Below are 55,282 nucleotides of genomic sequence, written 5' to 3'. Positions count from 1 at the left end.
AACGAACCTTTGAGCGCCTCCGTTACTCTTTAGGAGGCGACCGCCCCAGTCAAACTGCCCACCTGACAGTGTCCCCCGACCAGATTCATGGCCGCAGGTTAGAATTCCAATATTCCAAGAGTGGTATCCCAAGGTTGGCTCCACAAATGCTGGCGCACTTGCTTCCAAGCCTCCCACCTATCCTGTACATGAAATATCGAAATCCAATATCAAGCTACAGTGAAGCTCCATGGGGTCTTTCCGTCTAGTTGCGGGAAACCGGCATCTTCACCGGTACTACAATTTCGCCGGGCTGGCTGTTGAGACAGTGCCCAAATCGTTACGCCATTCGTGCGGGTCAGAACTTACCTGACAAGGAATTTCGCTACCTTAGGACCGTTATAGTTACGGCCGCCGTTTACTGGGGCTTAAATTCAATGCTTCGATTGCTCTAACATCTCCTCTTAACCTTCCAGCACCGGGCAGGCGTCACCCCCTATACGTCATCTTTCGATTTAGCAGAGAGCTGTGTTTTTGCTAAACAGTCGCTTGGGCCTTTTCACTGCGGCCTCTTCTCAGAGGCGCCCCTTATTCCGAAGTTACGGGGCCAATTTGCCGAGTTCCTTAACAACCATTCTCCCGTTGGCCTTAGAATACTCATCCCATCTACCTGTGTCGGTTTGCGGTACGGGCACCTGGACAATACACTGAGCTTTTCTCGCCTCTCACGCCGTCTGCTTCCCTACTATATTTCGGTCCCTTACGCCCGGGGCAACCATCGCCCGGGTCAGACTTAATGAAAGTGTCCCTCAGCTTAACATCTTCGGTGGTTACGGAATATCAACCGTATGTGCATCGACTACGCCGTTAGGCCTCGCCTTAGCTCCCGACTAACCTTGGGCGGACGAACCTTCCCCAAGAAACCTTAGATTTTCGGCCATTATGATTCTCACATAATTCTCGCTACTTATTCCGGCATTCTCACTCGTATGAAGTCCACGTGTCCTTCCGATCACGCTTCACCCCGCATACGACGCTCCCCTACCCAATGTTTCAAACATTGCCCGAGCTCGGTTGAATACTTAGCCCCGTTAAATTTTCTGCGCAAAATCACTCGACCAGTGAGCTATTACGCACTCTTTGAATGAGTGGCTGCTTCTAAGCCAACATCCTGGTTGTCTTAGCAATTTCACATCATTTTCCACTTAGTATTCATTTGGGACCTTAGCTGCGGATCTGGGCTGTTTCCCTTTTGACCATGCGACTTATCTCACATGGTCTGACTGCCATGAACCAATTATCCGGCATTCGAAGTTTGATAGGGTTCAGTAACCTCGCGGCCCCTAGCCCATTCAGTGCTCTACCTCCGGTAATCTATCATAACGCTAGCCCTAAAGCTATTTGGGGAGAACCAGCTATATCCGAGTTCGATTGGAATTTCTCCGCTATCCACAAGTCATCCCCGGCCTTTTCAACGGACGTGGGTGCGGCCCTCCATTGCGTCTTACCGCAACTTCAGCCTGCTCATGGATAGGTCACCCGGTTTCGGGTCTAATACATGTAACTAATTCGCCCTGTTCAGACTCGCTCTCGCTGCGGCTCCGTGACTCCAGTCACTTAACCTTGCTACATACATTAACTCGCCGGACCGTTCTACAAAAAGTACCCGATCACACATGAACGTGCTCTCGGTGCTTGTAGGCACAAGGTTTCAGGTTCTCTTTCACTCCCCTCCCGGGGTCCTTTTCACCTTTCCCTCACGGTACTGCTTCGCTATCGGTCACCAGGTAGTATTTAGGCTTGGATGATGGTCCACCCGTCTTCCACAGGGTTCCTCGTGTCCTGTGGTACTCTGGATACTGCTAGCGTGCTTCCGATGTCGCTTACGGGGCTGTCACCCTGTTTCGCCGCTCTTCCCAAAGCGTTCAGCTATCTTTCACACTACATATTGCAGTCCGAACCCCTGAGATATTGCTACCTCAGGTTTGGCCTCTTCCGCGTTCGCTCGCCACTACTAGCGGAATCTCTGTTGATGTCTCTTCCTCGCCCTACTTAGATGTTTCAGTTCAGGCGGTTCCCCACTCATACCTATTTGATTCAGTATGAGCTGCATGAGCTTCTCTCATGCGGGTTTCCCCATTCGGAAATCTTGGGATCAATGCTTATTTGCAGCTCCCCCAAGCTTATCGCAGCTTGTCACGTCCTTCATCGGCTCCTGGTGCCAAGGCATTCCCCTTGCGCCCTTTACAGCTTGACCAGCTGTAAGACCTGATCCGGTCAGATCAGGAATTATTTTAGTAACTTAAGATTGTGAGTAATCTCGGTTATCTTTTGTTATAGCTAATTTGTAGTAGTACTTTCGTACTTTCGCCACAATTGGATCGTTAAAACCTTTTATTTCAGTTTGCTTTTCGCAATTTCCTAGAATAACAATTTTAATTTCCTATTGTTGCTTTGTCGTTTTCTCGCTGTTCAGTTTTCAAGGTGCAGATTTTTAACATCCTTTGGGATGTTAGTGGTGGGCTTAAATGGACTCGAACCATCGACCTCACGCTTATCAGGCGTGCGCTCTAACCACCTGAGCTATAAGCCCATATGAAAGGAAATCAATATCAGCAAAAGAATTGTTCTTCTTTTGCTTACCTTTCTTCTTCTATAAAAAGAAAAGTAAGTGGTGGAGATGAGGAGAATCGAACTCCTGACCCCCTGCTTGCAAGGCAGGTGCTCTCCCAGCTGAGCTACACCCCCATATGAAATTGATTTCCTTTTGTAAGGGCATTATGCCCTCTAAATTAAACAACGTTCGTTTGAATGACTCATTCCTGAATTGACCTAGGAATTTACAAAGCTCTGTTTCAAGCTTCATGGTCTCCTTAGAAAGGAGGTGATCCAGCCGCACCTTCCGATACGGCTACCTTGTTACGACTTCACCCTAATTACCAGTCCTGCCTTCGGCCGCGTCCTCCTTGCGGTTAGACTACGGACTTCGGGCATTACCGGCTCTCATGGTGTGACGGGCGGTGTGTACAAGGCCCGGGAACGTATTCACCGCGGCATGCTGATCCGCGATTACTAGCAATTCCGACTTCATGCAGGCGGGTTGCAGCCTGCAATCTGAACTGGGACAGCTTTAGGGATTTGCTCTGCCTCACAGCTTTGCTTCCCTCTGTATGTCTGCCATTGTAGTACGTGTGTAGCCCTGGTCATAAGGGGCATGATGATTTGACGTCGTCCCCACCTTCCTCCGTTTTGTCAACGGCAGTCTCGCTAGAGTGATCAACTAAATGTATCAACTAACAATAAGGGTTGCGCTCGTTGCGGGACTTAACCCAACATCTCACGACACGAGCTGACGACAACCATGCACCACCTGTCACCGCTGTCCCCGAAGGGAAAGGCATATCTCTATGCCGGTCACCGGGATGTCAAGACCAGGTAAGGTTCTTCGCGTTGCTTCGAATTAAACCACATACTCCACTGCTTGTGCGGGCCCCCGTCAATTCCTTTGAGTTTCAACCTTGCGGTCGTACTCCCCAGGTGGGATACTTATTGTGTTAACTGCGGCACGGAAGGGGTCAATACCTCCCACACCTAGTATCCATCGTTTACGGCGTGGACTACCAGGGTATCTAATCCTGTTTGCTCCCCACGCTTTCGCTCCTCAGCGTCAGTTAATGTCCAGCAGGCCGCCTTCGCCACTGGTGTTCCTCCTAATATCTACGCATTTCACCGCTACACTAGGAATTCCGCCTGCCTCTCCATCACTCAAGACCAGCAGTTTTGAAAGCAGTTCCGGGGTTAAGCCCCGACATTTCACTTCCAACTTACCAGCCCGCCTACTCGCCCTTTACACCCAGTAAATCCGGATAACGCTCGCTCCCTACGTATTACCGCGGCTGCTGGCACGTAGTTAGCCGGAGCTTATTCATCAGGTACCGTCACTTTCTTCGTCCCTGATAAAAGATCTTTACAATCCGAAGACCTTCTTCGATCACGCGGCGTTGCTGCGTCAGGGTTTCCCCCATTGCGCAATATTCCCCACTGCTGCCTCCCGTAGGAGTCTGGGCCGTGTCTCAGTCCCAATGTGGCCGTTCAACCTCTCAGTCCGGCTACTGATCGTCGACTTGGTGGGCCGTTACCTCACCAACTATCTAATCAGACGCGAGCTCATCTTTCAGCGGATTGCTCCTTTGGTATCTCGCAGATGCCTGCAAAATACGTTATGCGGTATTAGCGACCGTTTCCAGTCGTTATCCCCCTCTGAAAGGCAGATTGCTCACGCGTTACTCACCCGTCCGCCACTAAGCACAAAAACCGAAGTCTCAGTGCTCCGTTCGACTTGCATGTGTTAGGCACGCCGCCAGCGTTCATCCTGAGCCAGGATCAAACTCTCTAAAAATTGTATTATCACGAGCAAAGCCCGTTATAATCAAATTTCAGCTTTAAGCTGGCTTGCTGTTGTTTTTTATACCGAAGTTACAGCTTCCGGTGGTCTTCTGAGTATAAACTTCAAAAGAATTTCAGGTTTGTAATTCGTTCAAACTTGCGTTGTTTAATTTACAAGGTACAATGCTTTTCGCTGTTCGCCTTTCAGCGTAGCAGCTTAATTATTATATCATCTCGCCAGAGGTTTGTCAAGAACTTTTTTCATTTCTTTTTTCAAACTTGATTCGATTGTTTCGCCGATCTCTCAGCGGCAACTCATTTAGTTTAACACATTCAAACCACTTTGTCAAGCACTTTTTTTGCCTCCCGGCCAGTAATCTCAACAAATTCTTCGGTTTTTCGTGTCGCTCATGTTGAGTGCTTATATAGGATATCATGTCGGACGACATATGTCAACCTTTTTTTCTTGTTTTCTTCAATTATTTTGACCACCGCCGCTCTATGTGCTATAATGGGGTGCAAACACACCGGCGATTATAAAGGAGGTTCTTCTATGCCAATCATCATAGAAAACAGCTTGCCCGCCTGTGCCGTATTGGAAAGCGAAAATATCTTCGTCATGACGCACCACCGGGCAACCACACAGCATATCCGTCCGCTTCGGATTGCCATGCTCAATCTCATGCCCACAAAGATTGTCACTGAGACGCAGATTCTCCGCTGCCTGTCCAATACCCCGATCCAGATTGAATTTGACCTGATCCAGACAGCAACACATAAATCGACAAACACCCCTGAGGATCATCTGCTGAAATTCTATCAGACCTTTGATGACATTCGCGACCAGTATTATGACGGATTCATCATCACCGGTGCGCCGGTTGAGAAGATGGAATTTGAAGAAGTTGATTACTGGCCGGAACTGGTCGAAATTATGGAATGGACCAAGACGCATGTCCATTCGACACTCCATATCTGCTGGGGGGCACAAGCCGGCCTGTACTACCATTATGGTATTCAGAAGCATCTGTTGGACAAAAAGCTGTCCGGCGTCTACAAGCATCACATCATGCGCCATCATGAAAGTCTGCTGCGCGGCTTCGACGATGTATTCAAGGCGCCGCATTCGCGTTACACCACGATTTATTCCGAAGACATCATCCGTCACCCCGATTTGACCATGCTGGCGGAGTCGTATGAAGCCGGCCCATACATTATAACAGCAAAGAACGGCAGACAGCTGTTTGTCACCGGCCACAGCGAATACGACAAAGACACACTTGCGCGCGAATATTTCCGTGATGTCCAGCGCGGGCTCAATCCGAGCGTTCCGGAAAATTATTTCGAGCACGACGACCCGCACAGCGAACCGCTGCTGTCGTGGCGCTCGCATTCGACTCTGCTGTTTACCAACTGGCTGAACTATTATGTCTACCAGTCCACACCGTTTGAACTGACTGATCTCGGATAACTGACCGACCGCCGGAGGAAGTGCATTCCTCCGGCGCTTTTTATTGATTTGATTTAAATGTAAAATCCGCCATTTACGCCAAGTACCTGTCCGGTGACAAACTTCGACTGCTCGGACGCCAGCCAATAGATGACATCTGCAACCTCCTCCGGCGTACCATTGCGCCCGAGCGGAGTTTCTTCTGCCAGCTCCTGCATCACATCTTCCCCGTGCATACGGTTCATATCGGTGTCTATGACACCCGGCGCAACACAGTTGACGCGGATACCGGACAGCCCCAGCTCTTTGGCGAGCGCTTTGGTCATGCCGATAACCGCCGCCTTGGACGCGGAATAGTGCACCTCACATGAGCCGCCGGTCTGCCCCCAGATCGAGGACACCGTGACGATACTGCCCGCCTGCCGGTCGAGCAGCTGCGGCAGAACCTCACGGATGACGCGATACATGCCCTTGACATTCACATCGAACATCGTATCCCAGTCATCCTCCGTAATATCAGCAAACAGCTTTTGCTGTGCCATACCGGCATTGCAGACAACCGCATCCGGCGTGCCGAATTCCGCCTGTGCCAGCAATACCAGCCGATGCACCGCGGCGCTGTCTGTGACATCCGCCTGCACACACCGGCATTGTGTGCCCAACTGCCGGATTTCCTCCTCCAGCGACTGTGCCGCGTGCTGCGCGCGTGCATAGCACGCCGTGACATTCCAGCCCTCTTTTGCAAACTTGAGCGCACAGGCACGCCCAATGCCGCGCGCCGCGCCCGTAATCAAAACAGATTTGCTCATCTTTCCTCTTCACCTCAAAAAAGGGACGGAATTGTCTTCCGTCCCTTTTGTCTGTTCTGTTGGATGACCGCAATCAGATAGAAACGGTCTGGGATACCTCGTACAGCTCCTGATTCAGATCCTTGCTCATTGCCAGGCCTTCCTCGATGTCGTAGTCGGTAATCTGGTTGTTGCGTGCGCAGACAACACGGTTGGAAGCGCCTTCCATCAGGATCTTAACGGCATGATAGCCCATACGGGTCGCCATAACACGGTCACGAACCGTCGGGGAGCCACCGCGCTGGATATGTCCGAGGATGGTTACGCGCGCATCGATACCGGTTGCGGTATGAATGCGGTCTGCAACATCCTGTGCATTGCCGACGCCCTCTGCGACAATGATGATGTGGTGCTTTCTGCCGCGGATACGGTTGGCACGCATCTTCTCAACAATGGACTTTTCAAAGTCAATCTCGCGCTCCGGCAGCAGGATTGCAGTTGCGCCGCAGGCAACGCCGACATCCAGCGCCAGATGACCGGCACGGCGTCCCATAACCTCTACGACAGAGCAGCGTTCGTGCGACTGCATGGTATCGCGCAGCTTGTCGATTGCCTGAATCGCCGTGTTGCAGGCGGAATCGAAGCCGATGGTGTAATCCGAGCAGACGATGTCGTTGTCGATGGTGCCCGGAACGCCGATGGCCGGAACGCCCTTGCGGGAAAGTGCCTGTGCGCCGCGGAAGCTGCCGTCGCCGCCACAGACAACCAGGCCGTCCAGACCCATATAATGTGCGTTGTTGGCAGCCTGAGTCAGGCCGTCATCGGTAAGCATCTCAAGGCAGCGCGCGGTATACAGCATGGTGCCGCCCTTTGCGATGATGCCGTCAACGCTTCGTGCGCCCAGCTCGATGATATCGCCGTTAATCAGGCCGCTGTAGCCGCGGCGGATGCCGAGGCAGGAAATGCCATACGCTGATGCGGTGCGGACAACGGCGCGGACAACCGCGTTCATTCCGGGTGCGTCGCCGCCGCTGGTCAGGATGCCAATACGTTTAATCTGCTTTTCCATTTCGGTCCCTCCAAATCATGTCTTTCGCCGCCTGCCCTCTGGCACAGCCGGGATCGGAAGCCATTGAACTTTTCATTTTATTTTCCAGTTGTTTACGTTTTTTTTGCACTTATTTTTCAAATCAGGGTAAAATGGTAGATTCTGCCCATTTCTATTTCATTATAACATTTTCTTCCCCAAGAATAAACCTTAATTTGTGAATCAACTTCAAATTATTATAGACCCACATGGAACGCGGTGCAAGCATCTGCTTCCGGTTCGCCGAGCAGAACAGCACAACCGGCAGATCGCCGCGATACTCTGCGAGCAGGCGGCGCACCTCCTCCAGCCGCGGATCGTCCATATCGGTCATGCGCAGATACAGCTTGTGCCGGCAAGTCATGCCCGGCACGGCCGCCTGTGCCGCCGGGCGCGGTGCATCTCTGCGATCATCCTGCCTGCGCCGTCCTCCCTGTGCAGACTGCCGCACGGAATCAAGATACTGCTCTTCCAGTGGATAAATCGCAGACGGCAGGATCTTGGGCGCTTCATCCTCTCGCGCATCGATGCGCCCCGCAATCCAGACGGCACGGTCTTCCTGCAACCAGTCGCCCGCCTGCTGCAAGACGGAGGAAAAGACCACCAGCTCCGCCGACCCGGTCAGGTCTTCCACTGTGACATACGCCATCATGGTGTTGTTTTTGGTGGTCTTGCGTTTGATTGCAGTGATAACACCCGCCAGAATAACGGTCATGCCGTCGTGGTATACCGGCGGCACGGTTTTATCTTCACCGGACAGATCCTGTTCAATGTGCCGGATGGTGGCGCAATCCGCCTGTGCGACCAGCTCGCGGTAATCGTCCATCGGGTGGCCGGACAGATACAGTCCGGTTGTCTCCTTCTCCATCGAGAGCAGCTCACGCATGGACAGCTCTGGAATATTGGGCAGCGCAATGCGCTCGCGCTTCTGCTCCTCCGTGCCCATGCCGAACAAATCCATCTGTCCCTCAACATTGCGGCGGCGCGCATTCGTGACCGCCGTGAGCACACTGTCATAGACGCGCAGCAGCTGGCTGCGCTTATAGCCCATCGAATCAAATGCGCCCGACTGGATCAGGCCCTCGAGCGCGCGGCGGTTGAGGTCGTTGGTATACATACGCTCACAGAAATCCTCGAACGATTCAAAGGCGCCGTTCGCGGAGCGCTCCTGCTCGAGTGCCTTCAGGAAGGTGCGCCCGACATTGCGCACCGCCGCCAGACCGAACCGGATATTGCCGTCCGCGACCGTGAACCCCTCGCACGACTGATTGATATCCGGCGGCAGAACAGTCAGACCCATGCCGCGGCATGCGCCGATGTATTCCGAGACCTTTGCGGACGAATCGAGTACACTGGTCAGCAGCGCCGCCATATATTCCTGCGGATAATGGCACTTCATATAAGCGGTCTGATAGGACACGACCGCATAGCACACAGCGTGCGCTTTGTTGAATGCATAATTTGCAAAATCCATGATTTCATCAAAAATGGATTCCGCCGTTTTTTCATCGACGCCGCGTTTGATCGCGCCGTCGATGCCAAGCTCCTCATTGCCGTAAATGAAGTTTGTGCGTTCCTTTGCCAGCTCCTTCATCTTCTTTTTGGACATCGCACGGCGCACCATGTCCGCCTTGCCGAGCGAATATCCCGCCAGCACGCGGAATACTTCCATGACCTGTTCCTGATAGACCATACAGCCATAGGTGACAGACAGAATATCCTTCAGCAGCGGGTGCTTGTATTTGACCTGTGAAGGGTCGTGCTTGCACGCAATATAGCGCGGAATCGACTGCATCGGGCCCGGGCGGTACAGCGCGACGACGGCCGTGATGTCTTCAATCGAATGCGGCTTGAGGCCGGTGACGACATTGGTAATGCCCGCACTTTCGAGCTGGAACACGCCGGACGTTTTACCCTGTGCGAGCATGGCATACGTGGCGTCGTCGTTCAGCGAAATGTCGTTCAGATGAAATTCCGGGTGTGCGCGCTGCACCATCTTCTCCGCGTCAGAGAGCACTGTCAGGTTGCGCAGGCCGAGGAAGTCCATTTTGAGCAGGCCGAGCTCCTCCAGCGTCGTCATGATATACTGCGTGACCATGTTGCCGTCATTTGCTGCGAGCGGAACATAATGATCGACCGGCTCGTTGGTGATGACGACGCCCGCCGCGTGTGTGGACGCATGGCGCGGCATGCCCTCCAGGCTGCGCGCCGTGTCAATCAGACGGTGTACGGTCTCATCGTTCTCATACATCTGCCGCAGCTGGTCGGAAGCGGCGAGCGCCTTGTCCAGCGTGATGTGCAGTTCGTTCGGCACGAGCTTGGCGACAACATCGACATCGCCATAGGGGATGTTCAGCGCACGCCCGACATCGCGGATGGCGTTGCGCGCCGCCATTGTACCAAAAGTGACAATCTGCGCCACATGGTCGGCACCATATTTATTCGTGACGTATTCAATGACCTCCTGCCGGCGCTCATAACAGAAATCAACGTCGATATCCGGCATGCTGACGCGCTCCGGATTGAGGAAGCGTTCAAAGTACAGCGAATACTGGATCGGATCGAGCGTCGTGATATCCAGACAGTAGGCGACCATGGAGCCCGCTGCTGAGCCGCGCCCCGGCCCGACCGGGATGCCGTGTGTCTTGGCATAATGGATGAAATCCCAGACAATCAGGAAGTAATCGACGAAGCCCATGCGCGCAATCATGTCCAGCTCGTATTCCAGACGTGCACGCTTTTCGCTGTCATTCGGGTCATAGCGACGGTCGAAGCCTTCCATGCACAGCTTGTGCAGGTATTCCTGTGCAGTATACCCCGCCGGAACATCAAAGGACGGCAGATGATATTCTCCGAACGTGAAATCCAGATTACACCGCTCCGCAATCTTCGCCGTGTTGGCAATGGCCTCCGGGTGCTCCGGGAACAGTGCCGCCATCTCCTCCTCGCTCTTGAGGTAGAATTCCTCTGTTTCAAAGCGCATGCGGTCGATATCGTCCACCGTCTTGCCCGTCTGAATACACATCAGGACGTCCTGTATTCTGGCGTCCTCGCGCCGTGTGTAGTGCGCGTCGTTGGTCACGACAAGCGGAATGCCGGTCTCCTCCGCGATTTTCAGCACGCCGCGGTTGACATCTACCTGCTCACGCAGACCGTGATCCTGAATTTCCAGATAGAAATTATCTTCTCCGAAAATATCGCGATATTCCAGCGCCATCTCCTTTGCTGCGGCGTAATTCTGCTGTAAAATCAGCGATGGCACCGCGCCTGCCAGACAGGCAGACAGCGCAATCAGGCCTCCGGAATGCTGCCGCAGCAGCTCCAGATCGACGCGCGGTCGGTTGTAAAAGCCCTCAGAAAATGACAGGCTGACCATATGGATGAGATTTTTATAGCCCTCTTCATTTTTGCACAGCAACACAAGGTGATACGGGTTGTTGTCCATCCCATGTACCTTGTCATGGCGCGTGCGGCGCGCGACATAGACCTCACAGCCGATGATCGGCTTGATGCCCGCCGCCTTCGCCGCACGATAAAAGTCAATGACGCCATACATGACGCCGTGGTCTGTAATGGCAATGGCATCCTGCCCGATTGCCTTCACATGCTCCATCATGGTGGAAATGCGATTGGCGCCATCGAGCAGGCTGAATTCGGTATGTACGTGCAGATGCACAAAGCTCATGTTTGTTCCTCCTCCGCCGCTGCGCGCGCAATCGACACAATGCGGCGCATGCGGTGGCTCAGTCCCGGCTTGGAAATCGGCGGGTCAAGGCGCGACGCCAGCTCCGACAGACTTGCTGTCGGATCATCCAGCCGCAGACGAATGGTTTCGTGCAGCGCGTCCGGGAAAATATCCCATCCGCTTTGATCCAGTGCGCGCCGGATGACGGCAATCTGCTCTGCCGCCGCATTGGATGCCTTGATGACATTCGCAGCCTCACAGTTGACCTGTCGGTTGATCTGGTTGCGCAGCTGCTTTTCCACCTTGGCCTCCATCATGCACAGCGCCGCATGCGGCGCGCCGATCAGCGTGAGAAAATCCTCTGCGCCCGCCGTGTCCTTCCAGTACAGCAGCGAGGCTGACTTGCGCGTGGCCAGCTTGGGCGACAGCTCCATGTCCAGCATCAGGCTCATGACCTCGCGGCACAGTGTATGGTGTGGCGTCGTCAGCTCGAGATGCGTCTTTTTGTCCGGGCTCGCGACTGTGCCCGCCGCGAGGAAAATCCCGCGCAGGAACGACGCCCGACAGCAGTCTTCCTCAATCACATTGCGGTTGAGATGATAGGACAGGTGATATTTCAGATCGTAGCCAAGCGCGGAAAAAATGCGCCCCAGCTGCGTTTCTTCTGTTATTTTAATGGCATAGCGTCCGCCAGAACCCGCTTCCGGCAGCTTCACCGTCACGCCGAAGGCGCGTGCCAGCAGCGGCGGAATGCGGCGTGCCAGCGGCTCACAGCTGGTCACCATGCAGATTTCCGTATGGGAAAAGGTGTGCGCATACAGCAGAATGCCATACGCCTCCGCCACCGCGCAGCACATGCGGCTGACCGGGATGCGGCACAGCTCCGCCTTGGTCTCTGAAGAAAATGACACCGCAATCCCTCCTCAAATTTTTCCCGGCTCGGTCTCCTGTGCGAGCAGGTCATACGCTCCATATACGCCCTCACGCGCCCCGCAGCACTGTCCAAACGTATGGATAACTGCCTGTGCCAGCAGTGCGGGGTCATGCCGCGCAAAGCGGCTGCCGCTCGCGATAAGCGGATAGCCGTACATCTCCACGCCTGCGGCGCGAAACCGCTCCATATCCATGACAACCGGCTCGGCATCCTCTGTTTTATAGCGCACCTGAATCGTGTCCGGCACGGGTGCGGTATTATAAATGCACGCATCTACCATGCCCTCTGCGCTATGCTGCAGCAGCGCGTCCAGATGGTCAAACGCGGTATATTCTTCGGTCTCTCCATCCTGCGTCATAATATTGAGCACATAGACCTTTGGCGCCTTTGCCCTTTTCAGCGCATCGACAATGCCATCGACCAGCAGATTCGGGATGATGCTGGTATACAGGCTGCCCGGGCCGAGCAGGATCAGGTCGGCGGACAAAATCGCGTCGAGCGCATGCGGCAGGGCGCTGGCATTTTCCGGCTCCAGCCGCACCTTTTTGATGCGGCAATTCTGCTGCTTTTTTTTCGCGGCAATTTTGGATTCTCCGACGACACTCGCGCCATTTTCAAAATCCGCGACGAGATTGACGTTTGCATTGGTCACCGGCAGCACCTTGCCTGTAACCGCGAGAACCTCGTTCATGCGCGTGACGGCTTCCTCAAACGAGCCGGAAATGCCGTTGAGCGCGGCGAGGAACAGATTTCCAAATGACTGTCCCTTGTTGACCCCCTCCGGAAAACGATAGTTCATCAGTTCCATCATCGTCGGCTCGGTATTGGCGAGTGCGGTGATACAGTTGCGGATATCGCCCGGCGGGAGCATACCGAGATCCTCGCGCAGCATGCCGCTGCCGCCGCCGTCATCCGAAACGGAGACAATTGCCGTGATGTTTTCTGTATAGGTCTTGAGTCCACGCAGCATGGTGGACAGGCCGGTGCCGCCGCCGATGACGACAATGCGCGGCCCCAGGCTGCGCGCGGACTGAATGGACTGGCGATTCTGCCGTTTGCGCAGTCCCAGCCTGCGCGCCGTCCGCATCGCGCGCAGATATACCTTGCGGTAAAATGGTCTTGCCATATGTTGGTTTACCCCTTATGACTGTCTCGATGCGTGGCTGTTGCGATGATGTTCTGTTCCAGCAGATGCTGGGTGACCGCCTCCGCAATGGCGACGGAGCGATGGCGCCCGCCCGTGCAGCCGATGCCGATGGTCAGCACAGCCTTTCCTTCCTTCGTATACTGGGGAATGAGGAAATCGAGCAGGCTGAACAGCTTATCGAGATAGCGGTCCGCCGTGCCGTCACAGAACACATAATTGCGCACCTGCGGGTCCGTGCCGTTTTTCTCGCGCAGGCTGATTTCATAGTACGGATTGGGCAGGAAGCGCACATCAAAAACGAGATCTGCATCCGCCGGAATGCCGTATTTAAAGCCAAAGGAAACAACATTGATGCGCATCAGACCGCGGCGCGAGCCGGTGACCAGTGAAATGATGGTCTCCCTCAGCTGTGCGACCTCAAAGCGCGTGGTATCCACGACATAGTCCGCCCGCACACGGATCGGCGTGAGCAGCTCGCGCTCGCGCTCAATCGCATCACTCATCGTGACGCCGTTTTCCATCAACGGATGCTTGCGGCGCGTTGCCTTGTAGCGGTTGATGAGCGTCGGATTTGCAGTATCCAGAAAAATCAGCTTGTAATCACAGCCCATTTCCCGGACGCGATCAAACGCGGACAGCAGACCCAGGATATCTTTTCCGGCGCGTGCATCCACGGCCAGCGCAACGCGTTCATATTGCCCGCCGGTTGCGGCAAGGCAGATCTCCGCAAACGCGGGGATGAGCGCGACCGGCATGTTATCCACGCAGTAATACCCCAGATCCTCCAACGTCGCCATGGCTCTCGATTTTCCCGATCCGGACATGCCGGAAATGATAAAGAACTTCATATCTGTCGACCTTTCTCCCTGACATCCCTTTTTATTACAAACTGCTGTGTTACAGCACGCGCACCTCCGGCTCAAGCTGCACGCCGAACTGGCGCAGCACCTCGTCCTGCACGTGCTCCATCAGTGCGAGCACATCAGCGCAGGTTGCGCCGCCGCGGTTGATGACAAAGCCCGCATGCTTTTCGGAAACCTGTGCGCCGCCGACGGTATACCCCATCAGCCCGGCATCCTGAATCAGTTTACCCGCGAAATATCCCTCCGGACGCTTGAATGTGCTGCCTGCGCTCGGATAATTGAGCGGCTGCTTGTCGCGGCGGCGCGCGGCGAAATCGTCCATCTTCGCACGGATTGCCGCCGTGTCGCCTTCTACCAGCTGCATCTCTGCGGACAGCGCGATCCAGTCGGGATGGCTCTTATATGTGCTCGCGCGGTAGCCGAACGCATGATCTGTTCCGATGAGCGTTCCAATTTTACCGGTCTGTGCGTCGTAATAGCGCGAGGAAACAACAACATCCGCCGTCTGCCCGTCATACGCGCCCGCATTCATAAACAGCGCACCGCCGAGTGAGCCGGGAATGCCTCCCGCAAATTCCAGGCCGGAGAGCCCTGCCCGCTGTGCCTCATTGGACAGTACGGACAGCAGTACACCGGTCTGCGCCGTGATGCGTGTCCCCTCCACCTGAAGCGCCGCATAGTCGCTGCCAATGCACAGCACAACGCCGCGGATACCCTCGTCATGCACGAGCACATTGGAGCCGTTACCGAGCACGGTCAGCGGCAGCCCCGCCGCACGCGCCGCCTTCACAGCACTGCAAAGCGCACGCTCACTTTTGGGTGAAACCAACAGGTCTGCCGGGCCGCCGATGCGAAACGATGTATGACGGCTCATCGGCTCATTCGGGCACAGCATTACCTCATCGACCGGACACTCCAGCCCGCGTTTGAATACTTCTATCATAAAATTTCATTCCTTTATTGCATAAATACCGCCCGCAGGCGGAAGGTGATACAGTTTTATTATAACATGCCGGCGTTGGAAAGGGAACGCCACCGCTGAAATTTCCATAAATATCCCGCACACCGGTTTTCGCTCATTCTGCCATGCCCCGCCATGGCAAACAAATTCCCATCGGTTTGCGTTTTGCTCTTGTTTTTCTGCCGCATGTCGCATACAATAGTAGTAATAAAATTACCTGTTATTGGCGATTACATCCAACCATTGTATCAACCGGAGGGTTCCGTTATGATTTACGTTACAAGTGACTTGCACGGCTGCCTGGAGGACTGGAAGAGCCTGCTGCAAAAAATCCGTTTTTCTGACAACGACACCATGTTTGTACTGGGCGACTGCGTCGATCTCGGCCCCGATCCGATCGGCTTGCTGCACGATATGATGGAGCGCCCGAATGTGTTCCCGATTCTCGGCAACCACGAATGGATGTTTGCCCGCTGTGCACGCACCATCCCGCCCGAGGCGAATATGGACAATCTGATGTCCTTTTTCGACGATTATTCCATCCGCGACCTCGCCCAGTGGGCAGCAGACGGCGGACAGCATACACTTGCGCAGTTCCTCGATCTGGACGAGGAAGGCCGCGAAGCCATCCTCGATTATATCGGCGAGATGACGCTGTATGAGGAGACCGAGGCGGACGGCGTTTCGTTCGTGCTGACTCACAGCGGCATCGAGGAATTTGATCCCGACCAGCCGCTGGAGGATTATCCACCCTCCGCGTTCCTGATGGCCCACCCGGAGCCGGGCATGGAATATTTCCCCGACCGCACGGTGATCGTCGGCCATCGCCCGACCTACCGTCTCAAGGGCGGCACTGCGGGCAAAATTCTCGACGACGGCGGCATTATCTACATTGACTGCGGCGCAGCGCATAAGGAGGACGGCGGCTGTGTCGGCTGCCTGCGCCTCGACGACTTTGAGGAATTTTATATCGACTGAGTGTTGACAGAGAAAACCCGGTTTCCGCTGAAGAAGCGAAAACCGGGCCTTTTTTGTCTGTCATTTCATGCGTTCGCGTATGTACTGCTCGAGCGTATCGGTCGTGCGCTCGATCCCCAGTTTGTTGCTGTTGATGCACAAGTCGTAATTGCGCGAGTCGCCCCACTTCATCTCACAGTAATGATTGTGATACGCCTTTCGCTTTCGGTCATGCCGCCAGATCATGCGCTCGGCCTCTGCCCGCGAAATCAGATGAAGGCCCGCAATACGCTTAATTTTGGCGTCCATGTCTCCGAGCACAAAAATCGTAATCAGTCCGGGATTGCCCTTCAGAATGGTCTCTGCGCACCGTCCGACGATGACAAATGACGCCCCTTCCTCCGCCTTTTTGCGCAGGAAGTCGAACTGCATGTTGGCAATCTGTTCCTCCGGCGAGTTGCTGAAGCCGCGCACCGTCCGTGAAAACAGGTGGTTCTTCGGCAGCTCGTCATACTTCTCCAGATTGCGGGAATCCACATTCTTCTCGTCTGCAATTTCCTCGAGGATGTTGCGGTCATACAGCGGCAGCGCAAACCGCCGCGCCAACTCCTCAGCGATACAGTGTCCGCCGCTTCCGAATTCACGGCTGACAGCAATAATCAGTTGCTTGCTTTCCATACTCTACCTCTCTCATAAATAGCGTACCCAAATGAAAACAGTTGAAATGACCAAAACAAGAATGGTTGCCGGAACGGACCGGCGGCAATACTGACCCCAGCTGACCGGATGTCCCTCTCGTGCGGCGACCGATGTACCGACAACATTGGCTGATGCACCGATTGGCGTCGCACTTCCGCCGACATCCGTACCCATCGACAGCGCCCACGCCAGCACGGAGAGCTCCGCATCGGTCGTCAGCGCCAGCGTCTTGATGACCGGAATCATCGTCGCGGCAAACGGAATGTTATCAACGAAGGCACTTGCCACCGCAGATACCCAGATGATAATTGCCGTCATCAGCATCAGGTTGCCGCCGCTGATCTCTCCGATATAAAAGGCAATGATTTCGAGAATACCCGTCTGCTCCAGACCGCCGACAACCATAAACAGACCAATAAAGAACAGCAGGGTTTTATAATCCACCTTTTTGAGCAGCAGCACTGCATGCCGCCCTGCCGCGAGCAGTGTCGCCGCCGCACTGATGACACCGATCAGCGCGACCGTCATACCGGTCTGCGCATGGGTAATCAGCAGCACAACCGTGCCCCCAAATACCAGACAACTGAATACAAATCCGCGTCTGTCTGTAATCGCATCTGCTGGGTTGGGATATGTCGTGGGGATATTGGCTGCACGGTCTGTCGGCTGCAACTCCTTTCGATAGGCAAAATAGAAGTAAATTACCACAGCAACGAGTGAAATTGCCGCTATTGCGCCGGTATTGGTGATAAAATCGGCAAAGGAATAGCCGAGTGAGGTGCCGATGATGATGTTCGGCGGGTCGCCGCACATCGTTGCTGAACCGCCCAGATTGGCACAGAATATTTCGGCCAGTATCATAGGCACGGGATTAAATCGCAGCAGCTGTGCCAGCTCCACTGTGACTGCTGCGAGGAACAGAATAACTGTGATGCTGTCGATGAACATCGCAAGCACCGCCGACATAATCATAAATGTGATAAAGATCGGGATGACCTGATAGCGCACAAATTTTGCAATTGTCATGCACAGCCAGCGGAAAAATCCGACACGCGCCATGCCCTCTACCATAATCATCATGCCTGCGATGAAAATAATCGTCGCCCAGTTGATGCCGCTCGACTCCTCTGAAACCGGATAGCGTTCATACCAAAAGCTCAAATGCAGGATGTTTTCCAGATTGAGTGTCTTCATCATAGCTGCTGTGCTGTGCATGCACAGCCCGAATACAATCAGAAACATAGCGCAGCCGCTAATCAACGTGACAATATGCCGTTCGATCTTCTCTGAAATAATCAGTAAGAACATCAATACAAAAATAACTCCTGCCGCAATTTGTGCCATCATAGCAAATCCCTTCTTTCTCCGGGGCTGTCCCGGCGCGCTGCGAAACACGCCATGTGCCCAATGATATGGAGCTTTTCGCAAAACAAGGCGAGAAACCGCAAAAATCCATCCGGATCTCAGGATTTGCCAACGATGCATTGCAGAAAAAACCTGTTCCGGGCGCGCGCCGACCCGTTCTGCAGCAGACCGGCGCAGCTATGCCGCCGTACCTGCCAGTTTCCCCGCTCAGCCAAAAGTTATGTCAGAACATTCCGAAAATCACATCAACTGCGCTGCTGCCGCAAATTTCCTGTTATTTCTTAGCATTTTCTTAGCCTCACAGGGACAGCTTCCCCGCTGAACAGCGCGCAGTGCGCCCCTGAACATTACGAATTGTAACACTCCCTCTGAATATCCGTATTCTAGCAAGCTGTCGAATTTTTGTCAAGTCCATTTTCTGGAACCGACCTCTTCCGTTGCTTTGGATAATTCTAGTGGAATACGTGTAAATTTCCTATAAAGCCCCCCACTTTTTGTGCGAATTGACTGGAAATACGCGCACATGTTTGGTATACTATAGGTAATCTTGGTATCTTTCTGATTGAATGCAAAGGAATGGTGAGATATAGAATGAAATTGAGTCTGGAAAATCTGGAAAAGAAGGTAAACTGGAAGGGCTATCGCCTCCCGGACTACGACATTGCGGATATGCGCGCAAAAACAAAAGCTGAGCCAACCTGGCTGCACATCGGCGCAGGAAATATTTTCCGTGCGTTCCCGGCTGTACTGGCACAGCGTATGCTGACCGCCGGCCTGACGGACAAGGGCATTATCTGCTGCGAGGCATATGATGAGGAGATCATCGACAAGGCGTTCCGCCCGTTTGACAATCTGTCCATCTGTGTCACGCTGTATGCCGACGGCGCACTGAAGAAGGAAGTTGTCGGCTCAATCGCCGAATCCCTCAAAATGAGCGCAGAATTTGACCGCGTGCGCGAAATCTTCTGTAACCCGTCGCTGCAAATGGTCTCCCTGACGATCACGGAAAAGGCATATATTCTGCGTGGTCCGGACAGGAATTATCTTCCGGACGTACAGGCAGATATGGAAAACGGCCCGGTCGGCTGCCGCAGCTTCATGGGTAAGCTGGCATGCCTGTGCCTGCGCCGTATGCATGCGTGCGGCACACCGATTGCCCTGGTTTCCATGGACAACTGCTCCAACAACGGCTATCGCCTCCAGCGCGCCATGTTTGAGATTATCAACAGCTGGTTCCAGCACGGCAAGATCGATGCGATGGAATTCTCGTATCTGACCGGTCAGGTCTCCTATCCGCGCACCATGATTGATAAGATCACCCCGTTTCCGAGCTCGAAGATTGCAACCGTCCTGCGCAAGGATGGTCTGGATTTGGTCAAGCCAGCGAAGACCGAAAAGGGCAGCTGGGTTTCCTGCTTCGTCAACACGGAGTCCCCGCAGTACCTGTTGATGGAGGATCTGTTCCCGAACGGACATCCGCCGCTGGAGCAGCTCGGCATCATCTTCACCTCCGGTCGCATCGTCGAAAAGAGCATGGAGATGAAGGCATGCTCCACGCTGAACCCGATGGATACCGCAATGGCGGAATTTGGCATGCTCCTCGGCTACGAGACGATCAACTGCATCGTGCATGATGACGATATCCGCACGTTTATCACCAACCTCAGCCATGTCGAATGCATGCCGCTTGGTGCTGACCCGGGCGTTCTCGATCCGGATGAATTCGTCCATGAGATTCTGACTGTCCGCTATCCGAACCCGTACCTGAACGATACGGCAGCGCGCATCATGACTGACACCTCGCAGAAGGTTGGCACGCGTTATGGCCAGATTCTGAGCAATTACTATAATTCTCCGGTTCCGATGCACCGCGTTTCTCATCTGCGCTTTATCCCGCTCGCCATTGCAGGCTGGTTGCGTTACCTGCTCGGCGTGGATGACAACGGTGAGCCGATGCAGCTCAGCCCCGATCCGCTGATGGAGTCCCTGCGCGGCAAGCTGGAAGGCATCACGCTCGGCAGCACGGCAACCTATGAGCAGCTGTATCCGATTCTGTCCGACCGCACACTGTTTGGTGTAAACCTGTTTGAAATCGGCTGCGGCGATCGCGTCATTGAATATTTCAACGAGCTGATTGCAGGCCCGGGCGCTGTCCGCGCAACGCTGCACAAGAGATGCAACGACAAGGACACGGATCTGCTCATCTGACCGCACTTTTCTTTTTGCACCGTACTTTTCTTTCTCCACCGTACTTTTCTTTCTACATAGAAAGAAAAGTAGGCAAAAGAAAGATGTCTTGCTCGCTCCCGCGAGCGCGAACCTGTCGGACAGACGGTCCGCCGGTTCGCCCCATCAGACACAGCATCCAATCAAAAGCCATTGCCCTCGGGCAATGGCTTTTTTCGTGAGTTCTTCCATCATATGACAGTTTGAAAAAGCAAAAAAACAGCAGGCTCCAAACGGAACCTGCTGTAAATTTTGATCCGATGTAAGAATCTCTTACTTCAGCTCTACAGAAGCGCCAGCCTCTTCCAGCTGAGCCTTGATGGACTCTGCGTCTTCCTTGGAAGCGCCTTCCTTGATGGTGGACGGAGCCTCGTCAACCTTAGCCTTAGCTTCCTTCAGACCCAGACCGGTGATCGCACGAACAACCTTGATAACGTTGATCTTCTTGTCGCCTGCGGAAGTCAGGACAACGTCGAACTCGGTCTTCTCTTCAGCAGCAGCAGCCTCGCCGCCAGCAGCAGCACCACCAGCAACAGCTACCGGAGTAGCGGATACGCCGAATTCTTCTTCCAGAGCCTTAACCAGCTCAGCCAGTTCCAGAACCTTCAGTTCCTTGACGGCATCAATAATTTCATTGACAGTCATGGTAGTAACCTCCAAATTTCAAAATTAAATGTGTGGGGATTGGGAACGTTACGTTCCCTGCACGCAGAACTTATTCTGCTGCTTCAGCAGTCTTCTCAGCGACCAGAGTGGAAACCAGAGCTTCCTGATCTGCCTCGCCCTTCTCAGCGATTGCGTTAAGCGCAATAGCGAGCTGCATAATCGGGTAGTTGAAGCTGTAGAGCGTCTGAGCGATAAGGACTTCCTTGCTCGGCAGCTTGGCCAGTTCGTCAACCTTGGATACCGGTACTACTGCACCTTCCAGGAAACCAACCTTGACATTGAAGTTTTCGTGATCCTTTGCGAACTTGCTGAGGATCTTAGCCGGAGCGACAACGTCGTCAGAGCCGATTGCGATAGCGGTGGTGCCATGCAGGTGCTCGATGAAGCCGTCGAAGCCCAGCTCCTGTGCAGCGAACTTCAGCATGGTGTTCTTTACAACGCTGTACTCAACACCAGCCTCGCGCAGCTCCTTACGGAGAGCGGTATCATCTGCTACGTTGATGCCCTTGTAGTCAACCAGGACACCAGCCGGGGAATTCTTGATCTTTTCAACCAGAGAAGCAACCTGTGCCTTCTTCTGTTCCAGAACCTTTGCGTTAGGCATAGTCTGTTTCACCTCCATAAAAATGATAGGGACATGAAAAAATGCCCTTCTGCTCAAAGACAGAAGGGCATGAAAAATCATCAGATGAAAATTCTCATCAAAATGCTTGCCTCGGCAGGATGACTTGCGCCAGTTAGGATGGTTGTCCATCTCCTGCTGTCTTTGAACGAGCTATTAAATTATAACAGCTGTCCGCCAGCCTGTCAAGGCTTTTGGAAAAAATTTAGTTAGAACCCAGCTTTGCAGCGTTGACCTTGACACCCGGGCCCATGGTCGAAGCGACAACACAGGAGCGGATATACTGGCCCTTTGCAGCAGCCGGCTTTGCCTTGATGATTGCGTTCATCAGGGTGTTGAAGTTCTCAGCGAGCTTCTCGGTACCGAAGGAAACCTTGCCGATCGGGCAGTGGATGATGTTGGTCTTGTCCAGACGATACTCGATCTTACCAGCCTTTGCTTCCTTGACAGCCTTGGCAACGTCCATCGTTACGGTGCCTGCCTTCGGGTTCGGCATCAGGCCCTTCGGGCCAAGAACGCGGCCCAGACGGCCAACCAGGCCCATCATGTCCGGGCTTGCGATAACGACGTCGTAGTCGAAGAAGTTTTCCTTCTGGATGCGCTGAACCATATCCTCAGCACCTACGAACTCAGCGCCTGCGTCGATAGCAGCCTGTGCCTTGTCGCCCTTAGCGAAGACAAGAACACGAACCTGCTTACCGGTGCCGTTCGGCAGAACGATAGCGCCGCGAACCTGCTGGTCAGCGTGACGGGAGTCAACGCCCAGCTTTACGTGAATTTCTACAGTCTCATCGAACTTGGCCTTGGCAGTCTTTACGACGGTGTCCAGAGCCTCTTCGGTGTCATAGAGCTTGCTGCGATCTACGAGCTTTGCGCTCTCAATATACTTTTTACCTTTGCGCACGATAAATATCCTCCTTTAGTGGTTAATTCGGAAACGAAGTTCCTCCCACCAGACGGCACGGGCTGCCGTCAGCACATGAATATGAATAACTCAGGTCTTCGGGCAAAAAACTTACTCGGAGACGGTGATGCCCATGGAACGGGCGGTGCCTGCGATCATGCTCATAGCAGCTTCGATGGAAGCAGCGTTGAGGTCCGGCATCTTGGTCTCTGCAATCTTGCGTACGTCCTCGATGCTGATGGTAGCAACCTTGGTCTTGTTCGGAACTGCGGAACCGCTCTGGATGTTGCATGCCTTCTTAATCAGGACAGCAGCCGGAGGGGTCTTGGTAACGAAGGAGAACGAACGGTCTGCATATACCGTGATGATGACCGGGATGATCATGCCTGCGTCATTCTTGGTGCGCTCGTTGAATTCCTTGGTGAAAGCCATGATGTTAACACCATGCTGGCCCAGTGCCGGACCTACCGGAGGAGCGGGGGTTGCCTTGCCTGCCGGAATCTGAAGCTTGATAAATCCTACTACTTTCTGTGCCATTTGTATAGCACCTCCTTGAAGAATGTGGTAATGGCGAGACGCTTGTCATCTCAGAAGATGGACGCGCTCTCCCACCTGCCAGACGAGGACATCAGTCCTCAACGACTTCGACCTGATTGAGTTCGAGCTCAACCGGGGTCTCGCGTCCGAACACGGGAATGGTAATGCGAACCCGGTTCTGTCCCACGTCGATTTCATCGACGACGCCGACGAAGTCGACGAACGGGCCGCCGCAGACGCGAACGGAATCACCGACCTTGTAGCTGATCTCAACCTCAACGTCGCGTGTGTTTGCACCCCACTGTGCAGCCTCCTCGTCGGTGAGCGGGAGCGGCTTGTTGGAGTTGGGGCTGACGAAACCGGTGCAGCCGCGCGTGTTGCGCACGAGATACCAGCTTTCGTCGGTGAGGATCATTTTAACCAAAACGTAACCCGGGAACAGCTTGCGCTCCACCTCGCGGGTCTTGCCGTCCTTTACCTCGCGGACGGTCTCGACCGGAATGGTCACGTCGGTGATGAGATCATACAGCTTGCGGTTTTCAACCGCCTTCATAATGGACGAGGCTACCTTGTTTTCGTAGCCGGAATAGGTATGAATGACATACCACTTAGGTGTTTCAGACATCAGTTCTCAAACCTTTCCGCTTACGCAGCCACAGTAATCAGCGTTGTAATGCCCAGATTAAAGATTGCATCCAGAATCCAGATGAACACGCCGACAACCAGAATGGTGGCTACAACGATAAGTGTATTGTTCACTGTCTGCTTGCGGGTCGGCCACACGATCTTCTTGCATTCGCTCGTCAGATCGCGGAACCACTTGCCAATTCTGGAAAAGAAGCCCGGCTTCTTCTCCTTTGCGGAGTTCTTCTGCTTCTTCTCAGAAGCGTTCTGCTCTTTCTTAGCCATGAAGCCGTATCCTTTCTCCAGCCTTACTTGCTCTCACGATGCAACGTGTGCTTCCGGCAGAACGGGCAGTACTTGTTCATCTCGAGACGCTCGGGATTGTTCTTCTTGTTTTTCATTGTGTCGTAGTTTCTCTGCTTGCACTCGGTGCATGCCAGGGTTACCTTAACGCGCATAACGGCACCTCCTTAAATAATTGCCTCCCTTTGCAGGCTGCTCTGCGTTTCAGAGCAAAAAAAATACCCTGCATAGGTGTTATCATTATAACACGCAGGGTATTTCTCGTCAATGCTGTTTTTATTGATTCTTTTCCACAAATTTCAGTGCGCGTTACGCCGCTATAAACTCAACAATCCACATATATGCCACGAGGACGCAGTAGATGCTGTAGCAGACGATCGTGACCTTGCGGCCCTTGTCCTGCTGGCGTGCGGCATACAGCCCGACGAGGCCGCCGACAAACGTAATCGGATAGCCGATCAGGCGCGACCATTTCCACGCGACAAACAGGCCGATTGCCATAACGGCAATTGCAACCAGGCTCATGCGGAAGCGCTTTTTTTCCTTCTGCTGCATTGCCTCGTCGACCTGAAGCTCCTGTTTGCGCTGCTGTTCGGTAACCGGTGCGCGATGGCTCTGCGCGCGTTTTTTGCCCTTTTTGCGGTTATTTTTGGATACTGCCATGGATAAAGCTCCTTTGATTTGGTATTTGCCCGGAAAGGCTTATGACACTCTGCCGGTCAGCATGCCGATCCACATGCCTGCGACCGCGATACAGTAGACGATATAACAGATCACGGTGACTTTATGCGGCCAGGTGTCCCATCTGGTTCTGACCAGTCCCATGACCGCGCCGACGAATGTGATCGGATAGAAGACCAGACCGTATTGCGTGAACATCGCACCGAGGAAGCCTGCCAGCATAATAGCAAGGCCAGCCATATTGAACCAGTCATATCCTCCCCTGTTCGACGGCTCCTGCTTTTCCTCTGTCTGCCGCACCGGTGCGGCGTGTGCCTTTGTCCGTTTTTTGCCCTTTCGGCGGTTATTTTTGGATACTGCCATGTTTCCCGCTCCTCCTGCTCTCTACTGTCCTATATTATAGCAACCCGGCGCGCAAAGTGCAATGCAATTTGCATCCCTCCCCTGCCTGTGCTACAATACAAAAAACACACGACGGAAAGGAATCACTATGAAAATCATGGGAATCGATTACGGCGACGCACGCACCGGCGTGTCGATCTCCGATCCGACCGGCTTTCTCGCCGGCTCGCCGCAGGTCATCGCCACCTGGAACACCGAAGATCTTCTGGAGCAACTGACTGCACTCGCCAAAAAGGAAAAAATTGAAGAAATCGTGCTCGGCCTGCCGAAGAACATGAACGCGACGCAGGGCGAACGCGCAGAAAAATGCAAGGCACTCGGTGCAGAGCTGGAAGCACGCACGGGTCTGCCCGTCATCTACTGGGACGAGCGCCGCACGACCATCGAAGCGCACGCCATCCTGCACGCGTCCGGCAAAAAGCAGAAAAAGCACAAAAAAAATGTAGATGCCGTCGCCGCATCGCTGATTTTACAGGGCTATCTGGATTTTAAGCGGATGCAGAGATGAGCGCCCCGGATGCCTGATTGATATCGCCATACGCCAGCAAAGGCGCACTGCAATGCAGTGCGCCTTTGAGCCTGTCGAAGAACCCGGCTGCGCATTAAGCGAGAGCCAGATTTTGGCACATATAGGGAAAAAGCCGGAAAACTGGAATAGGGAAATGGATCTTCCACTTCCACATAGCCAGCTTTTTCAGATTCATGGCAGCAAATTTAAGCTTCACCCAGTTGGTAACTTGAGCCAAGCCTCGATATTGTGTATAGCGCATACCATGCTTTTCTTTGGCATCTGCAAATACACGTTCAATCTTTTGTTGTCGGAGTTTATATAAGTCACGATATTCAGTCATATGACGTGCGTCTTCTGCCAACTCTACATAATCAGCCCATACGTGTCTGGTGACAGTCTTTTCAAACTTTGCACTCGATGTACACAGCTCTCTGGTCGGACAATGTTCGCAGACGTATGACCTGCTCTTATATTCACGATATCCATCTTTGTTCGTTGTTGCATAATGAAGTGTTTTATACTCCGGACAGATTACACAATCATAATACTCATCATAAACATATTTCCACCATTCATGACCGCCTTTCTTTGTCATTGGACGTTTATATGCTGTAGATAATACTCTTCCACTCTCAAAAATACGTTTACAAATCGAAGGAGTTTTGTAGGCGCTGTCTGCTACTATCGTTTTATGTTCTGGGTAATGTTCGCAAAGCTGGTCATATAACGGGTCAAATGCTACACTGTCATGTACATTTCCTGCTGTTACTTCTACGTCGAGAATAAAATTATGCTTGTCACAGGCTGTATGCGCTTCGTAGGCAAAACACTTCTTGTGTTCACCTTTATGGAATACGCCGGCATCCGGATCCGTTGTCGAAACTGTTATTTCTTTCTCCTTTGGCGGTGTTGAATCGTCATCATCATCGAATGGCTTTTTGTCGTGTTCTTCGCGATCTCTGTTAATTTCTTCCCGCAGCTCCTTTGCATATCGTTTTGCTTCAACTGGAACAGCTTTTCGTGCTTTTTTCTTCATGTTTGCACTTGCTTTGATATGTGTCCCATCGATAAAAATTGCACTCGTATCCAGAAATCCTTCCTTTGCTGCTGTGTTCAATATCCACCGAAATATATATTCTACAGTTGCTGTTGTAAAACGATGCTTAAAATTATAGCTTACTGTTGAAAAATGCGGCACCTGTTCATTCAATGGATAACCGATAAACCACCTGTATGCAACATTCATATTCACTTCTTCCAGCGTCCGCCGGAGCGATGGTATCCCATATATGTGCTGTATCATTACAATCTTAAACAATACTACCGGATCGATACTTGGCCTGCCGTTGTCCTTGCAGTACAAATCATCTACAAATTCATAAATTTGTTTGAAATCTACTGCTGCATCTATTTTCCTCAGTAGATGATCCTCGGGCACTAACATATCCAGACTTACAATCTCTACTGCCTCTCTGTTTTCCTTCCCTTTTACTATCATTTTATCACCTGTCTTTCTTATCTTTATTATAACAGAAAAAGCCGCCTTTCGGCGACTTTTTCGACAGGCTGAAAGGCGCACTGCAATGCAGTGCGCCTTTTTCATATTCCGCGTCACGTACCGAAGTACGAGAAATGCATGTAATCCTTTTTGCTGTTCCATGTACCGCCCCAGCTGAAACCGTACTTTGCAAAAATGCGTACCACCGCGCTGTCTGCGGGGATGGAATACGGGTCGCTGCCCGGGGACCAGTGCGAACCGGTCAGCGCCACGCCGCTGTTGGTGCACATATAGTTTTCTTCCCAGTTGATATCAATCGCCGTACCGAGACAGTGTTCCGAGGACGAGCCATTGCCGCGCCAGCAGTAACCGCCGAGCGATTTGATCGGGAACTGTTCGCCGCTCGCATAAATTTCGCCAAAGATCTGCTGTACCGTCGCCGCGAGCGCCTCGTGGATCTGGAAACGCTTGGTCTTTGTCACTTTGTTGCCATTGGCATCAAAATCCCAGACCTGTACGCTGATGGTCACCTGATGGCTCTCCGCCTCAGTGGAATTGGCATATTTATGATAGCCGGCACCCGCCCCGAAAATACGCGCGACCTTTTCGCTGTAGCTCTCGCCGCTGTATGCCAGTCCGTCCGGAATGGTATCCGAAATAATATCCGGCTGGGCAATGACCGGAGAATCCGGGATATACAGACCGGATTCGGTATCCTCTGCCTGTGCCGTAACGGTCAGCGGTGCGGTCTGTCCAGACGATGCAACCAGTTTTCCGGTACAATCCAATCCGTCAACCGACCAGTACCACACGCCCGGCTGCTCCGCAATTTCCTGCGGAAGTGCGAACTCCTGCGCACCGGTTCCGGCAGATGCGACCTGTTCGGTCAGCACCGGCGCTGTGGAAAAGTCCGCCGACGCATAGAACGATACGCGGTAATAATCTGCGCCGCAGCCCGTCCAGCTGACAGCATTCGTGCCCGAATGCATCGCAATTGAGCTGATATCCTGCGCACTGCTCACACCGCGCCCGGTATGTACCGCTGCTGCTGCCCGATAGGTGAGCACAGCAGCCTGCTCCGCGCTGACCGGTTCACCGGAGCCGAGCATATTCCCACCTGTGCCGCTCGTCAGGCCCTCGCGCACAAAATAGGCCATGCCGTCCTGTGCCCAATCGGATACCGATACTCCATCCGAATAGCTGTACAGTGTCTCGGCAATTTCATTTTCCGATACACCGACTGCACTGCCGCTCTGCTGCATCGCGCGGTAGAGCATGGCAATCAGCTGCTGCCGGTTTGCCGGTTCATCCGGTCGGAACTGTATTCCGTCTTCTTCCTCCGTCAGTCCGAGCAGCCACGCCTGCCGCACATCCGCACTCTGCGTGTCGGTATACGGGCACACGCTGCGGCGTGCTGCACTTTGCTCCATCAGGCTGCTATAGTCCCTGTCGGTCAGGGAAGCATACAGCCGCACCGCCAAACCGCACATCTGCTCACGTGTGATCGGCTGGCCGGCCTGCTGTCCGTCCATGCTGGACGGAAGCAGCGATGCCTGATCTGCTGCCTTCAACAAATTGTCTGTCTGCCCGGACGGCTGCTCCAGGCTGACTGCTGCCGCAGGCGTGCGGCAGAGCAGGCAGGTGCACAACACAGCTGCCGCTGCACAGCCTGCAAGTTTCCGATTCATTGTATTGCATTCACCTCTGGTGTCGTGTGTTATCTCAAACTTGCTGTAGATATAAAAATTCAAATATAGTATAGCACAGTTTTTGTACACTGAGAAGCGGAGACACAAAAGTTTCACAAAGTTTCATCCTGCACTATTCGAGGATATCCCTGTGTTCTCTGTCCGCGCGCGGGAAAACAGTCAGCACGCCGTCATCGGTACACGTTGCGAGAAAAATATCTGAAACCGTGCTCTCTCCCTTTCGTTTGAGCTGTTTTTTGAGCCATGTGATATCATATCCGAGGTTTTGCAGGTTTTTGTCCATGATCTTTCCGTCCATAATGACATTGGCGCACATGGTTTCCTGTGAAACGGCAAGTGCAAGATCCTCCGGCGTTGCCGGGCGCGTCCGGCTGACCGGCAGAATGCTGATGCTGCCGTTGGATTCCAGCACAGCAGTCTGAACCTGACTCAGATCAAAATATCCGCTCTTGCGGCATTCCATCTGAAATTCATGGATATCCATATGCGCGCGTTTGAAATTTTTATCATATATTTTTCCGTTGTCCAGCAGAACAATCGCCCGTCCGCTGACCACGCGCCGGACTTTGATCGAACGGTCGGAAGCCACCGACAGCAGCCATGTCACAACGCCGAATACAACCAGTGCAATCAGCCACTCCCAGAATTCCTTTCCCTCTGCAATGGAAAGCTCCGCGCCGATGGAACCAATGGTAATGCCATTGATATAATCAAACGCGCTCAGCTGTGCCAGCTGACGGTAGCCGATCAGCTTGGTGATGGCAAACAGTGCGACGATGGAAAGCAGCGCAGTAAGCGCCGTGCGTACAAAATCCATGCAGCCGCCTCCTTTTTTCTTGTTTTCCGTTTAGCATGACCAGATATCCCGACTTCTATGCTTTGGAGTTTTTGCATATTTTTTGTTTATGAATTGCAAAAATTGTGTAAACGCAACTGAGCACATCCTGGCGATCTTCTGTTACCTTTGTTACTTTTCAGGAACATATGTAATTTTTCCACGCAATGATTCCCGTATTTTGATTGTTATGCCGCTATTTTTTCAACTTTGTCCCGATTATAATGAGAGCATAAGAAATTGGAACAAGGAGGGATTATCATGAAACAGTTCCAGTATACCATCACACGCGACCACGGCATTTGCTGCCGATCCGCAGCTGCTCTTGCAAAAATCAGTAAGGAGCATGGCGATTGCATTGAAATCAAGAAGGGCGAAACCAGCGTCAGCGCATCTCGTATGATGGCCGTCATGTGGCTGAACATCCGCTGTGGCGATACCATCTGTGTATCCGCAGACGGCGAAAACGAAGCATCCGCTGTCCATTCGATCCGCTCCTACTGCGCGGCGAATCTGTAACGCCGCTCCATTGCAGCAACAATAAAATCGCAGACCGTTTCGGAATTCCCATTCCGTCGCGGCTGCGGTTTTTTTATGCATCTGATGCCATCTCTCCAGCGGTACAGCGCTGTGGTACCATATCTTTTTCCCACAGATATGGCTCATACAGCTGTCGAAGCTTTTTTACCGCTGCATTTCCCGCATGCGGTACCAGTACATCACAATGCCCCGGCACACTGCCGATGCGCACGACATTGGTCATGCCGATGCGTTGCGCCAGACAGGCTGCCATATTTTCCCGCGTCGCCTGCGGGTGATAAATTTTGATATACCGATAATCGGGGTAATCATCCGAATCATAGGACACCACGCGGCAGCGGGTTGTCCAGCCGGTACGTTCCAGCAGGTCATATACTTTCTGCACGCGGTCACGGTGTTCAATCACCATTAGATAAACTGCCCGAGTCCCCTCCGGCGGCCTGCGGTGCATATAATTGCGATATGGCGAACGGCGCAGCTTTGCATAAATACTCCGCTCTGCTTCATTGCACAGCATGTCATAATAAATCATCCAGCGGTTGTCCTCGATGACGTTGACAAACACATCCATTCCCTGCTGTTCCAGCAGGGTGCACAATGCATGGGTATCCTCTGCCGGCAGTGCCGCCGTATTCAGATAACGGTTTTCCTTGATATCGTACAAAACCGCGCCATCCATCGCAATAACCGGCAGCCGCAGACGGATGTCACGCAGGTCTTCCACCAGCGAGGCAGGCGTGCGGATGGTGGAAACAGTAAAATTCATGCCGTCATCCAGCATGCGGTTGAGTTCCACCTTGCTGTAATTGTTCAGTGTCTCACATTCGGTCAATGTATGGTTCATGCCGGAGACAAACAGGATATCACGCCGCGTGCGGTGCGGCAGGCGGGCGCGGTTGACGACCATGCTGATGGCAATGCCGATCAGCGTGTCAAGCACACGGTTTAACACAAACAAATACGGATTCGGGTCAGTAATGTGCATAACCGTAATGCTGAGAAACACAACACAGGCAAAATAAGAGGCATTGCGCCGTCCAAGCAATACCGTCGTATAAATGATTGGGATGATACACAGGCCAACTACCATAAACCGCGCAAATTCATGGCCATTGAGCGGTGAATGGAGATCAATCAGGATGACAATCAATCCGTACAGGCCGCCGAGAAATGTGCCAATCGTGCGCTGAATTGCCATGTTTTTGGAATCCGCATCATAGGGACGCATGCACCACAGCACAGACAGCGCCGTATAAAACGGTGCTCCCTGACAGCCGCGCAGGAAGTAGGTGACAAAGCCGAGCATGACGCCGACCGCTGATTTGATGATGCGCATGCCGACAGGCGGCAGGCGGCGCAGTTTTTCATACATACGAAGTTTCCTCCTCCACTGGCAGAAAAAAGACCCGAAACCACTTTCCCCTGCGGTTCCGGGTCATCTATGCCCCTCTTCTTATTTATCATAGTGCATATTTGATCTCACTGTCAATCCAGTCTATGACCAAATCCGACCTGTCCGCTTCGTCTTTTTTCGTGGAACATCGTCAGATCACGCACATTGCCTTCCCCAAAAGGCGTAGACAGGTGCACACTTGACGTGAGCGGTGGATCGGATATACTAAAAGGAAGGAGGAATGTTCTATGCTGACACGTTGGAGGCTTGTCCTTTCCGGGCGCGTACAGGGCATTGGCCTGCGTTTTCGCGCCAAAATGGGTGCCCAGCAATATAAGCTGACGGGCTGGGTCAGGAATTTGGATGACGGTGACGTCGAACTGGAAGTCCAGGGAGAAGATGCCGCTGTCGATGCCTATGTCAATTATCTCCGCACTCTGCCCGGCGCAAACGTTACATTTCTGCACGCAGAGGAACAGGATGTCATCGAGGAAACTCGATTCCGAATCCGGTAAGCGACGGTGCAGCCGCCTCATTTCCGCATCCAATCGCCCAATAAAATACAAAAAACCGCTCATTTCCGGAGAAACAAGCGGTTTGTGTGGAGCTAATGGTCGGATTTGAACCGACGACCTGCTCATTACGAGCTATACATTTTTCTTATTGAATGCCCGCAAGCAGTACAAAATACAGGGTTTTAAAGCAAAATACAGAGGTTTACTTGTTGTATTTCTGTGGTGTTCGCTGTCTGTCTTTGGGGTGATTCACCCCAAATTCACCCCTTTAAATAAAAATCGTTGTCGAAATTAATAATAGATAAGTTGTTAATTAAAAAATAACCTTGATTTTTTTAATTAGTTGAAAATTAGAGATATTTAAGTAAAGAATAATTTAATTACGCCGATGCTCTAACGACTTAATTAAAAAATAACCTTGATTTTTTAATTAGTTGAAAATTAGAGATGTTTAAGTAAAGAATAATTTAATTACGCCGATGCTCTAACGACTTAATTAAAAAATAACCTTGATTTTTTTAATTATTCGTCATATTATGAGTAATAACGCAAGAGCATTTTAGTAGAATGAGGAGGAAAAGTATGAACAATAGGGCAGGGATTTTTATGGATAACACCAATGGTTATCAGTGCTTTATTCCAAAACCTTTACCACCTGAGCCTCCGGTTATGATCGATCCAGAGATGCAGAATCTTTTATCTATTGCTGATAGAAAATTAGGTAGACTTGATGGAGTTACAGAAATATTGCCGGACCCGGAGCTGTTTATTGCAATGTACGTAAAAAAAGAAGCATTGCTAAGCTCGCAGATCGAAGGAACTCAAGCATCTCTTGTGGATGTACTGGAATTTGATGCAGATCTGGATGTAACCGAGAAACGTAACCATGTTGAAGAAGTTGTCAATTATGTAGCGGCGATGAATTACGGTTTGAGAGAATTGGAACATTTTCCGTTGAGTCTCCGATTAATTCGTAATATACACGCAGAACTTCTCAAAGGAGTTCGCGGATGCCATAGAAATCCAGGCGAGTTTAGAACGTCTCAGAATTGGATCGGTCCTGCAGGATGTACGTTGAGCACAGCGACATTTGTCCCTCCATCAGTTCCAGAAATGAATAAGGCGATGGGAGATTTAGAATTGTTTTTCTATGATGAATCCCACTATATTCCAGCATTGATTAAAATTGCGATGATCCATGCACAATTCGAAACAATTCATCCGTTTCTGGATGGTAATGGACGCATGGGGCGTCTATTGATTACATTTTGGCTGTGTCAACAAAAGATTTTGAATCAACCGTTATTATATTTGAGTTATTATTTTAAGAGAAACCGAACGGAATACTATGATCGCTTAATGGATGTCAGAAAAAAGGGTGAATGGGAAAATTGGATTAAATTTTTCTTAAAAGGTGTTGCCGAAGTTTCTGACGAATCCACGAAATCTGCAAAAGATATTATAGGGTTAAAAACGAATTTGTCTCAAATGCTCCTGTCTGTTAATGGAGGTATTGCAAATAACGAACAAAAATTACTGGATTTGTTATTTACAGAACCAATTATAACAAGAAAGCAAGTAGAACAAATGTTAAAGGTTTCTAATCCCACAGCCGGATCGTTGTTAGACAAGTTTTCGGCAATGTCAATTCTGCAGGACATTACTCCAGATCGGACAAGAAACAAAAAATATATTTTTGCAGATTATATATCGATATTAGAGCGCGGTACAGAATTAGATCATTCCACAGATTTGATTTCTAATACTTATTAAAGATAGCAGGGCGACAGCTCCACACGGGCAAGCCCTGCTTTTCTTTTTTGCCCGTAGATGCCCTACATTGCATTTTACCTACCAGACATGAAAATTACACCACGAGCCGAAGAAACGCGCAGGAAGGGGCGCTGACGCTTGAAAGAACAGGTGTTCTGATTGAGTGTGTGCCTGCCGGGTACGCATTGACACTGTCAGCTGTTGACATATGTTTACTTGTGGTTACGGTTTCAAATTTTCTTATACCCACAAATGAAGAGTGCACGAATTTGTGCAGTCAAAAGAACGAATTTCGTACTTTAGCTATTGCTCAAAATTGAGCACGTTCGGTCAATCCAAAATTGGATTCACCTACTGGCGGGCGTATATTCAGATTTTTCAGGCTCTAAAAAGGGTGGCAGCTAAATTTTCAGCCGACCGGCTGTGCGTACGTTTTTCGTACGAAGAAAAAGAGCAGGCCGCTGTGGGTCTGCTCTGTGTGGGATTGGACTGGCAACGAATTTCGTTGTCAGTTAGCTTATTCCTCATTAAACGTAAAAAAGTTATCGTGATCGCAGTATGGGCAATTCACAGCAACACTATACCCTCCCTTGTAGTTTGGTTCAAAAGCGTGAACCAACGCTTCTTTTGGAATTGATTCAGGTATCGCTTCCGCACGATTACGGCTCATCTGGAAGAACTTCCATTCAAACGATTTGCGACATCCTTCACACACATGATTACCAGAATGCACTATTGGCATTGTTATTCCTCCTTGTCGTTGGCGGGTGCGTCGTCCACATACTCCATGATATCGCCGGGCTGGCACTCCAGCAAGCGACACAGTTTTTCAATGGTACGAGCATCAAGCCCGCCGGTTTGGTGCTTTAGTTTATTGAGAATAGATGGACTGATGCCATTTTGGCGTAGCCAATACTCGGTTTTTCCTCTAGTTTTGACTAGTAAAAAAAGCTTGTCATATCTAATTCCCATAAAAACACGTCCTTTCTGTGGACATTTTTCCACTGTACACAGTATAGCACCATTATGTGTACTAAAGCAAGAACAAAGATGCACAGAATTATGTACTAAAGATTGTACACTCTGCCAATTGAATATATGTACTAAAGATAGTACAATATAATCACAGCAAGGGAACAGAGAGCAGCCGGAAGAAGCGGTAACCAAGCCGTCAAGGCCGAAAGCGTCCGATACTTCAAGCCATATACCGCGTGAGCCTACGGGCAACAGTCAGGAAGATGCTTGGAGGGCTGCCGATCAGTTCCACAATACCAAAGGAGGTACACATCATGAGCATTATTGAACTGGACAGCAAGGTAGCTGAGCTGAGAGAGCTGCAGAGCATGATTTCAGAGCTTCAGGCAGAAGCGGAAGCAATCAAGGACACCATCAAGGGTGTTATGATTGACCGTGGTGAGGAAACGATCTCCGGCAACGGATGGAAAGCAAGCTGGAAGAACGTCAACAGCAGCCGCTTTGACAGCAAGCGTTTCAAGGCTGAATGCCCTGACCTGTATGCCGAGTACATCAAGCAGACAACAACCTGCCGGTTTGTCCTGGCATAAGAAAAGCCCTTTCCCCAACGTCTGGTAAACCAAGGGAAAGAGCCTGTAAACCTACCCATACAGGGAGATTGTGCTTATATTCTAGCATGATCTCCCGCCGGAAGCAAGGAGAAATATCATGGATGTGTTAAACAAAGACCAAGTAAAAGCCCTGTTTGATAAGGAGGCCGTACTATTGGGCACTGAAAACGGGGTGCCAGACTATCGGGTAGCTGTCCTTTTCGGGAAATCCGCCGTTGAACACGCCCACCGCATAAACACCAGCCGTCCGGGATATTATGCCAACGGCTACGGCATAGGGGATTATACTCTCAACGCATTGACCTTTCGCGGATTTCAGGCGGCTGCCAGTTTCTTCAATGTTCAGTTGTTGAGGAAGGAGGCCGAGGAATGAGCAGTATTGAGAAAATCCGCGCTTATATCAGGCGCACCGGCATCAAGTACGATTTTTCGACACCGTATCAGATGAGCCTGAGCGAAACATTTGAATTGGCTCGCATGTCCAAAGAAGACTCTACCGGCGCTATCTGCCTTGCCTTTGAGTATGGTCGAGCAAAAGGAGAACGGAGTGCTCGGGCCGCACTGAAAAAGCTGCATTGACAACATGATAGACACCCGCACGGGCACACGTCCGGCGTGGGTTTCTCCGAAATTTTTTAACAAAAAGAGGATAACATACACCCGCATAGGCACATGTCCGGCGGGTGTTGTTGCGTTTATCACTCGTCAGGCAATCCTTTCCCGTCTGTAACCCACAGGTAAAACCTTAGGGTCGGAATACAGAATCCCGACCGGCTTCCGCGATTCCATGCGTAGCCGAACGGACAAGAACCCTCTTTGAGAGAATTTCTCAGAGATTCCGGGTGCGTCCCGTTGAATTCTGCCACGACATCTACCGGAATTGCGTTGGGATACTTTTCACAGATTTCACCCAATTCGCGGAGCTTTTGAGCTATATTTTTAGGTATCATAGCCGTGCCTCCGTTCTTACACATTCTTGAAAATCCTGTTTCATAGACTTTTTAAGTTTTGGCCGAGAACTGGAGAATTATACAAATCAATTGCTCTTTTTAAGTTTGATCTTACTGAACTATTGATTCCCTCATACCCTTTCCAAAACCTTATCTACCCACAACCTTCCACGTGATTGCCTTTTTAGGACTGCTCAAATTGCTGAAATGCGCGCCAGAATCAGTAATTTTTTCAGCGGTTTTTTGTTCAATTTTTGTTCCTGTTTTGTCCCTTTCTCAATCTGACCTGAAAAATCATCCTCCCAGCCGTCCGAGTATGCGTCCTATTTCTGCTAATGTCTTTCTGTTATACGTATCTTGATACCGCATGTATCTGCCTAAAATCTTGTAATACGTTGTCCAGTGCATTCCCTTCGGCTTGTCCGGTATCCGTCGGCCAAATTCAAAAGCGTCTGATATATCGCAGCAACCCAGCTTTGCGGAGGCAAGCTTTATACCCTTGTCGTAATAGCTCAAAGCATCCTTTGTGTGCTGCTGTACTGCGTAATTCAAATGCCCGCATTTCCTGCACACAAACATTTTACTGACGAAATATAAATATCGGTAACGCCTGCCGCAGCAGGGGCACACCCAGAACACCCGCGATCCGCCGAAACCGTTGTTGAGCCGTGCCAGCTCCAGCGTTACATGCCATGCGCTATGCGGATATCCCAGGTGAACGAATTCCTGTTCGTATCGCCCCATATACACGCACTCATAATCACAGTCCAATACGACCGATTTATTCCCTACGCTTGCAAACAGAAAGCGGGGAAAGCCCCGCTTTGCAGCGTCAAAACTGTCTATTCTGGCAGACCGTTCTACAGTTCCATGTGTCTTTTTACTGCTGTGTTTTTTCATGGTATCACCTACTTGCTATAGATGCCTAAATCTAATGTGAAACCGGGACAAAATGCTCCGTCGGTGTGTGGATGGATTACCCTGTTCTGGAGCATCTTTGTACTACCGGAGAGTGTAATTTCTCTCTGTTCGCTCTCTGTTCAAGGTACGATTTCTCGGAGTTCGCTCGGGGTTCGTTCTTTTCTGCGCGAGATATTTGTGCAGTACGCCGTATGAAGGTCAGCGTCGCCCCAGGGAGGGAGATATGCCCCCGTTTTCTCTAGCTTCGCTCTGGCTTCAGACGCCTGTTCATATACAGACCACGGTTTTTTTGAATGTTAAGTTTTGTTAAGCTGCGCCGCTTCCCGCATGACCAGCTCCCGCCGGTGTCCGGCGATATCCGGCTGTATGCTATTATCGGAACACCATGCCAGATACAGGGATATGCCGTCATCTATGCGGCGTTCAATCACTTCATGGTCATCGTGCCAGCGTATCCGGCGTTCTGCGTCCCACAACTGGCTGTGCCTGTCGCTCTCGCTGCCCTCCCGGATGTAATACGGCTCAAAGGCCTTTATCGCTGGGTCACGTTTCAGCTTGCGGAACATCTTGTGCTGAAGCTGGTTGCTTCTGGAGCTGCTGATGCCCTCGGTGCGCCCCCACTCCGTCGCGGTTTTACCCTGCACATATACAGCATGGACAAGCTCCTGCTCTCGCTTGGTCAGGCGGGCGACCGCACCGCGCACGACACGCTGAAGGTCTGTAATCTCCGCGCCGCCGGTCACATCTATGCTTTCGTCTGCGATCATGTCAGCAATCGTGATATCTTCGCCGTCCTTCACAGGCGTATCAATGGACACTGTGGGCACAACGCGCATCTTACCGTCATGGATATTCAGTGCTCGCATACAGGCTGATTTAATATGAAATCCCAGGTATGTACTGAACATGCCTCTGCCGCTCTGGTAGCCCATCACGGCGTTATGGAAGCCGATCCAGCACTCTTGCATGAGATCGTCTTCGCCGATGCCAGCACGGCCACACAGCGTCAAACACCGCTGAGAGAGCTTGTAGATCAGACGGTATACCTTTTCGTACAGCACGTTTTCCGCTTCTGTGTCGCCCTCCTGCGCACGTACCGCAAGTTCTTCGTTCGCCATTGCTTCATAGTCCATTGCAAGCCATCCTTTCCGGTGATATAATCGAATATAACAAGATCATCCGAAAAAGACGGAAGCCGCCCGGCGGGAGCATGTGCCCCTGTCGGACGGTTTTCTTTATGTCCAGTCAAATAATGTAACTTCTACGCGCGGTACATCGCTATACAGCTTTTCTATGGTTGCGGTCACGATCTGCGCGTCATCACGGTATGCGATGCCGTTCAAACTGTCCGCAATGCATTTGAGTATGTTATCTGCATCCGGCTTCTTTGTCGGCTTGATATCGCCCGCCTGCATTGCAGCCTGCTTGCGTTTGCTGGCACTCTTAGGGATGCTGTAATATGCACATACCTGTATGCCGATCATTGCGCCATCAGGGAAGCGGTAACCGTCTGCCTGTATGTCATATTCTGTGGCAACCAGATTTTCATACAGCACGGTTTTCTCTGGCGTGTGGGTGAATGTACGTCCGTTCCGGCTGGAGAAACGCGGCCGGCCTTTGCCCTGCGGCTCGCCGGGTACTGTGAATGATACTGTCATAGGTTAGCACCGCCGATCACATCAACCACGGAGCAAACCTGACTTCCACAAGGCCGCGCGCCTCAATACAGTATTTCTCTCGTCGGGTCATTCTAATTTACCTCTCTGCTCAAATGTATCTGTATTCTCCTCCGAGCCGATCTCAGCCAGCGCGACCAGAACGTTATAAACGCGCTCCATGTCGTCCGGATGGCTGAACCGTTTCAACATCTCCTCACAGCGTCCACGATAGTGCTGGTGCTTCTGCGCTTCTGCCTTGGTGTAATGGATAGTGGTGCTGCCGTCTGCATTGTGTGTGTACTTCATAATAAAATCCTCCTGTATTTTTTTACGATATGGATGTTTTTGTCTAAACTTTTCTCAACTATTGAGTAGCCGATTTGGGGTTTCTCAGGTTGTTGCAGGCTTTTAATCTCAACTTTTTTCAACAGTCGGTTTGCAACCTTGAGTTTTCTGAAGCTGCTCATATTTTTGTCCGATAGTTCTTATTCGGATCAGCGTCAACATGCGTCCAGAATCCGCCATTGTCGCATCGTTCATAAATACGCCCGCCTGTTGCTTCATCAAAATTTGATACAACATTCTGGATATGTATTTCCGAAGAAAACAGGGTTATTTTATCCGGGTCGTTATACCGTTCATTGATAATTTCAAAGGAAAAATCAAACTCATCATCTGTTGGCGTACGTCCCGCCCGTTTCTTGAAAAAATCATCCCAGTACAAAAGGGGCGTATTTACCAGCCGATTATATATAGATTCGTAAACATCACCTTTAAACTTTGCCTGCGACAGCTTCCGCATAGTTTTACCCCAGCTGGCATATTCACCGCGTTTTCCCTGCTTCATCAGTTCAAGAAAGATTCCGCTGCAAGTATGCGTTTTACCACATCCAGATTGTCCAGACAGATACCACCAGCCTGAAGAACCCTGCCGGATATGCTCCACATAGTCAAAGGCTTTCTTTTTCAGGGATGCTACCCACGGCGCATACTCTTCCAGTCTGTCAAGTGTTTGCTCTTTCAACCTGGGATTACCGGACAGCTCCGCCCAGCGTTCCGCCCGCGGCCCCTTAATACAGTCGCACCACACAGGAACCCTTGTCAGCGTGTCCAAATCATCCTTGAATATAAAACCTTTGCCGTGGCATACCGGGCAATCTGGACGCCCCAGTGTGCCACACTGTCCATTTGTGATGTCAGTGATAATCTGCTGACTTTTCGCAAAGCCTTCAAAGGTTATGCTCTGGGTCTGAGAAAATTCTTGCGTAATAGCCACCTTTTCCGTTTTGATCTCCTCCATTTCTTAAGATGTCCTTGTTTTCATACTGCCTATCCAGCACCTTTGCGGCATTCGCATCCTTCATCAGCCAGTCAAAAGAGGCTGACCAATCTCGGTTATTTTTGCCACAAAGAAAATCGGAATCTTGCGCCATCTGGAATATCTTGTGCAGTTCCTCCGGCGTGTATGATTTCAGCCTTGCTGCTATCACCTTACGTCTGGCATCTGATAGCTTCGTTACTTTCGGTAATCGTGTACACGTCCGGTTGTAATCATCCAGAATAGATTGATAGTCAATAGAGGGGCGGGCGGTTGCGGCGGTAGCCGCTGGCTTATCCTCTATCTCTATCTCTTTCTCTATCTCTATCTCTTTCTCTAGCGTAACGTTTTCTGAAAATTCGCGTAACGCGGGTGTAACAGCGTTACAAACTTGCGTAACATTGTTACGGCTTCGCATTTGTCGCATACGTTCTGCCGCTTGCGTTTCAGAGCCGGTACGTTCGATTGCACAGGGGAAAAACAGGGTGTTTTCGTCCAATATTTCAGCCCATCCAATGCGAAATAGGTAATTCAATACCACTTTCACGTTTTCCGGTTCTTCGTCCAGTTCAAGAGCGAGTTCTTCTTCTGGGCTTTCTATGCCTTCGAGCTTTATCAGACCATTTGAGCCAATTGCCTGCAATTGCAGTTCCATAACGATAATTGTATATGTATCTCCGCCCGCCTGTTTGCGCAATCTCTTAATAGCTTTACTGCGAAAAAAATCCCTTTCCAATTTGAGCCAAAAATATTTTTTCTCAGCCAACTATCAACACCTCATTCCGGTATACGGCGGATGCCGGAGGTAGCGGACAACGGAACAATAGGTGCGTTATCCTGTCCATCTTCACAGAGCAGCCAACGCTTAACGTTTTGCCATGCGATAAGATAAGTTTTACCAACAATCCTACAAGGGATTGCCCCAGAACGCACCGCTCGCCGGATCGTGTATTCGCTGATTGGAAAACCTTCCGACTTTGCACGGCATACTGTTTCGCTGATGGTTAAAATCTGTTTTTCAGACATTTGTTTAACCTCCTTTGCTGTTTTCTAAAATATCTGTTACGTCTACGCTCAACCCTCTTGCCAGTTTTCCGGCGGTTATTGGTGCACATGTCCCACGCCTTACGATTGTGCTGAGACTTTGACGCGAAATGCCCGATCGTGCTGAGAGTTCTTTTTTTGTAATGCCCTGCGCAGCAATCAGGGATTCGATTTTAATTGTACTGATATCCATTTTCACATCCCTTTCAAAATTCGTTTATTTCATCGTTTATAATTGCAGTATACACGAAAAAATAAACGATGTCAAACAATGAAACGAAAATGAAATAAAATCGTTTGATTTTTCGTTCACAGTATGCTTTAATTATATTAAATTAGGAGGTGTGCAATGGTAAAATATAAAATTCTGTACAGTATATTGAAAGAGTTTATTGATGAAGCGGGGTATTCTGTTAGAGGGTTTGCTCAATCAGCCAATATAAGCCCCAGTACGTTACAATCGGCTATCGAACACGAAAGCAAAATGCGCATAGCCACCTTTATCAACATTTGTTCTTCGATGATTGATATAATAGACACTTATTCAGTCAAAGAAATATACTATCAAAGCGAAAAAAAAGCAGTACTTTTGCTATTGTTAAATGATTTCTGTGCGGAATATTTGAAAGTATGTAGTTCAGAATTTGAATCAATAGAAAATGGATTATTGATTCCATTTTTAGAGAAAATCGAAAAGAGCCTTTATCAGCAGGAAATATATGCAGAATTTGAAAGCAAATTGCGCGTAATCCGCGAAAGGCTTGGTATTTCTATAAGATCAGAAAAAAATGACTATACTTTCCGAGACACCGTATCTCCGGGCTGGAAGGAAACGAGATCACCGCAGGAGATCGCCGTAGAAGTTGAGAAATTCAAACGAGGTTACGATGCAATCAAGGCTCAAAAGTTACTTGATAAGTTCGGACAACTTAACAACACAGGTCAAGAAATCGCTATAGATTGTGTTGAGGGGCTCGCGGGCAATCCTAAATACCAGAGGAAAAAAGACTAACACACGCCACCGTGAATGCATTGCTTATGGAGGTGAAAACAATGGCTACGATTGAAAAACGCTGCAACAAATCCGGCGGGATTACCTACCGCATCACAGTGGCGGGAGGACTGGACGGTACAGGCAAACAGATACGCCATCGGATGACATGGAAGCCTGAGCCGAAGATGACCGCCCGCCAGACAGAAAAAGCCCTTGCTCGTGCTGCCGCTGACTTCGAGCGAGAGATTGAGCAGGGTTATCAGATTGACCACAAGCAAAGCTTCGCTGAATACGCTGCCTATGTAATCGACCTGAAGGAGCGCACCGGTATAAAGCCACGCACTATTGATAATTACCGGAAGCTGCTGCCGCGAATCAATCAAGCTATAGGGCATCTGAAACTTGCCGATATCCGCCCGCAACACCTCAACAGCTTCTACAAGAACCTTGGAGAGCAGGGCATCCGGGCAGACGGTGGAAAAGCAACTGCACGCATTGATATGGCTGCATGGCTGCGGCGCAAACATCTTTCCCGCGCTGAAATTGCTCGCCTCTCCGGCGTGTCTGCCGCTACAGTTTCGGCTGCTGTCAGCGGTAAAACTATCAGCAAAACAAAGGCGGAATTGATTGCTGTTGTAATGGGTGCAAAGCTGACCGATATTTTTAAGTTGGAGCATGACACTGCACCACTCTCCCCCAGCACGATTATTGCGTATCATGCGTTGATATCATCGGTTCTTGCCCAGGCAGAGAAAGAAATGCTTGTCCCCTACAATGCCGCTGAAAAGGCAACTCCGCCGAAACTGCAAAAACACGACCCCGATTATTTCCAGCCGGAACAAATCGAGGAAATCCTTCAAGCTCTGGAATCAACTCCGCTCAAATGGAAAACGCTGGTGTATGTGCTGATTGATACGGGTTGCCGCAGAGGGGAAGCCTGTGGAATGCGGTGGTCAGATATCGACTTTTCGAGCGGTACATGGACAATTGACCATCAATTACTGTACAGCCCAAAGCGCGGCATTTATACAGGCACTACTAAAACAGGAAAGGTGCGAACCGTTACCCTGTCTCCTTTGACCTTGAAGCTCCTGAAAAAGCACCGTAGCGCACAATGGGAATTACAGCTTGCCAACGGCGATAGATGGAACGACACCGGCTATGTGTTCACGCAGGACAACGGCAAGTGCATCTTCCCGGACAGTGTAACCGACTGGTTGGGTAAATTCAGCAGAGCAAACGGCTTGCCACATATCCATCCGCACGCATTCCGGCACACTGCTGCTTCTCTCATGATCGCAGGCGGTGCCGATCTGGTAACCACTGCAAACGAACTGGGACATGCCAACGCCACAACCACAGCAAACATTTACGCACACGCAATCATCGAAGCACAGGCAAAAGCAACCGAAGCCCGGCACAGCGTTTTAGCTCAGTTTGAAAAAGAAAAAGAGCCGCAAGCTGAAAGCCTGTGACCCTCACGTCTCCCCCCTGAAATCCATGTTTTTGTAGGGCATTCACCCAAAATTCACCCCATGTAGATTCTTTAGGAAATCTATATACTCTTGAAAATGCAAAAAACCGCCCGAATCTTACGATTCAGACGGTTTACATTGGAGCTAATGGTGGGAATCGAACCCACGACCTGCTCATTACGAGTGAGCTGCTCTACCCCTGAGCCACATTAGCATCTGGATGGTATTCTAACACATTCACTCTGCTTCGTCAAGCACAATCGCAAAAAATTTTTTTGATAATTCCCGAAATTTTTCCTTGACAAGCCCCGCAAAAACGATATAATAAAAAGGTATCCTTGCTCACACACAAGGGTGTGGGCCAAAGTCCAAAAGGAGGTGCTGAAATGGCAAAGGTAAATGGTAAGTACGAGACAATCTTCATTGTCAACCCGAATCTCGGTGAGGAAGCAATCGCTGCAATCGTTGAGAAGTTCAAGACTCTGATCGAAAAGAACGGTACCGTCGAGTCCGTTGATGACTGGGGCAAGCGCAGAATGGCGTATGAGATCAATGACCTGCGTGAAGGTTATTACACTCTGATCCAGTTCGAGTCTGCTCCGACCTTCCCGGCTGAGCTTGACCGTATCTATAAGATCACCGATGGCGTTATGCGTTCCATCATCATTTCCAGAGACTAAGGCTGGTGAAAGAATATGCTGAATAAGGCAATTCTGATGGGCCGCTTAACCCGCGACCCGGAGCTTCGCTACACCCCGAACGGTAATGTTCCGGTCGTTACGTTCACGCTCGCTGTTGACCGCAATTATAGCGGAAACGGCAGAGAACGCCAGACCGACTTTATCGACATCGTTGCCTGGAGACGCCAGGCGGAATTCGTTTCGCAGTGGTTTACCAAGGGCATGATGGCAATCGTGGTCGGAAGCATCCAGTCCAGACGCTGGCAAGACAAAAACGGAAACAATCGCACGTCGATTGAAGTTGTTGCGGATGAGATCCAGTTTGGTGAAACCAAAAAGTCCCGCGAGTCCAATATGGGCTACCAGGGCGGATATCAGGATTCCTATTCCCCCGCTCCGCAGCAGGCCCCGGCATCGCGCCCCGCGCCGAGCTTCGACATGCCCGCAGGCGACTCGGATTTCAGCGAGATTTCCGATGACGACGGCGAAGTTCCGTTCTGATTACCGAATAAGGAGGTTACGACAATGGCTGAAGAAAAAAGAGAATATCGCCCTAACCGCGGCGGCCGCCGCCGCAGAAAGGTTTGCTCTTTCTGCGTAGACAAGGTTGAGGCTATTGATTATAAGGATGTTGCAAAGCTCAAGAGATACATGTCTGAGCGCGGCAAGATTCTGCCCCGCAGAATGACCGGCACCTGTGCCCTGCATCAGCGTCAGCTGACCGAGGCAATCAAGCGTGCCCGCCACATCGCTCTGCTGCCCTACACCGCAGAGTAATTTTTCTCAAAAACAGGATACCAAAAAAGACGTGTCAGTTCTGATGCGTCTTTTTTTGTTGTGTAAAACCGGCGCCCTCCGCATAAAGCAGAGGGCGCCCGTCTGTTCTGTCCATATTGGTTTGATTATGCCTTCGGTGCGTTTTCATCCACAGCCTTCACTGCACTTTTTGTGGAGGAAAACGTATGCGCACTCGATGTGACGGTATTCACTGTTCGGAAAATACCGTTCTGTATCTCAAATACATTCCAGTACCGGTTGTCTTCCGACGCAGTGGGATCGATGTTGTAATCGCCGATCAGATTGTCGCCGTTGTATACCTTGACATTCGCACCGGAAGCCGGGAGCGAACCGGAGGACGAATAGCGGTAAACATAATAGTTGTAGCTTCCGTCTGTATCCGCCTTGAAGGTAATGGTTTCCGGTCCATAGCTCGTGGTGTCATCCAGATCCAGATTGGCAATTTCCGCTCCGCTTGCGTCATATGCCGATTTGTTGCTGTAATAGACATGGAACGATGTACCGTCCCCGGCTGTGCCTGCCAGATGGGAATCCAGATCGGACGGTGAGGAACCCCAGGTCAGCACGACACGATACGAATCACCGGACAGAACCGGCGACAGCGAACCGTTGATGGCAACAGTCTCTCCGCCCTGTACCAGTACATCCGTATAGCTGGACGTATAATTTTCCAGCGACATCTCGAAGGTATAATACCCCGCTTCCAGCTCCAGCGAATAGGTACCGCTGTCATCTGTCGATGTATTCGCAATGACCATGCCATCCTTGTTGCTGTAGCCGCTGCGGACATTGACCTGTACGCCGGACAATGCCTGTCCACTGGTCGCACTGACCACAGTGCCGCTGACAAGGCCGTTGCCCGCCTTGACAAGCACGACATCGCGCACGCTTGTGGTATTCCGTGTAATCTCCTGCGAAGCAGTATACTCCACATAACCTGTGGCATTGACATGGAGGACATAGGTATCGCTGTCCAGCTCCAACGTATACGTTCCATCAGAACCCGTCGTTGTCTGACCGATCTGCTCTCCGCCCAGATAAGCAGAAACTTCCGCCCCGCGGACTGCATTGCCTTCCACATTTGTGACCGTTCCTGTCACAGTGCCCTTGTCGTAGATTTCTTCCTCGTCAAAGGCGCGCTTGATAATCTGAATCTCCGAGCTGGACAGATTCATTTTTTTCGCCGCCTTGAGGACATTGCGGCGGACGGTATAAAACTCCGCATTGGCATCATAGCCCATGCTCATCGACTTATACCACAGTCTGGCCAGCGTCGATTTCGACATGCCGTAGTGTTCCATCAGATAAGCGGCATGGTAGACCAGTGCCGAGTTGGTATGCTCCTCCTCATTCTGCGCATAGAAGCTGCTGCTCATCTTGTCCGGCGCACGGTGCGCGGTGGGATCCGCAGCATCTCTGCCATAATTGGTATAATCCTGTCCACTCAGCCAGTTCTCTCCTATCTGCCAGTCTCCTTCAATCAGGCATCCGAACACATCCGCATACCCCTCGTTGATTGCGCCGGTAATGGTATTGTTATACGGCAGATCACCGGCAGTGTATTCAAATACACCGTGTGTATATTCATGTCCCACAATGTCCAGCGAGGAAGCCGGTGTCGTACTGGAGGAAATGCTCTTGTTGTCACAGAAAGCAATGCCGGAGCCATCCCAATAGGCATTGTCATTCATGCTGTCGTCGTGAACAAGCACATCCAGCTTTTTCCCCCGGTTATCGACGGAGGTTCGATTCAATGTGGACTGATACCAGTCATAGACCTGAATCATATTCGTATAGGCAGAAACTGCGGCCTTGTCTCCCCAGCTATTGAATTCGCTGCCAATGCGAAAATCGATAAACAATTTTTGTGTATACATCTGGATATTTCTCTCCAGATCCTGCATATAGAAGAAGAAAAAGTCTGTCCAGGTAAATGCAACCGGAAAAGAAACCTTTGTACCGATTTCATTTTTGCCGCTGCCGGTCTTTGATTCGGCATCCATCCTGTTGGTATCGCTGAATACAATCGAACCGTCTGCCGCGTTGACAAAAACAGTTTCATCTACATAGCTTCCGGTGCTGTCCTGTCCCGAAACACGGACGGCATACACCAACACCGGCGCATCTTCATGTGCACCCAGCGCATAAATCATCTGCTCGGTTGCGCCGGAATCCGCCGCGCAGTCGCCGCCATACTGCTGTACCGCGGCGGCTTCGGCCTCCTCCTGTGTGACCTCCGGCGTCAGAGAAACATCCGCCAGCTTCGTGGATGCGCAGACGCCCGCGCTCAGCGAATCGGTCACACCGGTTTCATCTGCCGAGACCGTCACGCGCAGGCCATAGACGGGATAGCCCTGATATACCTGATCGAAAGTATATTCCGCGCCATATTCATCTCTGGAAATGGAAAGCGGCTGCATCTCCTCGCGGGCATTGGCCAGTCCGAGAATGCTGTGCACGCTCTGGATGGCATCCAGCGCATCATCCACATTGTTTACTGTGAGATCGGTGAAATTTCCTTCAATCGAAACAACCTGTGTCTCATCATCATTGTAAATGATATCCGCCTGGCTGTCGTTCATGCTCTGAATATCGACAACCGAATGGTTTGGAATTTCCTCGATGTTGCGTGTATTCTTATGCAGAACGATCAGATCAAACGAAACAGTCTGCTTCTTGCCGCCCTTCTCCGCCGTCGCGGTGAGTGTAACCTGCACATCCTGCGCGTCCGGGCGGACAACCGTGCCGTCCGCCGCGATCACATCAGGCGCACTGCTGCTCCACGAAACCACAACACCATCTGCCTGCTCAACCGATGTCGGCAGGGAGATATTTCCTGTTACGGAATCCGCATAGTCACCGTCCTGATATCCAATGACAATCTGTCTCGCTGCATACGCAGCTGCCGCGCTGTCCGCATCATCTTCTATCCAGTCCGCATACAGCGTGATATCCTTTTTAACCGGCTCTTCGTCAAACAGAAACGCACTGCTGCATTCCTCGTCATTGTACCAGCCCAACAGAACCCAGCCGCTGCGCGTGGGGTTCTCCGGTCTGCTGACTGTCGTGCCGCGCTGCACCTGCACGCTGCTCACAGCGCTACCGCCGTTGGATTCAAACGATACCGTAACATTGCTACCGACAAAGCTCTTGAGCATGGCAGCAGCCTCTGCACGGGTTGCCGTACCCTTCGGGTTGAGCATCACGCCATTCGCAGTCTTTGTGCCGCTCAGGACACCGTTCTGAGTCGCCCAGAGCAGTGCATCTTTCGCCCAGCCGGAGGCATTTCCTCCGTCCGGGAATTTCCCCAACGAACCGGAAACTGCCGGTTTTCCGGTATAGGCATACAGGAACTGTGCAAATTCCTCACGGCTGACCTTTTTCTTCGGGTTAAAGTGTCCCTTGCCGTCGCCGGAAGTCACGCCGTTGGCACTCGCCCACTGCACAGCATCATAATACCATGTGCCCTGTGCGACATCGGAAAACGCATTTTCTCCCGAAACAACCGGCTTGCCTTCATAGCTGTACAGAATCTGTACCACCATCGCACGATCCAACGTGGACTTCGGGGAAAATGTTGTGTCACTGGTTCCCGTCATCAGACCTTCTTCATAGACGAACTGTACGTATGGATAAAACCAGTCACTTTCACTTACATCTGTAAACGCTTTTGCATCTGCTTTCCCTGCGACTTCTGTCGCCAGTGCCGTCGGTAATACGGAAACCAGCATACAAAGGGCCATCAGGAAGCTAAGCACTCTCTTTTTCATATTTTCACTCCTTTGTTTCCCGGCACCTGCTGCGCCTCCCTCCGCAGTCTTTTTGTGCCATTTTTACCATTATATCATCCATAAGAAACTGCTGTAAAGTCAGACTGCACAATTTCATTCCTCTGCGACAGCCCTGCATCCGGCGCATAAAAAGGCTGCCCTGCTTTCGCAGGACAGCCTTACTGTTTTCTGTGTATAAAATTAGCTCTTCGGATAATTGACCGCATGCAGGACGCAGATGCCGTTGCTGTTGCGGCTCGCCCATGCGCCGTACTTGACATAGCGCACGCTGACCTCATTCGGCCCGGTCCAGTTTGCATCGTACACGGTAAAGCCGTTGCTGTCACTGGAAACGAAAACCATTGTGTGCATCTTCGGGGAGTCCATCTGGAGAATGTCGCCCGGCTTTGCCTTGCTGATGAGCGTCTTGATGCTGCCCGCAGAATAGGACGACGAACGAGCTGTGACGGTATACAGCTTTCCATCCGACGAGCTCTTCGGGCTGCCGTCATAGCTCCACTTTGCGGTCTGGCCGTACATACGGTAAAATACCTCGCGGCCAAAGCCCATGCACTGACCTGCACCGCCGAACGAATAACCACTGCCGAGACTCTTGCCATCCGGATAAATCTTCATAATGGATTTCAGCTTTGCCGTTGCTGCCGCAGTGTCCTCGCTGTTGTCGGACAGCTTCCACTGCTGTGCCGAAGAACCGGTGTACGCGCACAGGCGAACATCGCCATTGCTCGATTCCGTCAGCGCCATGTTCGGATTCGCCTTGAGGCGGATTTCGTAAGCGCCGCTCGACAGCTTCTTTGCGACAAAATCCTGACAATCCGTTCCGTTTGCCGTCCACAGGATGATATCGGCACCGCTGCTCGGATTGGCGTCGATTGCCAGCGCACTGTTCGATGCGCTGAGGATGCGGAAACTGCCATCACTGTTCTGCTGTATGCTGAACAGCTGGGTGGTCGAATTGGCATCGCCTGTCACGTAGACATCCGACTGTTTGCTGATCGGGTTTACCGTCATGACATTGCCACTGCCGACATTGTGCAGTTCATACTTGCCGACCGACAATGCGGTATAACCGGAGGTATCAGCCTGCTGCGTGCTGCCGCTGGCCTGATAGGTCTTGCCGAAGGTAAGGTGTTCGGATTTTGCCTGCTCTGCTGTAATAATACCTGCTGCAATCAGCTTGTCGGTCAGCGTACAGTCGCTGTTCTTGAGCTTCGTGCTCAGTGCGAGATAGGAAATCTCCATGATCTCCTGGCGGCGGAACGGTTCATTCAACCATTTGTCCGCCTGCTGACGGGTACACAGTCCGATTTCAACAGCCTTATCGAGTGCTGCCGACCAGGTGAAATCTGATGTATCATAGCCCAGTGCACGCAGCATAAAGGTTGCATACGCCTGCGGGGTAACGGCATCATACGAACCAAACTGAGTCTCGCTGTAGCCGGATGTATAGCTGCGATAGACACCGTAGCCGGCGAAATTGCCGAACCAGTCCGGAATATCGCGGAAGGTATACGAATAGCTCACGGAAGTTGCCGCATTGCGTTCGCCGAGCAGGGCGATAAACAGCGTCAGCGCCTCCGAACGGGATCCAATTTTATCCAGCATCAGGTCGCCATCCTCGCCGCCCGCCACCAGGCCGAGGCGCTGAAGCGCATAGCCGCTGTCGGACAGATCCGTCGCGCTGCTCTGCGCACCGTCGAACAGACTGGAGAAAATGGTCTCGCTGTCAAATGCCAGTGTCTGCGCGCCTGTGGAAAGCATCATAGAACCGCACAGGACGGCGGACAAGATTCTTTTTTTATGTTTACGCAAGTGAAAGTTCAATGGATGTCCTCCTGTTGTTTTCCTTGTTACCATCTTGTTACTTTTTATAGTATACCATAAAAACCGCCGTTTGTGTTACCAAATTGTAATTATTGTAATCTTTCTGTAATCCTCACAAAAATTGCCGTTGGAATTTATTCATTTTTCACGAAATTTTCTGCCATTTTTTGCCGAAATGATCGGCAGAGGCCTGCTTTTCCACTGCAATTCCGGTTACAGGCACCGCAAAAATCTGTCGAAAAAGGGTTTCCTCTCCGCCTGCAATCCAGTATAATAGAAAAGGCAGTTTCCGCAGTGCAAGCGCTGCGGCTGAAAAGAAAGGGAGGTTCTCCGTGAGTATTATTGACGTCAACGGCCTGACCTGTGACTATGGGCGCGGCCGTGGTGTATTTGACTTACATTTTACCGTGGAACCCGGCGAGGTTTTTGGCTTTCTCGGTCCGAATGCCTCCGGCAAAACCACAACGATCCGGCACCTGATGGGTTTTGTCAAACCCGCATCCGGTACCTGCCAGATCGAAGGGCGCGATTGTTTTGAATCTGCTGCGGTGATTCAGGAAACACTCGGCTATCTGCCGGGCGATATCAGCCTGTTTTCCGATATGAGCGGCAAAGCGTTTCTGTCCTTCATGGCGAAATACCGCGGCATGAAAACCTTGGGGCGCACCAAGGAGCTGATTGACCGCTTTGAGTTGGATGTGCGTCAGCCCATCCGCCGCATGTCCAAGGGCGCAAAGCAGAAGCTCGCGCTGGTATGTGCATTCATGCATGACCCGAGTATTCTGATTCTGGACGAGCCGACCGCAAGTCTCGACCTGCTCATGCAGCACGCCTTTATCGATCTGATTCTGGAGGAAAAGAAAAAGGGCAAGACCATCCTCATGTCATCCCATCGGTTCAGCGAAGTGGAAAAAACCTGTGACCGCATCGGCATTCTGAAGAACGGGCGTCTGGAAACGGTTTCCTCCCTGGACGAGCTGCGCCGGACAGAACGCCGCGTCTATATTGTCACGTTGGAAAACGAGGAAGCCGCACATGCCCTTCAACATGAAAATATCAGTGTCATCGAAGCAGAGGGACGCATGCTGAAAATCGCCGTCTACCGCGATCTGCGCAGCCTGCTCTCCATCCTTGTCAACTATCCGGTCATGACACTGGACAATGCCGGACAGAGTCTGGAAGAGATTTTCCTGCATTATTACGGAGGTGAGGACGAATGAATTTCCCCCTGTTCCGATACAGCTGCAAGCGTGCCTTTCCGATGTGGCTGGTATGCACTGCACTGATGAGCGTATATGCCTTTGCCGTCGTGCGCATGTATGACCCAGAGGCAGGTGCTGCACTGGCTGACCTGACCAAATCGCTGCCGCAGACCATGACTGTGCTCGGCATGGCGGAATATGGCAATACCTTCACGGCATTCATTGTCAATTACCTGTACGGCATGCTGATGCTCGCGCTGCCGATGCTGTTTACCATCATCCTGTCAATCCAGCTGATGGCACGGCACATCGCGCGCGGCACAATGTCCTATCTGCTGGCATCGCCCAATTCGCGCAAAAAAATTGCGGCGACACAGCGAAATGTGCTGGTGTTCTACCTGTTTCTCATGCTGGCAATCTGCTGCGGCGTGACCATTGTCCTGTGTGAATATTTCTATCCCGGACATCTTGCGGTGCTGCACTTCCTGTTGCTCACCGCCTGTGTGTTTGCGCTCCAGCTCGCCATTGCGGGCATGTGCTTCTTCTTCTCGTGCAAATGCAGCAGCACGGGTCGTGCACTGACGCTCAGTGCGGCAGCCTGCCTGCTGTTTTACACCATCCGCCTGCTCGCCAATCTCGGCGGCTCACTGGGCTATTTGAAGTACATCACACCGTATACGCTCATCAATCCCGCCGGTATTTTGCAGAGCGATCTGCAATCCTGTCTGCTTCCGCTGATCCTGCTGGCAATCGCCATCGTGCTGTTCGCGCTGGCAAGCCGCACGTTCCGCAAGCGCACAATGCCGTTCTGAGCAGACGCACAAAAGCTGCCCCCTGTTTGGGAGCCTTTGGATGATGCAAATCAGTTGAAGCATTTCTGAGCCTTTGAAATTTCCGCAGCAAAAAAGGGACAGTCCCGGTTGGGACTGCCCCTCTTCTTTTTGTCTGATTTATTACAGCGGCTTTACATTGACAGCGCGCATCTTGCTGCTGTTCTTCGGATCCGGCTCTACGTCGAACGTAACCTTCTGTCCCTCGTTCAGCGTCTTGTAGCCGTCAACCTGAATCGCGGAGAAATGTACAAAGACATCCTCGCCGCCCTCATCGTTGGAAAGAAAGCCGTAGCCCTTTTCTGCGTTAAACCATTTTACCGTACCCTGATTCATTCCAGGTACCTCCAATTCAAAAAGTTTGCCCCCTCATCTCGGCACAAAAAAATCACATATTTTTGTAGGCCATCCGCTCGAACATGCAATGACTTACAAAAATATGTGAGATCCTTGAACCGCCCTTGGAAGCCTGTTCAGTATACCATTCGCACCCCAAAAAGTCAAGTCATTCCCACCTGCAACCGCTCGACAGCAATCCCCTGTTTTTGCGTGTTGCGGTATATTTCCCCAACTGCCCCCAATATAGGAATTCCTGGTGCTGTAGTGATTATTTTTGTACACATTCCCAAATTTTGACCAATAACTTTGTGCACTTTCCCTTTTTGCTTTCAAACATCATACGAATTTATGTTGAATAATGCTCTATAATTTCCGTCTTTGTTCGTTTACAATACAATCAAAGCAGAAAACACACCGACAAAGCGGCGAAGCCATGTGCCTGCGCCGTATGGAGGAATTTCTAGTTATGATGACCATTTGCAAAGATCCCGTACTCAACGTGGACACCTATGGCAATATTTTTATGTACGCAACGCACCGTGATCTGACTACCTCACCGCGTCATATTATCCGTATGAATGAGCCGGTTCGTCCGGAGCTTCTTCAGAAGGCGCTCGAACTGGCGCTCATCCGTTTCCCGCAGATGGCCGTTGGCCTGACGCGCGGCGAAACTGCATATTCCTATCGTTACATTGACAAACCCCCGGTTGTCCTTCCGCTCCAGAACCATGTCTCCCCGTACTGGATGGGCTCGGCGGATACCAACGGATATCTGTTCCTGTGCGGTTACTGCCGCAATACCATCATCATGGAGTATCAGCACTGTACCTGCGACGGACACGGCTTTGATGAGTTCATCCGCAGCGTGCTGTTTGAATACCTCACGCTGTGCGGTCATCCGGTCGAAAATGACGGTTCGATCCGCACGCGTGAGACAGAATTTGATCCGAAGGAATGTGAAGACGGCTTTGAACTGCTGAATGATGTGCCACGCTCCGGCGCAAACCATCATCCGGATATTCCTTCGTTCCATATGCCGGAATATGACAGCACGACGGATGCCAACGAGCTGGTTACGGAAATTGCATTTCCCTTCTCCCAACTCAAGGCATTCACAAAGAAAAACGGCGGCACCCCGATGACCTTTGTCATGACGGCACTTTCCCGCGCAATGCATTTGACCTACAACACCGATGAAGCCATTGTTGCGGAAATCCCGATGGACCTGCGCCCGCTCGTGCCCAGCCCGACGACACACTTCTTTGTCTCTCTGCTCGATCTGCCGTTCCTGCCGGAATATTACAGCCTGTCGTTCGGTGAAGCATGCCGCCGCTGCAGTGATTACTTCAACACCCAGCGCACGCTGGAGCACAGCGCATGGTGGGCAAAGCAGAACGGCGACAACGTCTTTGCCATCCACAACTCGGATATGCCGATTGCGGAGAAGGAACAGGCCATGCGCACACGTGCGCGCAACTATATCCGCCGCGACAGCTTCATTCTGACCAACATCGGCGCATTCAATGTGCCGGAGAGCATGAAGCCGTATATCCTTGATTACAGTGCGATCCTGCCGTGCGCCTACCAGCCGTGGGGCGTGCTGGTCAGCTCGTACCGCGGGTATCTGAAGATCAGCCTTGCCCAGCGCGACCACAATATGAATCTGGTGCGCAATCTGCTTGACACGCTGGCAGGCACAGGCGTTCGCGCCTCCACCTATTCGTATCCGTTCCACACAACGCGGTACGACGGCAGATATCTCGATCGTTAAATTGATTTTCCCCTTCTATCCTGAAAGCCGGACTGCAAACGCAGCCCGGCTTTTTTTACTC

55 protein-coding genes, 3 tRNA genes, 2 rRNA genes and 1 other annotated feature (2 of these 61 running past the window's edge) are annotated in these 55,282 nt (G+C 51.4%); of the genes, 19 read left to right on the top strand and 41 right to left on the bottom strand.

Annotation, left to right across the window (positions count from 1 at the left end):
- The 4 genes from ACLM7Z_RS06665 to ACLM7Z_RS06650 all read right to left on the bottom strand — a co-directional run.
- Window positions 1–2,236 (bottom strand): 23S ribosomal RNA (locus tag ACLM7Z_RS06665); it reaches 602 nt to the left of the window's first position.
- 259 nt (window positions 2,237–2,495) lie between these two features.
- A tRNA-Ile gene (locus ACLM7Z_RS06660) sits at window positions 2,496–2,572 on the bottom strand.
- 79 nt (window positions 2,573–2,651) lie between these two features.
- A tRNA-Ala gene (locus tag ACLM7Z_RS06655) sits at window positions 2,652–2,727 on the bottom strand.
- Window positions 2,728–2,856: 129 nt separating this feature from the next.
- Window positions 2,857–4,378 (bottom strand): 16S ribosomal RNA (locus ACLM7Z_RS06650).
- Together the 16S and 23S rRNA genes with 2 tRNA genes alongside form the textbook arrangement of a ribosomal RNA operon.
- 540 nt (window positions 4,379–4,918) lie before the next feature.
- Here ACLM7Z_RS06650 and metA point away from each other — a divergent pair.
- On the top strand, window positions 4,919–5,836 hold the full coding sequence (gene metA, locus ACLM7Z_RS06645; RefSeq protein ID WP_087018686.1) for a homoserine O-acetyltransferase MetA: 918 nt from the start codon (window positions 4,919–4,921) through the stop codon (window positions 5,834–5,836).
- Window positions 5,837–5,889: 53 nt separating this feature from the next.
- Here the strand turns inward: metA and ymfI are convergent, their stop codons facing one another.
- The 7 genes from ymfI to murB all read right to left on the bottom strand — a co-directional run bounded on the left by ymfI (window position 5,890) and on the right by murB (window position 15,262).
- A complete protein-coding gene (ymfI, locus tag ACLM7Z_RS06640; RefSeq protein ID WP_087018688.1) occupies window positions 5,890–6,624 on the bottom strand; it encodes an elongation factor P 5-aminopentanone reductase in 735 nt (244 codons plus the stop codon).
- A gap of 73 nt (window positions 6,625–6,697) precedes the next feature.
- Complete coding sequence (gene pfkA / locus ACLM7Z_RS06635) at window positions 6,698–7,672, bottom strand: 6-phosphofructokinase (protein ID WP_087018690.1); 975 nt, start codon at window positions 7,670–7,672, stop codon at window positions 6,698–6,700.
- A 151-nt stretch (window positions 7,673–7,823) separates the two neighbouring features.
- Window positions 7,824–11,375 (bottom strand): DNA polymerase III subunit alpha, encoded by a 3,552-nt coding sequence (locus ACLM7Z_RS06630; RefSeq protein WP_435645726.1) that lies wholly within the window; start codon window positions 11,373–11,375, stop codon window positions 7,824–7,826.
- Window positions 11,372–12,286, bottom strand: a complete 915-nt coding sequence (gene whiA, locus ACLM7Z_RS06625; RefSeq protein WP_087018694.1) for a DNA-binding protein WhiA — start codon at window positions 12,284–12,286, stop codon at window positions 11,372–11,374. The genes ACLM7Z_RS06630 and whiA overlap by 4 nt, the downstream gene beginning before the upstream one ends.
- Window positions 12,287–12,298: 12 nt before the next feature.
- Window positions 12,299–13,435 (bottom strand): gluconeogenesis factor YvcK family protein, encoded by a 1,137-nt coding sequence (locus ACLM7Z_RS06620; RefSeq protein ID WP_242969812.1) that lies wholly within the window; start codon window positions 13,433–13,435, stop codon window positions 12,299–12,301.
- 8 nt (window positions 13,436–13,443) lie between these two features.
- Window positions 13,444–14,304: an RNase adapter RapZ gene (gene rapZ / locus ACLM7Z_RS06615; RefSeq protein WP_087018696.1), complete on the bottom strand. Its 861-nt coding sequence runs from the start codon at window positions 14,302–14,304 to the stop codon at window positions 13,444–13,446.
- A 49-nt stretch (window positions 14,305–14,353) separates the two neighbouring features.
- On the bottom strand, window positions 14,354–15,262 hold the full coding sequence (gene murB, locus ACLM7Z_RS06610) for a UDP-N-acetylmuramate dehydrogenase (protein ID WP_087018698.1): 909 nt from the start codon (window positions 15,260–15,262) through the stop codon (window positions 14,354–14,356).
- Between the two features lie 285 nt (window positions 15,263–15,547).
- On the opposite strand from murB, the gene ACLM7Z_RS06605 reads away from it, so the two are divergent.
- Window positions 15,548–16,258, top strand: a complete 711-nt coding sequence (locus ACLM7Z_RS06605) for a metallophosphoesterase (RefSeq protein ID WP_165761080.1) — start codon at window positions 15,548–15,550, stop codon at window positions 16,256–16,258.
- Between the two features lie 60 nt (window positions 16,259–16,318).
- Here the strand turns inward: ACLM7Z_RS06605 and ACLM7Z_RS06600 are convergent, their stop codons facing one another.
- Window positions 16,319–16,915, bottom strand: coding sequence for an AAA family ATPase (locus ACLM7Z_RS06600; protein WP_087018702.1), 597 nt, complete (start codon window positions 16,913–16,915; stop codon window positions 16,319–16,321).
- Window positions 16,916–16,927: 12 nt separating this feature from the next.
- Window positions 16,928–18,283, bottom strand: a complete 1,356-nt coding sequence (locus ACLM7Z_RS06595; protein WP_273349021.1) for an SLC13 family permease — start codon at window positions 18,281–18,283, stop codon at window positions 16,928–16,930.
- 65 nt (window positions 18,284–18,348) lie between these two features.
- Between ACLM7Z_RS06595 and ACLM7Z_RS06590 the strand changes: the two genes are divergently transcribed.
- Together ACLM7Z_RS06590 and ACLM7Z_RS06585 are read left to right on the top strand one after the other, a co-directional pair.
- Window positions 18,349–18,597 (top strand): hypothetical protein, encoded by a 249-nt coding sequence (locus tag ACLM7Z_RS06590; protein WP_087018706.1) that lies wholly within the window; start codon window positions 18,349–18,351, stop codon window positions 18,595–18,597.
- A gap of 295 nt (window positions 18,598–18,892) precedes the next feature.
- Window positions 18,893–20,509 (top strand): mannitol dehydrogenase family protein, encoded by a 1,617-nt coding sequence (locus ACLM7Z_RS06585; protein ID WP_087018708.1) that lies wholly within the window; start codon window positions 18,893–18,895, stop codon window positions 20,507–20,509.
- A gap of 291 nt (window positions 20,510–20,800) precedes the next feature.
- Here ACLM7Z_RS06585 and rplL read toward each other — a convergent pair whose 3' ends face one another.
- The 9 genes from rplL to ACLM7Z_RS06540 all read right to left on the bottom strand — a co-directional run bounded on the left by rplL (window position 20,801) and on the right by ACLM7Z_RS06540 (window position 25,227).
- Window positions 20,801–21,172, bottom strand: a complete 372-nt coding sequence (gene rplL, locus ACLM7Z_RS06580; protein ID WP_087018710.1) for a 50S ribosomal protein L7/L12 — start codon at window positions 21,170–21,172, stop codon at window positions 20,801–20,803.
- A 70-nt stretch (window positions 21,173–21,242) separates the two neighbouring features.
- Window positions 21,243–21,797, bottom strand: a complete 555-nt coding sequence (gene rplJ, locus ACLM7Z_RS06575; protein ID WP_087018712.1) for a 50S ribosomal protein L10 — start codon at window positions 21,795–21,797, stop codon at window positions 21,243–21,245.
- A gap of 28 nt (window positions 21,798–21,825) precedes the next feature.
- Window positions 21,826–21,981, bottom strand: a sequence feature (ribosomal protein L10 leader region).
- Window positions 21,982–22,020: 39 nt separating this feature from the next.
- Window positions 22,021–22,719 carry a 50S ribosomal protein L1 gene (gene rplA / locus ACLM7Z_RS06570; RefSeq protein WP_087018714.1) on the bottom strand — a complete coding sequence of 233 codons (699 nt, stop codon included), beginning with the start codon at window positions 22,717–22,719 and terminating at the stop codon, window positions 22,021–22,023.
- A 111-nt stretch (window positions 22,720–22,830) separates the two neighbouring features.
- The gene (gene rplK, locus ACLM7Z_RS06565) at window positions 22,831–23,256 is read right to left on the bottom strand and encodes a 50S ribosomal protein L11 (protein WP_087018715.1); all 426 of its coding nucleotides are present in this window, start codon (window positions 23,254–23,256) and stop codon (window positions 22,831–22,833) included.
- 91 nt (window positions 23,257–23,347) lie between these two features.
- Complete coding sequence (gene nusG / locus ACLM7Z_RS06560) at window positions 23,348–23,881, bottom strand: transcription termination/antitermination protein NusG (RefSeq protein ID WP_087018717.1); 534 nt, start codon at window positions 23,879–23,881, stop codon at window positions 23,348–23,350.
- 20 nt (window positions 23,882–23,901) lie between these two features.
- Window positions 23,902–24,165, bottom strand: coding sequence for a preprotein translocase subunit SecE (gene secE, locus ACLM7Z_RS06555; RefSeq protein ID WP_087018719.1), 264 nt, complete (start codon window positions 24,163–24,165; stop codon window positions 23,902–23,904).
- Window positions 24,166–24,188: 23 nt separating this feature from the next.
- Entirely contained in the window at window positions 24,189–24,338 is a 150-nt protein-coding gene (gene rpmG / locus ACLM7Z_RS06550; RefSeq protein WP_087018721.1) for a 50S ribosomal protein L33, read from the bottom strand.
- A gap of 154 nt (window positions 24,339–24,492) precedes the next feature.
- Window positions 24,493–24,846, bottom strand: a complete 354-nt coding sequence (locus ACLM7Z_RS06545; protein ID WP_087018723.1) for a hypothetical protein — start codon at window positions 24,844–24,846, stop codon at window positions 24,493–24,495.
- Window positions 24,847–24,885: 39 nt separating this feature from the next.
- Window positions 24,886–25,227 carry a hypothetical protein gene (locus tag ACLM7Z_RS06540; RefSeq protein WP_087018724.1) on the bottom strand — a complete coding sequence of 114 codons (342 nt, stop codon included), beginning with the start codon at window positions 25,225–25,227 and terminating at the stop codon, window positions 24,886–24,888.
- Between the two features lie 127 nt (window positions 25,228–25,354).
- Here ACLM7Z_RS06540 and ruvX point away from each other — a divergent pair, with 127 nt between their 5' ends.
- A complete protein-coding gene (gene ruvX, locus ACLM7Z_RS06535) occupies window positions 25,355–25,774 on the top strand; it encodes a Holliday junction resolvase RuvX (protein WP_273349020.1) in 420 nt (139 codons plus the stop codon).
- A gap of 94 nt (window positions 25,775–25,868) precedes the next feature.
- Here ruvX and ACLM7Z_RS06530 read toward each other — a convergent pair whose 3' ends face one another.
- The 3 genes from ACLM7Z_RS06530 to ACLM7Z_RS06520 form a co-directional block, all read right to left on the bottom strand.
- A complete protein-coding gene (locus ACLM7Z_RS06530) occupies window positions 25,869–27,275 on the bottom strand; it encodes an IS1182 family transposase (protein WP_435645385.1) in 1,407 nt (468 codons plus the stop codon).
- 113 nt (window positions 27,276–27,388) lie between these two features.
- Window positions 27,389–28,963 (bottom strand): M15 family metallopeptidase, encoded by a 1,575-nt coding sequence (locus ACLM7Z_RS06525; RefSeq protein ID WP_273349019.1) that lies wholly within the window; start codon window positions 28,961–28,963, stop codon window positions 27,389–27,391.
- 133 nt (window positions 28,964–29,096) lie between these two features.
- Window positions 29,097–29,801, bottom strand: a complete 705-nt coding sequence (locus ACLM7Z_RS06520) for a DUF421 domain-containing protein (protein ID WP_087018730.1) — start codon at window positions 29,799–29,801, stop codon at window positions 29,097–29,099.
- A gap of 279 nt (window positions 29,802–30,080) precedes the next feature.
- On the opposite strand from ACLM7Z_RS06520, the gene ACLM7Z_RS06515 reads away from it, so the two are divergent.
- On the top strand, window positions 30,081–30,338 hold the full coding sequence (locus ACLM7Z_RS06515) for an HPr family phosphocarrier protein (RefSeq protein WP_087018734.1): 258 nt from the start codon (window positions 30,081–30,083) through the stop codon (window positions 30,336–30,338).
- Between the two features lie 73 nt (window positions 30,339–30,411).
- Here ACLM7Z_RS06515 and ACLM7Z_RS06510 read toward each other — a convergent pair whose 3' ends face one another.
- Window positions 30,412–31,731: an FUSC family protein gene (locus ACLM7Z_RS06510; RefSeq protein ID WP_087018736.1), complete on the bottom strand. Its 1,320-nt coding sequence runs from the start codon at window positions 31,729–31,731 to the stop codon at window positions 30,412–30,414.
- A gap of 269 nt (window positions 31,732–32,000) precedes the next feature.
- On the opposite strand from ACLM7Z_RS06510, the gene ACLM7Z_RS06505 reads away from it, so the two are divergent.
- Both ACLM7Z_RS06505 and ACLM7Z_RS06500 read left to right on the top strand, forming a co-directional pair.
- Entirely contained in the window at window positions 32,001–32,267 is a 267-nt protein-coding gene (locus ACLM7Z_RS06505) for an acylphosphatase (RefSeq protein WP_435645725.1), read from the top strand.
- A 582-nt stretch (window positions 32,268–32,849) separates the two neighbouring features.
- On the top strand, window positions 32,850–34,040 hold the full coding sequence (locus ACLM7Z_RS06500) for a Fic family protein (protein WP_435645724.1): 1,191 nt from the start codon (window positions 32,850–32,852) through the stop codon (window positions 34,038–34,040).
- 517 nt (window positions 34,041–34,557) lie between these two features.
- Here the strand turns inward: ACLM7Z_RS06500 and ACLM7Z_RS06495 are convergent.
- On the bottom strand, window positions 34,558–34,782 hold the full coding sequence (locus ACLM7Z_RS06495; RefSeq protein WP_435645723.1) for a hypothetical protein: 225 nt from the start codon (window positions 34,780–34,782) through the stop codon (window positions 34,558–34,560).
- A 2-nt stretch (window positions 34,783–34,784) separates the two neighbouring features.
- A complete protein-coding gene (locus ACLM7Z_RS06490; protein WP_435645722.1) occupies window positions 34,785–35,012 on the bottom strand; it encodes a helix-turn-helix domain-containing protein in 228 nt (75 codons plus the stop codon).
- A 317-nt stretch (window positions 35,013–35,329) separates the two neighbouring features.
- Here ACLM7Z_RS06490 and ACLM7Z_RS06485 point away from each other — a divergent pair, with 317 nt between their 5' ends.
- The 3 genes from ACLM7Z_RS06485 to ACLM7Z_RS06475 all read left to right on the top strand — a co-directional run bounded on the left by ACLM7Z_RS06485 (window position 35,330) and on the right by ACLM7Z_RS06475 (window position 36,205).
- Window positions 35,330–35,605: a hypothetical protein gene (locus ACLM7Z_RS06485; protein WP_435645721.1), complete on the top strand. Its 276-nt coding sequence runs from the start codon at window positions 35,330–35,332 to the stop codon at window positions 35,603–35,605.
- A 118-nt stretch (window positions 35,606–35,723) separates the two neighbouring features.
- On the top strand, window positions 35,724–35,999 hold the full coding sequence (locus tag ACLM7Z_RS06480) for a hypothetical protein (protein WP_435645720.1): 276 nt from the start codon (window positions 35,724–35,726) through the stop codon (window positions 35,997–35,999).
- Window positions 35,996–36,205, top strand: a complete 210-nt coding sequence (locus tag ACLM7Z_RS06475) for a hypothetical protein (RefSeq protein ID WP_435645719.1) — start codon at window positions 35,996–35,998, stop codon at window positions 36,203–36,205. Before ACLM7Z_RS06480 ends, ACLM7Z_RS06475 begins: the two co-directional genes overlap by 4 nt.
- 665 nt (window positions 36,206–36,870) lie before the next feature.
- Here ACLM7Z_RS06475 and ACLM7Z_RS06470 read toward each other — a convergent pair.
- The 8 genes from ACLM7Z_RS06470 to ACLM7Z_RS06435 all read right to left on the bottom strand — a co-directional run bounded on the left by ACLM7Z_RS06470 (window position 36,871) and on the right by ACLM7Z_RS06435 (window position 41,710).
- Window positions 36,871–37,476, bottom strand: a complete 606-nt coding sequence (locus tag ACLM7Z_RS06470) for a hypothetical protein (RefSeq protein ID WP_435645718.1) — start codon at window positions 37,474–37,476, stop codon at window positions 36,871–36,873.
- A gap of 317 nt (window positions 37,477–37,793) precedes the next feature.
- Entirely contained in the window at window positions 37,794–38,630 is an 837-nt protein-coding gene (locus ACLM7Z_RS06465) for an RNA polymerase sigma factor (protein ID WP_435645717.1), read from the bottom strand.
- Between the two features lie 102 nt (window positions 38,631–38,732).
- Window positions 38,733–39,155: a RusA family crossover junction endodeoxyribonuclease gene (locus ACLM7Z_RS06460; protein ID WP_435645716.1), complete on the bottom strand. Its 423-nt coding sequence runs from the start codon at window positions 39,153–39,155 to the stop codon at window positions 38,733–38,735.
- An 87-nt stretch (window positions 39,156–39,242) separates the two neighbouring features.
- Window positions 39,243–39,461 (bottom strand): hypothetical protein, encoded by a 219-nt coding sequence (locus ACLM7Z_RS06455; protein WP_087016570.1) that lies wholly within the window; start codon window positions 39,459–39,461, stop codon window positions 39,243–39,245.
- Between the two features lie 157 nt (window positions 39,462–39,618).
- Window positions 39,619–40,455 carry a hypothetical protein gene (locus ACLM7Z_RS06450; RefSeq protein ID WP_435645715.1) on the bottom strand — a complete coding sequence of 279 codons (837 nt, stop codon included), beginning with the start codon at window positions 40,453–40,455 and terminating at the stop codon, window positions 39,619–39,621.
- On the bottom strand, window positions 40,385–41,239 hold the full coding sequence (locus ACLM7Z_RS06445; protein WP_435645714.1) for a phage replisome organizer N-terminal domain-containing protein: 855 nt from the start codon (window positions 41,237–41,239) through the stop codon (window positions 40,385–40,387). The genes ACLM7Z_RS06450 and ACLM7Z_RS06445 overlap by 71 nt, the downstream gene beginning before the upstream one ends.
- Before the next feature lie 11 nt (window positions 41,240–41,250).
- Window positions 41,251–41,499, bottom strand: coding sequence for a hypothetical protein (locus ACLM7Z_RS06440; RefSeq protein ID WP_435645713.1), 249 nt, complete (start codon window positions 41,497–41,499; stop codon window positions 41,251–41,253).
- 4 nt (window positions 41,500–41,503) lie between these two features.
- Window positions 41,504–41,710: a helix-turn-helix domain-containing protein gene (locus tag ACLM7Z_RS06435; protein WP_435645712.1), complete on the bottom strand. Its 207-nt coding sequence runs from the start codon at window positions 41,708–41,710 to the stop codon at window positions 41,504–41,506.
- A 156-nt stretch (window positions 41,711–41,866) separates the two neighbouring features.
- On the opposite strand from ACLM7Z_RS06435, the gene ACLM7Z_RS06430 reads away from it, so the two are divergent.
- Together ACLM7Z_RS06430 and ACLM7Z_RS06425 are read left to right on the top strand one after the other, a co-directional pair.
- Entirely contained in the window at window positions 41,867–42,529 is a 663-nt protein-coding gene (locus ACLM7Z_RS06430; RefSeq protein ID WP_435645711.1) for a hypothetical protein, read from the top strand.
- Between the two features lie 41 nt (window positions 42,530–42,570).
- Window positions 42,571–43,986, top strand: a complete 1,416-nt coding sequence (locus tag ACLM7Z_RS06425) for a tyrosine-type recombinase/integrase (protein ID WP_435645710.1) — start codon at window positions 42,571–42,573, stop codon at window positions 43,984–43,986.
- A gap of 139 nt (window positions 43,987–44,125) precedes the next feature.
- Here the strand turns inward: ACLM7Z_RS06425 and ACLM7Z_RS06420 are convergent.
- Window positions 44,126–44,200, bottom strand: a tRNA-Thr gene (locus ACLM7Z_RS06420).
- Between the two features lie 172 nt (window positions 44,201–44,372).
- Between ACLM7Z_RS06420 and rpsF the strand changes: the two genes are divergently transcribed.
- The 3 genes from rpsF to rpsR are packed head-to-tail and all read left to right on the top strand — an operon-like array spanning window position 44,373 to window position 45,443.
- A complete protein-coding gene (gene rpsF, locus ACLM7Z_RS06415; RefSeq protein ID WP_087018740.1) occupies window positions 44,373–44,666 on the top strand; it encodes a 30S ribosomal protein S6 in 294 nt (97 codons plus the stop codon).
- A gap of 15 nt (window positions 44,667–44,681) precedes the next feature.
- Window positions 44,682–45,167, top strand: a complete 486-nt coding sequence (locus ACLM7Z_RS06410; RefSeq protein ID WP_087018742.1) for a single-stranded DNA-binding protein — start codon at window positions 44,682–44,684, stop codon at window positions 45,165–45,167.
- 24 nt (window positions 45,168–45,191) lie between these two features.
- On the top strand, window positions 45,192–45,443 hold the full coding sequence (gene rpsR, locus ACLM7Z_RS06405) for a 30S ribosomal protein S18 (RefSeq protein WP_087018745.1): 252 nt from the start codon (window positions 45,192–45,194) through the stop codon (window positions 45,441–45,443).
- A gap of 125 nt (window positions 45,444–45,568) precedes the next feature.
- On the opposite strand, the gene ACLM7Z_RS06400 is transcribed toward rpsR, so the two are convergent.
- A complete protein-coding gene (locus ACLM7Z_RS06400; protein WP_435645709.1) occupies window positions 45,569–49,234 on the bottom strand; it encodes an S-layer homology domain-containing protein in 3,666 nt (1,221 codons plus the stop codon).
- Between the two features lie 201 nt (window positions 49,235–49,435).
- Window positions 49,436–51,079: an RICIN domain-containing protein gene (locus ACLM7Z_RS06395; RefSeq protein ID WP_435645708.1), complete on the bottom strand. Its 1,644-nt coding sequence runs from the start codon at window positions 51,077–51,079 to the stop codon at window positions 49,436–49,438.
- 332 nt (window positions 51,080–51,411) lie between these two features.
- Between ACLM7Z_RS06395 and ACLM7Z_RS06390 the strand changes: the two genes are divergently transcribed.
- Window positions 51,412–52,299, top strand: coding sequence for an ABC transporter ATP-binding protein (locus tag ACLM7Z_RS06390; RefSeq protein ID WP_087018750.1), 888 nt, complete (start codon window positions 51,412–51,414; stop codon window positions 52,297–52,299).
- Complete coding sequence (locus tag ACLM7Z_RS06385) at window positions 52,296–53,093, top strand: ABC transporter permease subunit (RefSeq protein ID WP_435645707.1); 798 nt, start codon at window positions 52,296–52,298, stop codon at window positions 53,091–53,093. Before ACLM7Z_RS06390 ends, ACLM7Z_RS06385 begins: the two co-directional genes overlap by 4 nt.
- Before the next feature lie 141 nt (window positions 53,094–53,234).
- On the opposite strand, the gene ACLM7Z_RS06380 is transcribed toward ACLM7Z_RS06385, so the two are convergent.
- Window positions 53,235–53,447: a cold-shock protein gene (locus ACLM7Z_RS06380; protein WP_087018754.1), complete on the bottom strand. Its 213-nt coding sequence runs from the start codon at window positions 53,445–53,447 to the stop codon at window positions 53,235–53,237.
- A 469-nt stretch (window positions 53,448–53,916) separates the two neighbouring features.
- Here ACLM7Z_RS06380 and ACLM7Z_RS06375 point away from each other — a divergent pair, with 469 nt between their 5' ends.
- Window positions 53,917–55,221, top strand: a complete 1,305-nt coding sequence (locus ACLM7Z_RS06375; RefSeq protein WP_435645706.1) for a hypothetical protein — start codon at window positions 53,917–53,919, stop codon at window positions 55,219–55,221.
- Between the two features lie 55 nt (window positions 55,222–55,276).
- Here the strand turns inward: ACLM7Z_RS06375 and ACLM7Z_RS06370 are convergent, their stop codons facing one another.
- On the bottom strand, window positions 55,277–55,282 hold the 3' portion of the coding sequence (locus ACLM7Z_RS06370) for a zf-HC2 domain-containing protein (RefSeq protein ID WP_087018759.1). It continues 918 nt past the right edge of the window; the window shows 6 of its 924 coding nt (coding positions 919–924); the start codon falls outside the window, past its right edge; it ends in the stop codon at window positions 55,277–55,279.

This window comes from Butyricicoccus porcorum (assembly GCF_051246315.1).
Lineage (GTDB): Bacteria > Bacillota > Clostridia > Oscillospirales > Butyricicoccaceae > Butyricicoccus_A > Butyricicoccus_A porcorum.
This window is presented reverse-complemented; position numbering and strand designations above follow the sequence as displayed.

What these genes read in the sequence shown, in the direction of transcription:
- metA (WP_087018686.1), top strand. Translation starts at nt 4,919, where the DNA reads ATGCCAATCATCATAGAAAACAGCTTGCCCGCCTGTGCCGTATTGGAA.
- ymfI (WP_087018688.1), bottom strand. Translation starts at nt 6,624, where the DNA reads ATGAGCAAATCTGTTTTGATTACGGGCGCGGCGCGCGGCATTGGGCGT.
- pfkA (WP_087018690.1), bottom strand. Translation starts at nt 7,672, where the DNA reads ATGGAAAAGCAGATTAAACGTATTGGCATCCTGACCAGCGGCGGCGAC.
- ACLM7Z_RS06630 (WP_435645726.1), bottom strand. Translation starts at nt 11,375, where the DNA reads ATGAGCTTTGTGCATCTGCACGTACATACCGAATTCAGCCTGCTCGAT.
- ACLM7Z_RS06620 (WP_242969812.1), bottom strand. Translation starts at nt 13,435, where the DNA reads ATGGCAAGACCATTTTACCGCAAGGTATATCTGCGCGCGATGCGGACG.
- rapZ (WP_087018696.1), bottom strand. Translation starts at nt 14,304, where the DNA reads ATGAAGTTCTTTATCATTTCCGGCATGTCCGGATCGGGAAAATCGAGA.
- murB (WP_087018698.1), bottom strand. Translation starts at nt 15,262, where the DNA reads ATGATAGAAGTATTCAAACGCGGGCTGGAGTGTCCGGTCGATGAGGTA.
- ACLM7Z_RS06605 (WP_165761080.1), top strand. Translation starts at nt 15,548, where the DNA reads ATGATTTACGTTACAAGTGACTTGCACGGCTGCCTGGAGGACTGGAAG.
- ACLM7Z_RS06600 (WP_087018702.1), bottom strand. Translation starts at nt 16,915, where the DNA reads ATGGAAAGCAAGCAACTGATTATTGCTGTCAGCCGTGAATTCGGAAGC.
- ACLM7Z_RS06595 (WP_273349021.1), bottom strand. Translation starts at nt 18,283, where the DNA reads ATGATGGCACAAATTGCGGCAGGAGTTATTTTTGTATTGATGTTCTTA.
- ACLM7Z_RS06590 (WP_087018706.1), top strand. Translation starts at nt 18,349, where the DNA reads ATGGAGCTTTTCGCAAAACAAGGCGAGAAACCGCAAAAATCCATCCGG.
- ACLM7Z_RS06585 (WP_087018708.1), top strand. Translation starts at nt 18,893, where the DNA reads ATGAAATTGAGTCTGGAAAATCTGGAAAAGAAGGTAAACTGGAAGGGC.
- rplL (WP_087018710.1), bottom strand. Translation starts at nt 21,172, where the DNA reads ATGACTGTCAATGAAATTATTGATGCCGTCAAGGAACTGAAGGTTCTG.
- rplJ (WP_087018712.1), bottom strand. Translation starts at nt 21,797, where the DNA reads ATGCCTAACGCAAAGGTTCTGGAACAGAAGAAGGCACAGGTTGCTTCT.
- rplK (WP_087018715.1), bottom strand. Translation starts at nt 23,256, where the DNA reads ATGGCACAGAAAGTAGTAGGATTTATCAAGCTTCAGATTCCGGCAGGC.
- nusG (WP_087018717.1), bottom strand. Translation starts at nt 23,881, where the DNA reads ATGTCTGAAACACCTAAGTGGTATGTCATTCATACCTATTCCGGCTAC.
- secE (WP_087018719.1), bottom strand. Translation starts at nt 24,165, where the DNA reads ATGGCTAAGAAAGAGCAGAACGCTTCTGAGAAGAAGCAGAAGAACTCC.
- rpmG (WP_087018721.1), bottom strand. Translation starts at nt 24,338, where the DNA reads ATGCGCGTTAAGGTAACCCTGGCATGCACCGAGTGCAAGCAGAGAAAC.
- ACLM7Z_RS06545 (WP_087018723.1), bottom strand. Translation starts at nt 24,846, where the DNA reads ATGGCAGTATCCAAAAATAACCGCAAAAAGGGCAAAAAACGCGCGCAG.
- ACLM7Z_RS06540 (WP_087018724.1), bottom strand. Translation starts at nt 25,227, where the DNA reads ATGGCAGTATCCAAAAATAACCGCCGAAAGGGCAAAAAACGGACAAAG.
- ruvX (WP_273349020.1), top strand. Translation starts at nt 25,355, where the DNA reads ATGAAAATCATGGGAATCGATTACGGCGACGCACGCACCGGCGTGTCG.
- ACLM7Z_RS06530 (WP_435645385.1), bottom strand. Translation starts at nt 27,275, where the DNA reads ATGATAGTAAAAGGGAAGGAAAACAGAGAGGCAGTAGAGATTGTAAGT.
- ACLM7Z_RS06525 (WP_273349019.1), bottom strand. Translation starts at nt 28,963, where the DNA reads ATGAATCGGAAACTTGCAGGCTGTGCAGCGGCAGCTGTGTTGTGCACC.
- ACLM7Z_RS06520 (WP_087018730.1), bottom strand. Translation starts at nt 29,801, where the DNA reads ATGGATTTTGTACGCACGGCGCTTACTGCGCTGCTTTCCATCGTCGCA.
- ACLM7Z_RS06515 (WP_087018734.1), top strand. Translation starts at nt 30,081, where the DNA reads ATGAAACAGTTCCAGTATACCATCACACGCGACCACGGCATTTGCTGC.
- ACLM7Z_RS06510 (WP_087018736.1), bottom strand. Translation starts at nt 31,731, where the DNA reads ATGTATGAAAAACTGCGCCGCCTGCCGCCTGTCGGCATGCGCATCATC.
- ACLM7Z_RS06505 (WP_435645725.1), top strand. Translation starts at nt 32,001, where the DNA reads ATGCTGACACGTTGGAGGCTTGTCCTTTCCGGGCGCGTACAGGGCATT.
- ACLM7Z_RS06500 (WP_435645724.1), top strand. Translation starts at nt 32,850, where the DNA reads ATGAACAATAGGGCAGGGATTTTTATGGATAACACCAATGGTTATCAG.
- ACLM7Z_RS06495 (WP_435645723.1), bottom strand. Translation starts at nt 34,782, where the DNA reads ATGCCAATAGTGCATTCTGGTAATCATGTGTGTGAAGGATGTCGCAAA.
- ACLM7Z_RS06490 (WP_435645722.1), bottom strand. Translation starts at nt 35,012, where the DNA reads ATGGGAATTAGATATGACAAGCTTTTTTTACTAGTCAAAACTAGAGGA.
- ACLM7Z_RS06485 (WP_435645721.1), top strand. Translation starts at nt 35,330, where the DNA reads ATGAGCATTATTGAACTGGACAGCAAGGTAGCTGAGCTGAGAGAGCTG.
- ACLM7Z_RS06480 (WP_435645720.1), top strand. Translation starts at nt 35,724, where the DNA reads ATGGATGTGTTAAACAAAGACCAAGTAAAAGCCCTGTTTGATAAGGAG.
- ACLM7Z_RS06475 (WP_435645719.1), top strand. Translation starts at nt 35,996, where the DNA reads ATGAGCAGTATTGAGAAAATCCGCGCTTATATCAGGCGCACCGGCATC.
- ACLM7Z_RS06470 (WP_435645718.1), bottom strand. Translation starts at nt 37,476, where the DNA reads ATGAAAAAACACAGCAGTAAAAAGACACATGGAACTGTAGAACGGTCT.
- ACLM7Z_RS06465 (WP_435645717.1), bottom strand. Translation starts at nt 38,630, where the DNA reads ATGGACTATGAAGCAATGGCGAACGAAGAACTTGCGGTACGTGCGCAG.
- ACLM7Z_RS06460 (WP_435645716.1), bottom strand. Translation starts at nt 39,155, where the DNA reads ATGACAGTATCATTCACAGTACCCGGCGAGCCGCAGGGCAAAGGCCGG.
- ACLM7Z_RS06455 (WP_087016570.1), bottom strand. Translation starts at nt 39,461, where the DNA reads ATGAAGTACACACACAATGCAGACGGCAGCACCACTATCCATTACACC.
- ACLM7Z_RS06450 (WP_435645715.1), bottom strand. Translation starts at nt 40,455, where the DNA reads ATGGAGGAGATCAAAACGGAAAAGGTGGCTATTACGCAAGAATTTTCT.
- ACLM7Z_RS06440 (WP_435645713.1), bottom strand. Translation starts at nt 41,499, where the DNA reads ATGTCTGAAAAACAGATTTTAACCATCAGCGAAACAGTATGCCGTGCA.
- ACLM7Z_RS06435 (WP_435645712.1), bottom strand. Translation starts at nt 41,710, where the DNA reads ATGGATATCAGTACAATTAAAATCGAATCCCTGATTGCTGCGCAGGGC.
- ACLM7Z_RS06430 (WP_435645711.1), top strand. Translation starts at nt 41,867, where the DNA reads ATGGTAAAATATAAAATTCTGTACAGTATATTGAAAGAGTTTATTGAT.
- ACLM7Z_RS06425 (WP_435645710.1), top strand. Translation starts at nt 42,571, where the DNA reads ATGGCTACGATTGAAAAACGCTGCAACAAATCCGGCGGGATTACCTAC.
- rpsF (WP_087018740.1), top strand. Translation starts at nt 44,373, where the DNA reads ATGGCAAAGGTAAATGGTAAGTACGAGACAATCTTCATTGTCAACCCG.
- ACLM7Z_RS06410 (WP_087018742.1), top strand. Translation starts at nt 44,682, where the DNA reads ATGCTGAATAAGGCAATTCTGATGGGCCGCTTAACCCGCGACCCGGAG.
- rpsR (WP_087018745.1), top strand. Translation starts at nt 45,192, where the DNA reads ATGGCTGAAGAAAAAAGAGAATATCGCCCTAACCGCGGCGGCCGCCGC.
- ACLM7Z_RS06400 (WP_435645709.1), bottom strand. Translation starts at nt 49,234, where the DNA reads ATGAAAAAGAGAGTGCTTAGCTTCCTGATGGCCCTTTGTATGCTGGTT.
- ACLM7Z_RS06385 (WP_435645707.1), top strand. Translation starts at nt 52,296, where the DNA reads ATGAATTTCCCCCTGTTCCGATACAGCTGCAAGCGTGCCTTTCCGATG.
- ACLM7Z_RS06380 (WP_087018754.1), bottom strand. Translation starts at nt 53,447, where the DNA reads ATGAATCAGGGTACGGTAAAATGGTTTAACGCAGAAAAGGGCTACGGC.
- ACLM7Z_RS06375 (WP_435645706.1), top strand. Translation starts at nt 53,917, where the DNA reads ATGATGACCATTTGCAAAGATCCCGTACTCAACGTGGACACCTATGGC.